Origin of the sequence: Bariatricus sp. HCP28S3_D3 (assembly GCF_052065755.1) — a bacterium.
GTDB lineage: Bacteria > Bacillota > Clostridia > Lachnospirales > Lachnospiraceae > Allocoprococcus.
On record NZ_JBQHTK010000005.1, the window covers coordinates 114,653 to 172,323 of the forward strand.

At 44.9% G+C, this 57,671-nt stretch carries 47 protein-coding genes, 1 tRNA gene, 2 pseudogenes and 1 riboswitch (1 of these 51 cut by a window edge); of the genes and pseudogenes, 5 read left to right on the plus strand and 45 right to left on the minus strand.

Annotation, left to right across the window (positions count from 1 at the left end; genetic code table 11):
- Positions 1 to 161 precede the first annotated feature (161 nt).
- From grdA to ACTNB3_RS06175, 12 genes are all read right to left on the minus strand, one after another.
- Entirely contained in the window at positions 162 to 635 is a 474-nt protein-coding gene (gene grdA, locus ACTNB3_RS06120) for a glycine/sarcosine/betaine reductase complex selenoprotein A (protein WP_427805766.1), read from the minus strand.
- Positions 636 to 786: 151 nt separating this feature from the next.
- Positions 787 to 1,104, minus strand: a complete 318-nt coding sequence (gene trxA / locus ACTNB3_RS06125) for a thioredoxin TrxA (protein WP_427805767.1) — start codon at positions 1,102 to 1,104, stop codon at positions 787 to 789.
- 25 nt (positions 1,105 to 1,129) lie between these two features.
- Positions 1,130 to 2,077: a thioredoxin-disulfide reductase gene (trxB, locus tag ACTNB3_RS06130; protein ID WP_427805768.1), complete on the minus strand. Its 948-nt coding sequence runs from the start codon at positions 2,075 to 2,077 to the stop codon at positions 1,130 to 1,132.
- A 147-nt stretch (positions 2,078 to 2,224) separates the two neighbouring features.
- A complete protein-coding gene (gene grdB / locus ACTNB3_RS06135) occupies positions 2,225 to 3,538 on the minus strand; it encodes a glycine reductase complex selenoprotein B (RefSeq protein WP_427805769.1) in 1,314 nt (437 codons plus the stop codon).
- A 19-nt stretch (positions 3,539 to 3,557) separates the two neighbouring features.
- A complete protein-coding gene (locus ACTNB3_RS06140; protein WP_427805868.1) occupies positions 3,558 to 4,838 on the minus strand; it encodes a glycine/sarcosine/betaine reductase component B subunit in 1,281 nt (426 codons plus the stop codon).
- Positions 4,839 to 4,914: 76 nt separating this feature from the next.
- On the minus strand, positions 4,915 to 5,301 hold the full coding sequence (locus ACTNB3_RS06145; protein ID WP_427805869.1) for a GrdX family protein: 387 nt from the start codon (positions 5,299 to 5,301) through the stop codon (positions 4,915 to 4,917).
- Between the two features lie 204 nt (positions 5,302 to 5,505).
- Positions 5,506 to 5,629, minus strand: a riboswitch (glycine riboswitch).
- Positions 5,630 to 5,800: 171 nt separating this feature from the next.
- Positions 5,801 to 7,162, minus strand: a complete 1,362-nt coding sequence (locus tag ACTNB3_RS06150; protein ID WP_427820386.1) for an alanine/glycine:cation symporter family protein — start codon at positions 7,160 to 7,162, stop codon at positions 5,801 to 5,803.
- A gap of 294 nt (positions 7,163 to 7,456) precedes the next feature.
- Positions 7,457 to 8,890: an adenylosuccinate lyase gene (purB, locus tag ACTNB3_RS06155; protein ID WP_427805770.1), complete on the minus strand. Its 1,434-nt coding sequence runs from the start codon at positions 8,888 to 8,890 to the stop codon at positions 7,457 to 7,459.
- A gap of 59 nt (positions 8,891 to 8,949) precedes the next feature.
- Positions 8,950 to 10,380, minus strand: coding sequence for an amidophosphoribosyltransferase (gene purF, locus ACTNB3_RS06160; RefSeq protein ID WP_427805771.1), 1,431 nt, complete (start codon positions 10,378 to 10,380; stop codon positions 8,950 to 8,952).
- A gap of 99 nt (positions 10,381 to 10,479) precedes the next feature.
- Complete coding sequence (locus tag ACTNB3_RS06165) at positions 10,480 to 11,241, minus strand: hypothetical protein (RefSeq protein ID WP_427805772.1); 762 nt, start codon at positions 11,239 to 11,241, stop codon at positions 10,480 to 10,482.
- Complete coding sequence (locus ACTNB3_RS06170; RefSeq protein WP_427805773.1) at positions 11,216 to 12,499, minus strand: DUF5716 family protein; 1,284 nt, start codon at positions 12,497 to 12,499, stop codon at positions 11,216 to 11,218. The genes ACTNB3_RS06165 and ACTNB3_RS06170 overlap by 26 nt, the downstream gene beginning before the upstream one ends.
- A gap of 66 nt (positions 12,500 to 12,565) precedes the next feature.
- On the minus strand, positions 12,566 to 15,850 hold the full coding sequence (locus tag ACTNB3_RS06175; protein WP_441024789.1) for a DUF5717 family protein: 3,285 nt from the start codon (positions 15,848 to 15,850) through the stop codon (positions 12,566 to 12,568).
- 124 nt (positions 15,851 to 15,974) lie between these two features.
- Between ACTNB3_RS06175 and ACTNB3_RS06180 the strand changes: the two genes are divergently transcribed.
- On the plus strand, positions 15,975 to 17,108 hold the full coding sequence (locus tag ACTNB3_RS06180; RefSeq protein WP_441024791.1) for a pyridoxal phosphate-dependent aminotransferase: 1,134 nt from the start codon (positions 15,975 to 15,977) through the stop codon (positions 17,106 to 17,108).
- A 256-nt stretch (positions 17,109 to 17,364) separates the two neighbouring features.
- Here the strand turns inward: ACTNB3_RS06180 and ACTNB3_RS06185 are convergent, their stop codons facing one another.
- From ACTNB3_RS06185 to ACTNB3_RS06205, 5 genes are all read right to left on the minus strand, one after another.
- Positions 17,365 to 17,709 carry a cupin domain-containing protein gene (locus ACTNB3_RS06185; protein ID WP_427805871.1) on the minus strand — a complete coding sequence of 115 codons (345 nt, stop codon included), beginning with the start codon at positions 17,707 to 17,709 and terminating at the stop codon, positions 17,365 to 17,367.
- A 17-nt stretch (positions 17,710 to 17,726) separates the two neighbouring features.
- Positions 17,727 to 20,927, minus strand: a complete 3,201-nt coding sequence (gene carB / locus ACTNB3_RS06190; RefSeq protein ID WP_441024792.1) for a carbamoyl-phosphate synthase large subunit — start codon at positions 20,925 to 20,927, stop codon at positions 17,727 to 17,729.
- Positions 20,927 to 21,997 (minus strand): carbamoyl phosphate synthase small subunit, encoded by a 1,071-nt coding sequence (locus ACTNB3_RS06195; protein ID WP_427805777.1) that lies wholly within the window; start codon positions 21,995 to 21,997, stop codon positions 20,927 to 20,929. Before ACTNB3_RS06195 ends, carB begins: the two co-directional genes overlap by 1 nt.
- Before the next feature lie 178 nt (positions 21,998 to 22,175).
- On the minus strand, positions 22,176 to 23,294 hold the full coding sequence (locus ACTNB3_RS06200; RefSeq protein WP_427805778.1) for an aldo/keto reductase: 1,119 nt from the start codon (positions 23,292 to 23,294) through the stop codon (positions 22,176 to 22,178).
- A 14-nt stretch (positions 23,295 to 23,308) separates the two neighbouring features.
- On the minus strand, positions 23,309 to 24,559 hold the full coding sequence (locus tag ACTNB3_RS06205; protein WP_427820379.1) for a transglutaminase domain-containing protein: 1,251 nt from the start codon (positions 24,557 to 24,559) through the stop codon (positions 23,309 to 23,311).
- Positions 24,560 to 24,675: 116 nt separating this feature from the next.
- Here ACTNB3_RS06205 and ACTNB3_RS06210 point away from each other — a divergent pair.
- Positions 24,676 to 25,383 (plus strand): annotated as a pseudogene (locus ACTNB3_RS06210) (carboxypeptidase-like regulatory domain-containing protein); the annotation flags it as partial.
- A 45-nt stretch (positions 25,384 to 25,428) separates the two neighbouring features.
- Here ACTNB3_RS06210 and ACTNB3_RS06215 read toward each other — a convergent pair.
- The 7 genes from ACTNB3_RS06215 to ACTNB3_RS06245 all read right to left on the minus strand — a co-directional run bounded on the left by ACTNB3_RS06215 (position 25,429) and on the right by ACTNB3_RS06245 (position 35,288).
- A complete protein-coding gene (locus tag ACTNB3_RS06215; RefSeq protein WP_427805779.1) occupies positions 25,429 to 26,454 on the minus strand; it encodes an ABC transporter permease subunit in 1,026 nt (341 codons plus the stop codon).
- Positions 26,454 to 27,524, minus strand: coding sequence for an ABC transporter permease (locus ACTNB3_RS06220; protein ID WP_427820377.1), 1,071 nt, complete (start codon positions 27,522 to 27,524; stop codon positions 26,454 to 26,456). The genes ACTNB3_RS06215 and ACTNB3_RS06220 overlap by 1 nt, the downstream gene beginning before the upstream one ends.
- Positions 27,517 to 29,034, minus strand: a complete 1,518-nt coding sequence (locus ACTNB3_RS06225) for a sugar ABC transporter ATP-binding protein (RefSeq protein WP_427820376.1) — start codon at positions 29,032 to 29,034, stop codon at positions 27,517 to 27,519. The genes ACTNB3_RS06220 and ACTNB3_RS06225 overlap by 8 nt, the downstream gene beginning before the upstream one ends.
- A 152-nt stretch (positions 29,035 to 29,186) precedes the next feature.
- Entirely contained in the window at positions 29,187 to 30,266 is a 1,080-nt protein-coding gene (locus ACTNB3_RS06230) for an ABC transporter substrate-binding protein (RefSeq protein ID WP_427805782.1), read from the minus strand.
- A 174-nt stretch (positions 30,267 to 30,440) separates the two neighbouring features.
- Positions 30,441 to 31,910, minus strand: a complete 1,470-nt coding sequence (locus ACTNB3_RS06235) for a sensor histidine kinase (protein ID WP_427820375.1) — start codon at positions 31,908 to 31,910, stop codon at positions 30,441 to 30,443.
- Positions 31,911 to 31,912: 2 nt separating this feature from the next.
- On the minus strand, positions 31,913 to 33,532 hold the full coding sequence (locus ACTNB3_RS06240; protein WP_427820374.1) for a response regulator: 1,620 nt from the start codon (positions 33,530 to 33,532) through the stop codon (positions 31,913 to 31,915).
- A gap of 103 nt (positions 33,533 to 33,635) precedes the next feature.
- On the minus strand, positions 33,636 to 35,288 hold the full coding sequence (locus ACTNB3_RS06245) for a recombinase family protein (RefSeq protein ID WP_427820373.1): 1,653 nt from the start codon (positions 35,286 to 35,288) through the stop codon (positions 33,636 to 33,638).
- 272 nt (positions 35,289 to 35,560) lie between these two features.
- On the opposite strand from ACTNB3_RS06245, the pseudogene ACTNB3_RS06250 reads away from it, so the two are divergent.
- From ACTNB3_RS06250 to ACTNB3_RS06260, 3 genes and pseudogenes are all read left to right on the plus strand, one after another.
- Positions 35,561 to 36,151 (plus strand): annotated as a pseudogene (locus ACTNB3_RS06250) (peptidoglycan-binding protein); the annotation flags it as partial.
- Between the two features lie 252 nt (positions 36,152 to 36,403).
- The gene (locus ACTNB3_RS06255; protein WP_427805786.1) at positions 36,404 to 36,610 is read left to right on the plus strand and encodes a small, acid-soluble spore protein, alpha/beta type; all 207 of its coding nucleotides are present in this window, start codon (positions 36,404 to 36,406) and stop codon (positions 36,608 to 36,610) included.
- A 171-nt stretch (positions 36,611 to 36,781) separates the two neighbouring features.
- A tRNA-Thr gene (locus ACTNB3_RS06260) sits at positions 36,782 to 36,854 on the plus strand.
- A gap of 148 nt (positions 36,855 to 37,002) precedes the next feature.
- Here the strand turns inward: ACTNB3_RS06260 and recG are convergent.
- The 21 genes from recG to rfbB form a co-directional block, all read right to left on the minus strand.
- Positions 37,003 to 39,063 (minus strand): ATP-dependent DNA helicase RecG, encoded by a 2,061-nt coding sequence (gene recG / locus ACTNB3_RS06265; RefSeq protein ID WP_427820372.1) that lies wholly within the window; start codon positions 39,061 to 39,063, stop codon positions 37,003 to 37,005.
- Between the two features lie 69 nt (positions 39,064 to 39,132).
- Entirely contained in the window at positions 39,133 to 40,806 is a 1,674-nt protein-coding gene (locus ACTNB3_RS06270) for a DAK2 domain-containing protein (RefSeq protein ID WP_441024793.1), read from the minus strand.
- A gap of 17 nt (positions 40,807 to 40,823) precedes the next feature.
- Positions 40,824 to 41,183 carry an Asp23/Gls24 family envelope stress response protein gene (locus ACTNB3_RS06275; protein ID WP_427820370.1) on the minus strand — a complete coding sequence of 120 codons (360 nt, stop codon included), beginning with the start codon at positions 41,181 to 41,183 and terminating at the stop codon, positions 40,824 to 40,826.
- A 203-nt stretch (positions 41,184 to 41,386) separates the two neighbouring features.
- Positions 41,387 to 41,575, minus strand: coding sequence for a 50S ribosomal protein L28 (gene rpmB, locus ACTNB3_RS06280; protein ID WP_427805790.1), 189 nt, complete (start codon positions 41,573 to 41,575; stop codon positions 41,387 to 41,389).
- Between the two features lie 96 nt (positions 41,576 to 41,671).
- The gene (locus tag ACTNB3_RS06285) at positions 41,672 to 42,412 is read right to left on the minus strand and encodes a CpsD/CapB family tyrosine-protein kinase (protein ID WP_427820369.1); all 741 of its coding nucleotides are present in this window, start codon (positions 42,410 to 42,412) and stop codon (positions 41,672 to 41,674) included.
- 4 nt (positions 42,413 to 42,416) lie between these two features.
- Complete coding sequence (locus tag ACTNB3_RS06290; protein WP_441024794.1) at positions 42,417 to 43,124, minus strand: CpsB/CapC family capsule biosynthesis tyrosine phosphatase; 708 nt, start codon at positions 43,122 to 43,124, stop codon at positions 42,417 to 42,419.
- A gap of 90 nt (positions 43,125 to 43,214) precedes the next feature.
- Positions 43,215 to 43,436 (minus strand): hypothetical protein, encoded by a 222-nt coding sequence (locus ACTNB3_RS06295; RefSeq protein WP_427820367.1) that lies wholly within the window; start codon positions 43,434 to 43,436, stop codon positions 43,215 to 43,217.
- A gap of 80 nt (positions 43,437 to 43,516) precedes the next feature.
- Positions 43,517 to 44,500 carry an LCP family protein gene (locus tag ACTNB3_RS06300; RefSeq protein ID WP_427820366.1) on the minus strand — a complete coding sequence of 328 codons (984 nt, stop codon included), beginning with the start codon at positions 44,498 to 44,500 and terminating at the stop codon, positions 43,517 to 43,519.
- Positions 44,490 to 45,254, minus strand: a complete 765-nt coding sequence (srtB, locus tag ACTNB3_RS06305; RefSeq protein WP_427820365.1) for a class B sortase — start codon at positions 45,252 to 45,254, stop codon at positions 44,490 to 44,492. The genes ACTNB3_RS06300 and srtB overlap by 11 nt, the downstream gene beginning before the upstream one ends.
- Positions 45,255 to 45,257: 3 nt before the next feature.
- On the minus strand, positions 45,258 to 46,001 hold the full coding sequence (locus tag ACTNB3_RS06310; protein ID WP_427820364.1) for a YveK family protein: 744 nt from the start codon (positions 45,999 to 46,001) through the stop codon (positions 45,258 to 45,260).
- Positions 46,002 to 46,143: 142 nt separating this feature from the next.
- Positions 46,144 to 46,698, minus strand: a complete 555-nt coding sequence (locus ACTNB3_RS06315) for a hypothetical protein (RefSeq protein ID WP_427805795.1) — start codon at positions 46,696 to 46,698, stop codon at positions 46,144 to 46,146.
- Positions 46,699 to 46,800: 102 nt separating this feature from the next.
- Positions 46,801 to 48,285, minus strand: coding sequence for an AAA family ATPase (locus tag ACTNB3_RS06320; protein ID WP_427820363.1), 1,485 nt, complete (start codon positions 48,283 to 48,285; stop codon positions 46,801 to 46,803).
- Between the two features lie 69 nt (positions 48,286 to 48,354).
- Entirely contained in the window at positions 48,355 to 49,422 is a 1,068-nt protein-coding gene (locus tag ACTNB3_RS06325; RefSeq protein ID WP_441024797.1) for a response regulator, read from the minus strand.
- Between the two features lie 135 nt (positions 49,423 to 49,557).
- The gene (locus ACTNB3_RS06330; protein WP_441024798.1) at positions 49,558 to 50,460 is read right to left on the minus strand and encodes an ABC transporter permease; all 903 of its coding nucleotides are present in this window, start codon (positions 50,458 to 50,460) and stop codon (positions 49,558 to 49,560) included.
- A gap of 1 nt (position 50,461) precedes the next feature.
- On the minus strand, positions 50,462 to 51,370 hold the full coding sequence (locus ACTNB3_RS06335) for an ABC transporter ATP-binding protein (RefSeq protein ID WP_441015697.1): 909 nt from the start codon (positions 51,368 to 51,370) through the stop codon (positions 50,462 to 50,464).
- A gap of 138 nt (positions 51,371 to 51,508) precedes the next feature.
- Positions 51,509 to 53,095, minus strand: a complete 1,587-nt coding sequence (locus ACTNB3_RS06340) for an AAA family ATPase (protein WP_427820359.1) — start codon at positions 53,093 to 53,095, stop codon at positions 51,509 to 51,511.
- Between the two features lie 220 nt (positions 53,096 to 53,315).
- Positions 53,316 to 54,266, minus strand: coding sequence for a sugar phosphate nucleotidyltransferase (locus tag ACTNB3_RS06345; protein ID WP_427820358.1), 951 nt, complete (start codon positions 54,264 to 54,266; stop codon positions 53,316 to 53,318).
- A gap of 538 nt (positions 54,267 to 54,804) precedes the next feature.
- On the minus strand, positions 54,805 to 55,068 hold the full coding sequence (locus ACTNB3_RS06350) for a hypothetical protein (RefSeq protein WP_441024799.1): 264 nt from the start codon (positions 55,066 to 55,068) through the stop codon (positions 54,805 to 54,807).
- Between the two features lie 447 nt (positions 55,069 to 55,515).
- A complete protein-coding gene (locus ACTNB3_RS06355) occupies positions 55,516 to 56,700 on the minus strand; it encodes a MerR family transcriptional regulator (RefSeq protein ID WP_441024801.1) in 1,185 nt (394 codons plus the stop codon).
- A 29-nt stretch (positions 56,701 to 56,729) separates the two neighbouring features.
- Positions 56,730 to 57,644 (minus strand): dTDP-4-dehydrorhamnose reductase, encoded by a 915-nt coding sequence (gene rfbD / locus ACTNB3_RS06360; protein WP_441024803.1) that lies wholly within the window; start codon positions 57,642 to 57,644, stop codon positions 56,730 to 56,732.
- Between the two features lies 1 nt (position 57,645).
- Positions 57,646 to 57,671 carry the final stretch of a dTDP-glucose 4,6-dehydratase gene (gene rfbB / locus ACTNB3_RS06365; protein WP_441024805.1) on the minus strand. It continues 1,009 nt past the right edge of the window, so 26 of the gene's 1,035 nt are visible here — the last part of the coding sequence; its start codon lies beyond the right edge, outside the window — the gene reads right to left on this strand; the stop codon is at positions 57,646 to 57,648.

The following is a 57,671-nucleotide window of genomic DNA, read 5'->3' on the forward strand; positions in this document are numbered from 1 at the left end:
CACCTTTCTTAAAGATATCAGATAAATATGCCCCCGCCATTTATCTGACTATATTTCCTCAAATTAAATGAATTCAAGGATAGACTCTGTAAAGCAAAAGCGATGAGGTAAGTATTTACCTCACCGCTTTTTGAAATCTAAGACGCCGTCAAAGATTCTTCTTATAAATACTTACAGTATTCGTCACGGATAGCTGACATTTCGCTTACGATATCATCAACATCAAGTACCATTTCCATCATACCTACCTGTTCATCGTAAACTGCTGGGTCAAATTCTTCCTTCAATTCTGGTTCACATACGTGATATGTCGTAAGTCCAAGCTGGACTCCTGTCAATGGACCTGCAAAAGTCGGGTCACCTGCTGTTACAGTCTCAGCTGCAAGACCTGCAGCTTCACCTTCAGCAGCACCTACGATTACGACTACGTTTTCCGGGCCGTATTCTTCAGCGAATTCTTTTACCCTCTTCTGATTTTCAAGATCCATTGCGCCTGCGCTTGTTCAGACGAAACATTCTGTTGAAGAAAAAACAACTTCTCCTCCGGCTGTCTTAACGCATTCAGCGATAGCCGGTCCTGGAACACCATCACGGTCACCAATAATTACAACTTTTTTACCTTCTAAAATTGCCATGATGTTTTTCCTCCTTCCCTTCATTTTATTTTTTATTAATGAAATGCAAGCCAATTGCATTTCCGTAAAAGCCCGATGGCTTTGTACGCATTTTCGCTTGTTTACCGGTTATTCCCGGTCATTTTGCCGATCAAATCCGGCGTTCAAAAAATTAGATATATTTTTTGATCATTGCTTCGATGCTTTCCTGAGTAGCATCTTCTTTAACAACTTCTTCTATTTTCTGTCCATCTTTGTAGATAGCCATTACCGGAAGTCCTAAGATCTGCTGTCCGATAGCAAGACGACGAGCTTTTGTAGTATTCAGAGATGTGAATTTCAGCTTATCGCCATATTTGTCTGCCATTTCATGTACGAACGGCATAAGAGCCTGGCAAGGTACACATCCATCACCGAAGAAATCTACAAAAACGTAGCCTTCTGCTTCAAGTACTTCTGTTTTAAATGTATTTTTATCTACTTCTAACATTGATCTGTTCCTCCTCGAAGTCTAATTATTCATGTTCGTTAAGATATTTTTCGCACTGAGTAGCTGCGATTGCTCCGTCAGCAGCTGCAGTAACAACCTGACGAAGGCTCTTTACGCGTACATCACCTGCTGCGAATACACCAGGAATATTTGTATGCATATCAACGTCTGTCGGAATATATCCTCTTTCATCAAGCTGAAGAGGAGTTCCTTCGAAGATCTTTGTGCTTGGCAGAGTTCCGATAAATCCGAATACACCAAACATTCCGTCTTCTTCATCTGCTTCAATCGTGGTAACTTCACCAGTCTTAACATTCTTAACTTTCATCCATGAAAGAATGCCTTCACCGCCGACTTCTTCTACAACGGAATCCCACATAAAGTGAAGTTTTTCGTTCTTAAATGCTTTCTCCTGAATGGACTTAGCTGCACGAAGTTCATCACGTCTGTGAATGATCGTAACTTTTCTTGCAAATTTTGTAAGATACATAGCTTCTTCAACAGCTGAATCGCCGCCGCCAACTACGAATACTTCAAAATCTTCAAAGAAGTTTGCGTCACAGGTAGCGCAGTAAGAAACGCCCTTGCCCATGAATTCTTTCTCGCCTTTGCATCCGATCGGTCTTGCAAAAGCTCCTGTTGCGATGATTACTGTCTTTCCACAGTACTCACCTTTTGCGCTTTTCAGCTTCTTAACGTCGCCTTCAAGCTCAACCGCATTGATGACATCTGACACACGCTCAACACCGAATTTCTCACACTGCTGTGTCATTCTGGCGATAAGAGACGGTCCGCTCTCACCTTCAACGATCTGTCCAGGATAGTTTTCGATATCATCTGTAATAGCGATCTGTCCGCCATCTTTGCCTTTTTCTACTACTAATGTAGAAAGACGGCTTCTTCCTGCGTACAGACCGGCAGCTAAGCCTGCCGGTCCTGCACCCAGGACAATTACGTCATAAATTTTACTCATAACGCATTTCTCCTTCACATATTTTTAAGATTATCCGATTCGTCACAATAACTAAGTTATCGCGATTACATCCCATCTATTTACATTATACCACACAATTTTAAATCATACTAGTATTTTGCAAATATTTTTTCTTAACAATTATGCTTATTTGTCAAAGATTGTCTGATCTTCAACTTCTGTTGTCAAAGCATTTAATGCTTTCATAACAAGGTCTTTACGAAGTGCATATTCTTCATCTTTATCCAGAGCCGGATTTCCAAGTGGATGAGGAATAGCAATTGTAGGAACGATTCTGTTAGCTCCAACTGTCATAGAGATTGGAGTTACAGTACACATATGAACTACCGGAAGTCCTGCTGCTTCAATAGCTTTTACCATCGTTGCACCGCAACGTGTACAGGTACCTCAAGTAGAGGTCATGATAACTGCATCTACGCCGTCAGCGATCAGTTTCTGAGCATATTCGTCAGCGAAAGCTTTAGCAGAAGCAACTGCAGTACCATTACCAACTGTTGTGTAGAACTTGTTGTGTAATTTTCCGATAACGCCTTCTTTTTCAAGTTCGCGGAGTACGTCAACAGGAAGTACACGGTCAGCATCTTCATTAGCGTATACCGGATCGTATCCGCCATGAGCTGTCTCGTATGTCTCTTCTGTCAGATCCATAACACCTGTGATATCGTATTCGCCATAGTGAGAAGCATTTGAACTTTCGATATGGTCCGGATTTCCCTTCGGTACGATACCGCCTGATGTACACAGAGCGATTGTAGCTTTGCTGAGATCTTTAACAGCCGGGTTCGGAGCAACTCTGTCGAATGTCGGCATCGGATACTCTGTTTCGTACGGTTTTCCAGCAAGTTTCTTAAGAAGCATTTCAACTGCTCTCTGAGATCCACGTTTCTTCTCGAAGAAGTTTACACGGATTCCGTTCGGCATATAGCCTTCTTCGCAGGAAGCACCGATTGGCTCGCCTTTAGCAAGTTTCAGAGCGAGTGGAGCAAGTTTGCCAACCGCATCTCTCATACCAGCTGCGCTGTTCTTTGTAGAAACCATATATACTTTGTTTTTGAACATATCAGCGCCCGGGTTCTCAACATACATACCGGTCACTGCAGGAATTCCAAGTTCTTCCTGAACTGCATCTGCGATGGTACCGCAGGCTACACCGTAACGTCCAGCGTTGAAAGCTGGTCCAGCTACGAATACATCCGGAGCCTGTTCTTTAACCCATCCAAGGATATCAGCTTTTGCTTTTTCAAGATTTTCATTGAAGTAAGAGTCACCGCAAACGATCGTAGCAACGATTTCTGCTTCCTCTCCAAATTTCTGTGCAAGTGCCATACCTGGTCCTACTACTTCGCCAACACGAAGTTCAGCCGGGTAATCAGCTTTTTCTTCTCCACCGATATTAGCGAAGAACTGATTGATATAATGTACAACTCTAAGTTTACTCATTGTTTTACGTCCTCCCTTCCTATCGTGCGCTTAAGTAGTTGAAACCTGTTTCGTTTGTAGCGCCTGTGATAGCCTGAATTTCAACTTCGATTGTTCCGTCTTCACGAAGTGAATGTTCGTTACCACCAGCGATTGTGTTTACATAATCCAGAGTTCCGATTACTTTGTCAAGCTTCGGAAGTACGATAACCTGGTTAGCATTTCCGCCGGTTACTACTGCATCTGCAGCTGGATCAGCATCAGCAAGTGACTGAGATTTTCCATCACGTCCTGCATATTCATCAGTGATGATTACAGTCTTAACGCCTTCAGCTTCGATCTTCTTGGTGTTCATAATAAGGTCAGTATCCGGGTTACCGAAACCTTCCTGAGATACGATAACTGCATCCAGATCGAGGAAACGGCACATCTTAGCTGTCCAGTCAGAAGAACGCATCTTGTCAGCAAGGTATACGTTTTCGTTTGTAAGGATCTGGCATACAAAGTTGATAGTTTTTCCGTGCTGTTCGAACAAGTCATGAACTACCGGGTTGTTCTCATGTACATAAGTTGGGTTCTTATCACATGCAGATACACAGTTACCAGATACAATAGCTCCGTCCATAACTTCTGTCGGATTCATGATTGTAGAGAGTGTCTTCTTTGCGTCAACACCGTATACATAGGTGTCATGAAGAAGTCCCTGGCTCTGTAACATCTGAACATAAGCTACTCTCGGCAGGTTCGGGAATTTTTCTTTTCCTTCCATCACGCCGTATGTTTCATAAACTTTTGTCTCATCCGGTGTAAGTTCACGAGCAAGTTCACCAAGGTAAACAGCTACTCTGAATCCTGCAAGACGAACAGCTTTTTCATAGTCATGCTGTTTGATTCCTTCAACAGGTTCACATACAACTACAAAGTTGTTCAGTTTAGAGAATGGTGTGTAATCAGCACCCGGGCCTGTCATATCGATGATACCTTCCTGGAAACCAACGATCTTACCAGCTGTAACAACAGCCATGCCTTTCAGTGCATATGTCTTACCACTTCCTACTGTATCAACCTTCGCGATAACACCCGGGAAGACTCCTCCTCTTCCTTCAACCTTAACACGTGGTTCGATAACGTCTTTAACCGGCGTAATACGTACGCTTTCGCCCGGTCTGGCAATATCAAATTTTACGCTTTTGATCTTCTCGTCTTCGAGAACGATTTCTTTTACAGCTTCTTCGGATACATAAAGAACTCCGTCTTCAATTTTGGACTCAGCTGCGAACTGAATGTCCTTGATGAAAATGTGACCCATTTCTAATCTTATCACTGTAAATTCCCTCCTTTAAAAAATTTGTTTACTATATGCCCCAAAAGTACTTTCGTACTTCTATAGCCTTTGTTTATGTCCAGCATTCAGCGGACGGTAACGCGCTTTCCAGCAGCGTGCAGTCAATCAATCTGAAATCATCATACACTTCCGGTTTGTACTTGTCCGACTTGAATTGGAATTTGCCGCATGCATGGATTGCATTCTCTATGATTTCCATAGATCGCATATCTAATTCACCGGGTTTCATAGAAATCATCACTGATTTGTATGGTGTCTCGTTCGGTTTTACACTTCCCGAAAGAGGATGTGTAAGGAGCTTATGTCCGAGATACACTCTGTCACGAACTTTTCTCAAAGTATCTTCATAGGAAAGATCCTCATATTCAACATGGTAATTCTCACCAAGTTTTTCCTTTACCAGAGTGTTGTTCGTAATAATTAGAAATCCGTCGTTCATTGTCTTCACCTTTCAGTAATAAATGTTGATTAATCAGTTTCCGAATCATCACTGTCGGAGCCGTACCTGACGGTACACAGCGAACGGTTCTGTTTACAGCACCCGGACAAAATGCTTTTAAAAAAGGACGACACAAACATTTTACTGCTTTGTCGTCCTTCTGTTTCCTGCTTCTATCCACAAACTGCCTGGATTCAGAGTGTAGTACCTTTCCTGTTCCTTTTGCCTGAAAGTTTCACCTTGTCAAGATCAGCTTACATTATCCGACATCCGGTTTGCATCTTCGGCGACTGCTGTTATGTACGCAATTCTCTCACAGGAAATATCTGCCTACTATTCAGTTAACTGCATTAAACTTGATATCGTTCATATATTAACGATACTCTTTTTAACAAAGTCAGTATAACACATCTAAAATTAAAATGCTAGTCTCTTTTATAGATTTTTACACTTTTTATTATAGATTTTTTCAATAAATATATTCCGTTACATATTGGAATTATTTGCTTGTCTTCTTTTGCTTTGGCAGGAAATTATGATAGTAATCGTTATATACTTCCTTAATTGTTCCCGTCAATGCCAATAGAGCTATAATGTTAGGAAGAACCATCAAACTGTTGAAGCAGTCTGCCATATTCCAAACGAGTTCCACTTCCTGAAGAGAACCAAATACTACGCATACACAAACAAGTACTGAATAAATCTTAACTGCTTTTCCGCCAAACAGGTATCTGATATTTGCTTCTCCGAAGAAATACCATCCGATAATGGTAGAGAATGCGAAGAACAACATACAGATTGCAATAAAGATTTCACCAAACTTACCGTATAATGTAGAGAAAGCATACTGGCTAAGTTCAGCACCGGTCTTTCCGGTTGCTCTGGAACCGGTTGTGATAATAACGAGTGCTGTCAGGTTCAGGATTACGAATGTATCAATAAATACACCTGCCATAGCTACGAATCCCTGTTCAACCGGATGATTTACTTTCGCAACAGCGTGAGCGTGCGGGGTAGAACCCATACCAGCTTCGTTAGAGAAAAGACCTCTGGCAACACCTTTTGTGATTGCAAGTTTGATCGTTGCACCAAGTGCACCACCGGCAACTGCTGAAGGATTGAAAGCGCCAACTACGATGTCCTTGAATGCTCCAGGAATTGCTGTAAAGTTAGCAAAAATAACAATCAGAGAACCGATAATATAGAACGCTGCCATAATCGGAACGATCGTCTCTGTAACTTTCGCAATACGTTTCATACCACCTGTAAATACGAACAGAGAAGCGATTGCAATGATAACACCCATAACAATCTTTGGAATTCCGAAAGCGGTGTTCCATGATGCTGCAATGGAGTTCGCCTGAACTGCATTTCCCATAAAGCCAAGCGCCAAGATGATCAGGACTGCAAATATAGCTGCAAATACTTTTCCGAACGTTCCCTTAAATGCTGCACGGATGTAATAAACAGGACCACCTGTAACTGTTCCGTCTTCTCCGACCTGTTTATACTTCTGAGCCATGCAAGCCTCACCGAAAATCGTTGCCATTCCGAGGAATGCACTGATCCACATCCAGAAGATCGCTCCAGGACCACCAACTGCGATTGCAGTTGCGGCACCGGCGATATTACCTGTACCTACCTGAGCTGCGATTGCGGTTGCAAGAGCCTGAAAAGATGACATACCGTCCTTGCCTGCATCACCTTTTTTGGAAAACAATCCTCCGAATGTTCTCCTCATACTTTCGCCAAAACCTCTCACCTGAATAAACCCTAATTTGAACGAGAACCAGATACCAGCTCCCACAAGGGCAATCAGAAGAACCGATCCAGTCAATAAATCATTGACTTTCAAAACCATGCTGTTAAATACTTCGTACACAACATACCCTCCTTTTTTGTCTCATAGATATTTTTTATGAATATCATTTGTTATATCTATAATATCGTATTTGTCTAATTTATTCAAGTTTTTTTGTTCAAAACAATCATTTTTGTGCATATTGTCTTTTTACAAAATGTTAAAATTGTCATATAATCCAACAAAAATGCCAAACCGCCCATTTTACGCGGTTTGGCACATTACGATTTTATTATAGATTTTTTCTATTTCTTAATTTTCGTCAATATATCCAAACTTTTAACAATCTGACCACTATACATTGATTTCGGCTTTGACTCCAAGAAGTTCTTTATTCTCTTCCAGAATAGGCGCAATTACATTTTTCAGGAATGCATCCACCTGTTCAGGAGAACGTCCTACATATTTAGAAGGATCCATGGTCTTCTGAAGATCTTCAAGGCTCAGGTTGAACGCATCGTCCTGCGCAATCAGTTCCAGAAGATTGTTGTCCAGTCCTTTTTCTTTCACATTACGCCCTGCTTCCATAGAAAGCTCACGGATTCTTTCATGAAGTTCCTGACGGTCTCCACCGGCTTTTACTGCATCCATCATGATATTCTCTGTAGCCATAAACGGGAGCTCAGACATCAGACGTTTTTCAATAACTTTCGGATATACAACCAGTCCATCCACAACATTCAAGCAAAGATCCAGAATACCGTCGATCGCAAGGAAGCCTTCCGGAATGCTGAGACGTTTATTTGCAGAATCATCCAGTGTTCTTTCAAACCATTGTGTGGCAGAAGTAATCGCAGGATTCAGTGCATCAACCATCACATATCTTGACAAAGATGCGATTCGTTCACTTCTCATCGGATTTCTCTTGTATGCCATTGCGGAAGAACCGATCTGTGTCTTCTCAAACGGCTCTTCTACCTCTTTCAAATGCTGAAGGAGACGGATGTCATTGGAGAATTTATGTGCACTTGCTGCGATTCCGGCAAGGACATTCATTACCCGGGTATCAACTTTACGGGAATAAGTCTGTCCGGATACGGGATAGCATGCCTCGAATCCCATCTTCTGGGCGATCATCGGATCAATCTTATCGATCTTCTCCTGATCTCCCTCGAACAGCTCCAGAAAACTTGCCTGGGTTCCGGTCGTTCCTTTTGATCCGAGAAGCTTCAGGCTTCCGAGAACATAGTCAAGATCAGCAAGATCCATGGTGAATTCCTGCATCCAGAGTGTTGCTCTCTTTCCCACCGTGGTCGGCTGCGCCGGCTGAAAATGAGTAAATGCAAGTGTCGGCAGACTCTTATACTGATCCGCAAATCTGGAGAGCTCGTCAATTACATTTACCAGTTTCTTTTTCACAAGCTTCAAAGCTTCTGACATAATGATGATATCGGTATTATCGCCGACATAGCAGGAAGTAGCTCCAAGATGAATGATTCCTTTTGCTTTCGGGCATTGCTGTCCATATGCATACACATGTGACATAACGTCATGGCGCACGATTTTTTCTCTTTCCTTGGCCACTTCGTAATTAATGTCATCCGCGTGGCTCTTCAGCTCTTCAATCTGTTCGTCCGTAATATTAAGTCCCAGTTCTTTTTCTGTCTCAGCCAGAGCGATCCACAGCTTTCTCCAGGTTCTGAACTTCATATCCGGAGAAAAAATATACTGCATCTCCTTACTTGCATACCGCTCGGAAAGCGGACTTTGATATCTGTCGTATCCCATAGTTTCTTCCTCTCTTATCATATACTTTTCATATTTGAATGCATTCGGGAATAAATCAATTATTCTTCAAACGCATGTGAAACATCTTTTCCCGGCACTTCCATCGGATAGCTGCCGGTAAAGCAGGCATCACAGTATGACAGATCGCCTACCATATCTTTCAATTTCGCAATTTCCATATAACCAAGTGAATCGGCCCCAATCATTTCACGAATCTGCTCGGTTGTATGCGAATGTGCGATCAGCTGTTCATTCGAAGGCACATCGGTTCCAAAATAGCACGGATACAAAAACGGCGGAGAACTGATCCTCACATGTACTTCCTTTGCGCCGGCTTTTTTCAGCATTTTGATAATATTTGCGCAGGTTGTCCCACGCACGATGGAATCATCCACCATAACGATCCGCTTTCCGCGCACCACTTCTTCAATTACATTCAGCTTGATCTTAACGCTGGATTCTCTCTGACTCTGCTTCGGTTTAATGAACGTTCTGCCCACATAGCTGTTTTTATGGAATGCCATTCCGTAGGGAATTCCCGACTGTTCGGAATACCCTTTTGCAGCAACAAGTCCCGAATCCGGAACACCTACCACAAGATCCGCCTCAACCGGATACGATTCAGCCAGCGCTTTCCCGGCAATGATACGGGAATGGTAAACGTTGACATTATCGATCGTGCTGTCCATTCTTGCAAAATAGATGTATTCAAAAATACATCTCGCCTGTTTCTCCGGTGCGATCGCCATACTCTTATCCGAAGTAACTCCATTTTTCGTAAAGCTCACGATTTCTCCCGGCTCTACATCGCGCACAAACTCTGCCCCCACAGCAGCCAGTGCACAGCTTTCTGAAGCAAGGAACCACGTATTATCACGTTTTCCGATACAAAGCGGTTTGAATCCGAACGGATCTCTTGCCCCGATCATCTTACGGGGACTGGAGACCACCAGCGCATACGCACCTTTAATCTTCCCCATGGCATTCTTCACCGCCATCTCGGCATTCGGTGTCTTCAGACGTTCTCTTGCAATATGATATGCGATCACTTCGGAATCGATCGTTGTCTGAAAAATAGCTCCCGTATATTCCAGTTCATGCCGGAGTTCCACCGCATTCGTCAGATTCCCGTTATGCGCGATTGCAAGAGTTCCTTTCACATAATTAATGACAAGCGGCTGCGCATTCTCAGCTCTTGTACCGCCTGCCGTAGAATACCTTACATGGCCTACCCCAAGATTCCCCTTCAGGCCTTCCAGGCATTCTTCATCAAAAACCTCATTGACCAACCCAAGCCCTTTTTTGAAGAGCACTTTCCGCTTTCCATACGTATCGGTCACTGCAATACCGCAGCTCTCCTGTCCACGGTGCTGCAAAGCAAATAGCCCATAATACACCGACGGCGCGACATCTCCACCATCCATATCGTAAGCTCCAAACACACCGCACTCTTCGCCTAATCCTGTCTCAACTCTTTCAAGTCTGCTCATTGGTCTGTCTCTCCTGTTCAATTGAATGTAGTCAATTTCTCATATTAATTCTTATTACAAAGAGAGTATAATACACCGAATATAGAAAATCAATCTTTTTTACCCTCTTCTGTATTCTCTCTTCCACTCTTCCAGAAGCTCCGGCGATGCCTTTAACGAAATTTTTCCCTTTTCCCTGGCAATTTTTTCTGCAAGTTTATTATCCACTTCAAGGAAAATCTGGTTTCCTGAGATCATTTTCTGATACTCGTCCACCGGCATATACCGGTAGCAGGCATAGACATATCCTTCCAGCATCCGGCTGTCTTCACATATCTTATATGCCTTCTCGTACATCCTGGCGGATTCCTCGTAAAGAAACGCTCTTCCATATGCACTCGCAAGACAGGCATATACTCTTCCATAAAAACGTTTGTCCACGCTGTCATCCCGCTCACTGTTCACGATCGACATATAGACAAGAATCGCGGACTCCAACTCTCCACTTTCCATAAGTGTGTCAGCCTTGTATTTCTGGCGTTCCACTTCTTTCTGGTTTTTCAACTTTTCGAGCACATTCTGAATATGAGCCAGTTCGCCCTGAGTATATATCTTGGCATCGTTCAGGACATACAGTACAAACTGCTCCACAGAAACATGATTTTTCAACATTTCCATCAAAGACTCCGCCAACGAAACCAATTCCAGTTCATCCCGAATCCAGCGGCAAAGCTGTTCGTTGATAATCGTATAATCAATCAGATACAGGTTATTACAGAGGTAATAGCACAGCTCTTCAATTGTATAAATCCGCTTGTGGATACGGGTTATTTCATATGGATGCTTCGCGCGTTTTTTATGACAAAGAATTAAACTGCCCATTGCTTCCTCCTAATTCAATCACTTTTTCCGTAAAAAATCCCGTCGGCGGGAAGAATTCTCCGAATCCCACATCCTCAAATGTTATGTGGCAGGTCCGTTCATCGGTGAACATCGTGCGTATCCGAAGCCGCAAGGCATAATTCTTACGTTCCGGAAGCCCTTCCAGTGAAACCGTCTCCACACGGAGCTTTCCCGTTACCAGAGATTCGATATGAATCTCGATATCCTGATTATCCTCCAACAGCACCTCGCACTGCCGGTCCGATTCATACCAGTGTGATCCCCACGCAACCAGTGGATACCACCCTTCTTCTCCCCGGCTGCGCATTTTCAGACAGATCTGTTCCGTCATCTTCGTCTCATCCAGGTAGACCGGTCCGTCGATCAGATCCATACTGCGCTGCATCGCCGTATAGCATGCACCTTTGCTGTAGAGATTGTTTCCCATAAAGGCTCTTCGTCCGTTGCAGAGAACTCTCAGCGAATTCGGATACCAGTTATTCTCAAACCCGTCACCGGTCAGGAAGACGGAGGAAACCACTTTCTTATCAAACACGCTTTGAATAAAGCTTTTGAAATGTTCATCTGCTGCTTTCGCCTTATCCACATTTAAAACCGGATACACGGATTCCAGCTCTTCCATCTGCGCTTCTGCCACTTTATCGACCGTCACAAAGCTTTCCTTTCCTTTCCGGTAACCGGTCTTCAGCTCCCGAAGCATAAAAGCACGTATCACATCCTGATCACAATAGAAAAGTGCCGATTCATACTGCCATAGTTCCTTGGGCTGGTTAAACATATAATGGCAGAAACTTTCTTTATAATCCTGAACGTAAATATTTTCCTTCATAACACCCAGTTTCTGCCCGATTCCTTTCATTAAATAACGAATATCCTCGCTCATCTCCGGTACAGTAAAAGTGATACTTTCTATCTTTTCAAAAGACTGCAGCGTCTGCCGTATAAATTCTGCCAGAAGCCATACCGCTTCAAACTCTTCTCCCGCAATCTGAAGCCGTTCCTTTTTCAGTGCTTTCTCCCAGATATCGGTAACCTGCACACTCCCGCGTACACTGCCCATTCTTTTCGCATTTTTTCCATATGTCCACACTTCTTTATAATATGTCATTGCCAGCGGGATCTGATGATTCTCCGACCCGGTATCCAGTGTATCCGGTTCCTGCGTTTCTTCATTCAGAAAACTGATCTGGCAAATCTTCGAATTAATATCGTATCCTATGATACTTCCATGTGACATGAAGTATTCCTCCTTAAATTATCCGTAAGCATCGTGGGGCAAAAGACCTTAACTCCGTAATTTCATTTAATAAGCGACGAAAATGTCTTCCGCCAGCGCCAGTTCCGCAGCATATTCGGTCATGGCGATCTGCAATGCGTCTTCTTTCAATCCGACCATATCATTCAGCCTTCCGTAACGGCCGATCGGCTTCACCTGCTTTGGTTCATAGACATGTTTCTCCGTTACCGTAACTTCTCCATTTCCGGTTTCAGTAAAATAATACCGGAGCGATTCGTCTCCAAAGAGAATCCAGGTCTTAATATAAGTATCTTCATATGCAGGCGTTAATGCTTCCTGCTGATAATTCAGACTGTCGTTGCCATCTTTCCTGATCTGATAAGATACCGTCACTTTGCTGCCCGGTTTCGCATGATATTCGATCATCGTCTTGTCATAAAGCTGTACTTCTCTCAGCCAGGTTTCGGGATAGTTCAAATAGAATGAAAAGAAAACCTGCTTTTCACACATTTCTCTCAGAAACTCTCTCAGCATCGGCTCCAGTTCCTTGTGCACTTCCCGGCTGGAATAGTATTTCAGAAGAGCGATCTTACAGATGTCGGCCAGTTCCTCTTCCTTCCGGTATTCATTTGCAATAATCGTAAAAACGCATCCTTTTACCTGACGCCCGCATACCACATACTCGCGCGATACATAGGCCAGATATGCCTGTTTCAGGCGGAAATAGGTGCGGCCCTCATAATAATCCGCAAAAATTTCTTCTTCTCCGAACATCATTTCAGAGAAAAGCATCTGCGTGATGATACGCTCTGACAGTTTATAAGTGGTAATATCGTAATCTCTCGCCTTATGCCACAATTTCTTCATATCTTCCGTAGCGCCGCAATAGTATTCGGAAAGATACGTCAGTGTCACTTTATCATACTGATCTCGTTTAAAGAGTTCAAAGCATACATAACTCAGGAAATCGTCTTCCTCATATCCTTCTTCCCGGATCCGCATACTGCAGAGGCGGAAAATATCCGCTTCCTCAAACGCATCTATTCCATATTCACGGATACTCTTCCAGTTTAATTCTTCCTGTTCTCTCTTGTATCCACCATCGCCGTTTTCAAGCTGGTATTTGCGGAAAATTTCCATATAACGGCTTTCATAAAACAGCCGGATTGTATCATAGGGAATCGAATCCACATAATGCCTTCCTTCCTTGGACTCCCACACGATCCGAGAGTCTTTACTGTATAAGTAAACGATCGTTCCGGCAGGATTATAGGCCACTCTCTGTCCAATCGTCCCATCCGGTTCCAGAACCAGGATATACGCCATATTCTTCATAGGCGTTTTTACTTCGTAAGCATGACAGATATCGTACATCGCCTTCATCCGTTCCGGTGTCATATCACGCTCGGTGCAACAGCGTTTGTAAATGATCCGCAGCGCCTCATTGATTCTCCGCTGTTCCAGCTGCTCCCACGCAAAACGCTCCATCTGTTCACGATACGCTGCATACAATGGTCCTGTCTCATCCTGATAGGAAATCATATTCGCATACAGTACCGCCGCTTTTTTATAATTCAGATTATTTCCATGCATAAAATACAGATATACCGATTTCGGAAATTCTTTTTTGAGATGATCATCGTCGATCGTCATCATATAATACTCATACAGCTGCGCAATCTTAAGATCGGCTTCGACTGCTTTTTCATACCATTCAAAGCAATCCGGAGTCGTTCTGTTTCCGCGGATGAGCAATGTACAAATTGCAGTGAGAATCATGGTATCCGGATACATCGCATACACTTTTCGAAGGACCCGATCCAGATTCTTGTCGTAATTTCTCTGCTGCGTCGCAAGATTTGCCATATAAAGCGCAATGTCCTTGGTGAGTAATTTATATTTCACAGCGAAATTCAGGATCTGCACCTCAAAAGAGCCGAGCTTCTTCAGCGAAGTCGGATGTTCCAGGAAACAGCGGTATGCCTGCCAGTAAAGGATGATCTGATTCGCTCCGTTATAGTAGTGTCGTTCCAGAACGTGGAGTCTCTTGCTGTAATTCTTATATTCCGGATCGATCTCGACCAGCATACAGACAAGCTGCCATGATCTAGGCCGCTTCATATATGCTTTATTCAGTTCTTCCACCACTCGATTTACATGGCTTCCTGTCTTGCGGATCAAGGCTGTAAGATACAGGTAATATGCAGAAACGATTGCATCCTTTCCAATCCCGAAACGACTGTAATTATAGTCGTCCAGAATATCATTTGCCTCGCTGACCTCTCCGCAGAGCAGATGCATATGTGCATCGATCAGCGGATACACATCGCCTTCGCCCGTGTAGATATCCAGCTTCGAGAGCTTCTCTCTCGTATGTTCCGCCCATTCTTTTACCGGAATTCTTCCCGACATGCTGGCGAGAAACTCCTTCATCACCTCTGCAAAGATCATATCCGCATCTCTGTGGTCTTCCGCATGATCCTTGTGATCCGCCACCATGATCTCATAGGTCAGTGATTCATACGGACTCTCAAACACGATCTTTCCGTAATTGTTCCCGGCATGGGTCTTCTCCGGATGGATGATATAGCTGAAATCATACAGATTTCCGACAAAATCATCTGTCGAAAAATTGTCTCTTGCAATCTGGATAAACTTCCCGTCCACATGGACTCTCACCGGCATATATCCCCAGGTATTCTTTGTAAAATGAATGATCTCTTTCGTCGCTTCCTTCAGGTTACGGAACGTTCTCTGAGTCCTTCCCATTGTCAGGAAAATGCACTCTTTCTGCTTGATTCCCACCAGAAACTCTTCCATTGCCTGTTCGCCCAGCGACCATTTTCGCATATTATCATAAAGGGCGCGGATCCGCGGCTCTTCATACTTAATCACTTCATAGAAATCTCTGGAACGGAACAGTCTCTGAGCCTCTGTAAAATCCTGAAGTGCCAGTTTCTTAAAATCACGGGTATTCTGCACCTTTCCATAAGAAGTCATGATATATGGTTTCTCTATAATCACAGTGTATGTTACTTCAAATTCTCCGCCACTGCACACGATCGTAAATTTCCCTGATTCTACATGTCCCGGCTTCAGTCCCTTCCCGTCATATGTGAACCAGATTTCTACCGGATTCCCCTCAAATCCCTGTTCATCAAGATGTACACGAAAAGAAGAAGGATATACAAGTCCTCTGATATCTCCTTCTTTCCTGTTCTTCAGGGTAAAGCATCCGCGATACACTTCACCTTCTCCAATTGTCAGTACGAGATTCGTCTCCGGAAGTACAATATCCGGTCTGGCCATGCCAAAATCTCCCTTGGAAAATCGTTTAATTTTATTCTTCATGCTAAGCCACCTACTTCTTGCATTGCATTTTTTCAAAAAGGCATTATAATGAATTATAACATTATTCGACTTATCAGGCAACGCAAATCTGAAAAAACGTACTTCAGAAAAGGAGAACTATATTATGAATACAAAACCACAATTTCACGGCAGCGATCTGGAAGCGGTCGAGGCCTATTACCACATACCAAAAGAGCAGATCGTAAGCTTTGGAGCAAATGTCAACCCACTCGGACTTTCTTCCTACGTAAAAGAACAGCTCGCCGCGAATCTGGATGTCCTGTCCTCATACCCTGACCGGAATTACACCGAACTAAAGACTGCGATCAGCCAATATCTTGGCACACACGGTTCCTGTGATGCCAAAACTCCATCTCCGGAACATATCATCGTCGGAAATGGCTCCACGGAACTCATTTCACTTCTCATTCAGACTAGACGCCCCAAAAAAGCGCTGCTTCTCGGCCCTACCTATTCCGAATACAGCCGGGAGCTTACCCTTACAGAAAGCTCTCTTTCCTATTATAATTTAAAAGAAGAACTGGATTTCCATCTGGATATTCCGGATTTTTGCCGTACGATCCGGGAAAATGACTACGATCTTGTCATCATCTGCAACCCGAATAATCCGACCTCCTCCGCCCTCAGCAAGGAAGAGATCCGCACCATACTGGAAACTTGCCGCAGTGCCGGAAGCTTCCTCATGATCGATGAAACCTATGTCGAATTTGCTCCCGACATCAGTGAGATCACCGCCATGCAGCTCGTCCCGGACTATCCCGAACTAATGGTTCTGCGCGGCGTCTCCAAATTCTTTGCAGCCCCCGGACTGCGCCTGGGCTACGGTGCCACAAGCAACCACGATTTTCTCTCATCCCTGATCCAGATGCAGAACCCATGGAGCCTTAGCAGCATCGGCGCACTCGCCGGCAGGCTCATGCTCACCGACGAATCCTATATTTCCAGAACCCGCTCCCTGATCCTTAGCGAACGCGCCCGCATGCTGGAAACATTGGCAGGCAACAGCCACCTGAAAACCTACCCGGCCTACGCCAATTTCATCCTGGTCCGCCTGCTCACCCCCGGCCTCACCTCCCAGGAAGCCTTCGATCACCTCATCCGCCAGGGCCTCATGATACGCGACTGTTCCACCTTCGAACAGCTCAAAGGCGAATACATCCGCTTCTGCATCATGTCTCCCCAGGATAACATCCGACTCCTGAATGAACTGAACAACTATACACATACTTTAAAATGAAAGCTAAAATGATTCGCGCCTCCCAAAGGCGTCAAATCATTTTAATCCAATCAGTAGATCTTAGTCGACTCCCTCCCGTCTTGCCCCTACGAATTCCCGTCTTAAATCCCCAGGCCCCGGAGGAGACACAGGGATTGTATTGCGACTAGAACGAACAAAAAAGGCAGACTGTCCGCCCAAAAGGGCGAACAGCCTGCCGAATTTTGTCCGTTCTCCGGAGTGAGAAATCCCTGTGTCTCCTCCGGGGCCGTCCGATTTAAACAAACAAAATCAATGCAATAATCACCATATCTTCATCACCGGTATTCAGCAGCCCATGTCCGCTTCCATCTTTGCAGAAGGTTACGTCCCCTGTCTCCACCGGGTATTTTTCCCCATTATCTGTATAGACTCCGGATCCCTTTACGATATAGTAAGTCTCTGTCTCTCCGTGATGCTCATGGTATCCGATTTCGCATCCCGGTTTGAGAGTCACCTGTCCGAACAGCTTGCAGTACTCTCCCATTTCTTCTTTGCCAAGCAGCACTTCTTTCAGGATATAGCCTGCTCCTCCGGACATGTTTTCAATTTTGAGCGTCTCTCTTTCATTTGCTTTTGTCATCATTCTCACCTGCACTTTTATTTAATCTTCGCGATATCGATCAACGTAAGTTGCCGGATATCGGTATTTTCCAAACTGGTTACAAGCGCGTTTGCGGTATCCATCGCGGTAAGGACGTTGACACCGGTCTCGATCGCATTTCTACGGATCAAGAATCCGTCTCTGGAGCGATCTGCTCCCTGCGGAGGTGTATCAATAACCAGATCGATCTGATGTCCCAGGATCAGATCCATCAGGTTCGGAGATTCCTGCTCGATTTTCTTGATTGCGATTGCCTTGACACCATGCTCATTCAGATAATCTGCGGTTCCTCTTGTTGCGAAAATGCGGTAACCCAGTGCACGGAATCTGCGTCCGATCTCCACTGCCTCCGGTTTATCATCATCACGTACTGTCATGATCATATTCTTATATTTCGGAAGGTTGACACCTGCACCGAGGAATGCTTTATAAAGTGCTTCATTAAATGTCTTTGCAATACCAAGACACTCACCGGTGGACTTCATTTCCGGTCCGAGGCTGATGTCCGCGCCGCGGATCTTCTCAAAGGAGAATACCGGCATCTTGATCGCGATATAGTCCGCTTCTTTCTGAAGCCCCGGAGTATAGCCGAGTTCTTTGATCTTGTGTCCGATGATCACCTGGGTTGCAAGCGGTACGATCGGAATACCCGTCACCTTACTGATATACGGCACCGTACGGCTGGAACGAGGATTGACCTCAATAACATAGACTTCTTCGCCGCATACGATGAACTGAATGTTGATCATACCGATCACATGCAGCGCTTTGGCAAGTCGTTTTGTATATTCTTCAATTTTGCGTTTTGTCACTTCGGAAATGCTCTGTGCCGGGTAAACCGAAATACTGTCGCCGGAATGGATTCCTGCACGTTCAATATGTTCCATGATTCCCGGAATCAGGATATCCTCGCCGTCGCAGACCGCATCGACCTCGATCTCTTTTCCCTGGAGATATTTATCTACCAGGATCGGGTGATCCTGCGCGATCCGGTTGATGATACCGATGAATTCGTCGATATCGTGATCGTTGATTGCAATCTGCATGCCCTGTCCGCCAAGCACGTAGGAAGGACGAACCAATACCGGATAACCGAGACGATTTGCAACCTCTTTTGCTTCCTCTGCGGTAAATACGGTGTCTCCCTTCGGGCGCGGGATGTTGCACTGTGCCAGGATCTCGTCAAAGAGTTCTCTGTCTTCCGCGGCGTCTACATCTTCCGCAGCGGTTCCGAGGATCGGGACTCCCATCTTCATCAGGGATTCGGTCAGTTTGATCGCCGTCTGGCCACCGAACTGCACCACGGCTCCGTCCGGTTTTTCCAGATCCACAATACTCTCCACATCTTCCGGTGTGAGCGGTTCAAAATACAATTTATCTGCGATATCGAAGTCGGTACTTACCGTCTCCGGATTGTTATTTACAATAATCGTCTCATAGCCTTCTTTTGCAAATGCCCAGGTACAATGTACAGAACAGAAGTCAAATTCGATTCCCTGTCCGATTCGGATCGGTCCGGAACCAAGTACCAGAACTTTCTTCTTGCCACTGGTCTCTTCCACTTCATTCTGACTGCCGAATACGGAATAGTAATACGGTGTCTCTGCCGCGAATTCTGCCGCACAGGTATCGACCATCTTATAGGCTGCAACGATTCCGTTTTCATGGCGCATGTCATGGATCTGGCGCTCACTCTTTCCGGTCAGCCGCGCAATCACATTGTCCGGGAATTCGATTCGTTTTGCTTCTTTTAAAAGTTCCGGAGTAAGTTCCTGTGTCTTCAGTGCCTGTTCCATCTCTACCAGGATCGCGATCTTGTCGATAAACCATTTGTCGATCTTGGTGATGTTATGGATCTCATCGTAGCTGATTCCCTTGCGGATTGCTTCTGCAATCAGCCAGATACGGCGGTCATCTACGATCTCCAGTTTTTCCAGGATCTCCTCTCTGGAAAGTGCGGTGAAATCATAGGACATCAGACTATCCACATGCTGTTCCAGTGAGCGGATTGCCTTCATCAGGGCTCCCTCAAAGTTATCACAGATACTCATGACCTCTCCGGTCGCCTTCATCTGTGTGGTAAGGGTTCTCTTCGCACTGATGAATTTATCAAACGGAAGTCTCGGCATCTTGACTACGCAGTAATCCAGCATCGGCTCGAAACTTGCGTAAGTCTTCTTCGTAACTGCATTTTTGATCTCATCCAGCGTATATCCCAGCGCGATCTTGGCCGCAACCTTCGCAATCGGATAACCGGTCGCCTTGGAAGCCAGCGCGGAAGAACGGCTTACACGCGGATTTACTTCGATTACACAGTATTCAAAAGTCTCCGGATGAAGCGCGTACTGCACGTTACATCCGCCGGTGATATTCAGCTCGCTGATGATATTCAGCGCAGAGGTACGGAGCATCTGGTACTCCTTGTCTCCCAGAGTCTGGGACGGAGCGACTACGATACTGTCTCCGGTATGAACCCCCACCGGGTCAATATTTTCCATATTACATACGGTAATGCAGTTGCCCTTGCTGTCACGCATCACCTCATATTCGATTTCCTTCCAGCCTGCGATGCAGCGTTCGACCAGAACCTGTCCGACACGGGAAAGTCTCAGTCCGTTCGCCAGGATTTCTTCCAGTTCCACCACATTGTGTGCGATACCGCCGCCGCTTCCGCCGAGGGTGTATGCAGGACGAAGCACGACCGGATATCCAATCTTAGCCGCAAATGCAACACCGTCTTCCACATTTTCCACGACAAGGGACGCTGCTACCGGTTCCCCGATCTTCTCCATGGTGGCCTTGAATTCCAGACGGTCTTCCGCCTTTTTGATCGTCTCTGCTGTGGTACCGATCAGACGGACATTATGCTCTTTTAAGAAACCTGCCTCTTCCAGCTCCATCGCAAGATTCAGTCCGGCCTGTCCGCCCAGTGTAGGCAGGACGCTGTCCGGCTGTTCCTTCAGAATCAGTTGTTCTACCACTTCCGTTGTAAGCGGTTCAATATACACACGGTCCGCGATATCTTTATCTGTCATAATCGTTGCCGGGTTTGAATTCAGAAGGACAACTTCCAGCCCCTCTTCTTTCAGAGAACGGCAGGCCTGCGTTCCCGCATAGTCAAATTCCGCTGCCTGCCCGATGATGATCGGACCGGAACCGATCACTAATACTTTCTTAATATCCTGATTTCTTGGCATTATTTTGTTCCTCCCATCATCTTCATGAATCTGTCAAACAAATAGCCGGAGTCCTGCGGTCCCGGGCAGGCTTCCGGATGGAACTGCACCGTAAAAATGTTCTTACCGATATATGCCATTCCTTCATTCGTCTTGTCATTGACATTTTCAAATGCCGGAACTGCCACAGATGGATCCAGACTGTCCGCATCGACTGCATATCCGTGATTCTGTGACGAAATATAGACTCTTCCCGTCTCCAGATCCTTAACCGGATGATTTCCTCCGCGGTGTCCGTACTTTAATTTGTATGTTTTCGCACCATTAGCAAGCGCCATAAGCTGGTGTCCCAGACAGATCGCGAAAATCGGAATATCGGAATTATATAATTTTTTAACTTCTTCAATAATGGAGGTGCAATCCGCCGGGTCTCCCGGTCCGTTTGATAACATAATTCCGTCCGGATTGCTGGAAATGATCTCAGCAGCCGTCGTGTGAGCCGGATAGACCGTCACTTCACAGCCACGCTGATTTAAAGACTTTGCGATATTATTCTTAGCCCCGAAGTCCATGAGAGCAACCTTCGGGCCGTTTCCTTCAATTACATATTTTTCACTGCAGGTCACTTTGGAGACGACATCCCCTACTTTGTACGCGTGCAGCTTCGGAATGATCTCTTCCAGATCGTAATTCTCATTGGTAGTGATCATGCCGTTCATCGTTCCCTTTTCACGGAGAATCTTCGTCAGTGCTCTGGTATCAACTCCTGCAATTCCCGGAATATCCTGTTCTTTCAGAAAATCCTGAATCGTTCCTTCACATCTGAAATTGCTTGGCATTCTTGACAATTCTCTTACGATATAACCATCCGGCCACGCTTTTTTCGATTCCATATCCGGTGTGATCCCATAATTTCCAATCAATGGATATGTCATAACAACGGCCTGTCCGGCGTAAGAAGGGTCTGTAAGCACCTCTAAATATCCTGTCATTGAGGTATTAAATACTATCTCACTAATCATGTCTCTTGTCGACCCGATGCTCGTTCCTTCGAACACAGTTCCATCTTCTAAAATTAGAAACGCTTTCATATGTTCACCTTATCCCTTCATAGTATTTTACTTCATCAATCCTTAAAAGAAGGCACTCATGGAGTCTTTTCCTCAACCATGAGCGCCCACTTTCTCAAATTGTAAAAATTCTAACACATATGAGACCAGATTTCAACTACTAATTTACTTCTTCATCTGACTTATCGTTCTTATGTCCTTATTCCTCAATGTCCGGAAGTGCTGCGATCTCGGCAAGCCGCTCAACGATTGGAAGATGCTGTGTGCACTGTCTCTCACATTTTCTGCATCCGATGCATTCTGCCGCTTTCGCTTTCGGAATATCCCAATGATATGCAATTCTGGATGTAATTGCATCCTTCTTGCCGGTCAGTATGTACTGATTGTATGCATCCATCATCTTCGGAATTGGAATTTCCTTCGGGCATCCCTTACAGTAACTGCAGCCGGTACACAGGTTATTGAAAGAAAGACCTTCTGCCTCATACATGGCCGCGATTTCCTCTGCCGGACGTTCTTCCAGATTTTCGACTGCCTTCACAGCGTCATCCACATGTTCCTTCGTCGTGCATCCTGCCAGCGCAACCGTGATCTCCTTGTGGGAAGCCACAAACCGGAGCGCCGCCTGTGGAACCGTCAGATCCGTTCCCCTTGTCAGATAGGAAAAAGCATCCGGATTCTGCGGAATCAGACCGCCGCCGAGCGGATTCATGACAACCACACCCATTCCATTCTCATGAGCCGCTTTGATCCCGCTCTGGCGGAACCGGTAGTTGAGCGCATTGTAGCCGATCAGCATTCCCTTAAATTTCCCGGTCTCCACAACTTTCTCGATATCATTTCCCTGCATATGGGAAGAAAATACAATATTCCGGATCAGTCCCTCTGACTTCGCCTCTTCAAAGAAACCGTATAAAAGTTCCATGTGCTTCTCCCAGGACTCCAGGTTCAGCATGCACCACATATGATAGAAATCAATATAATCCGTCTTCAGCCGGTCTAAAGATGTCTCCAGTCTCCTCCGGAAATTATCCCGGCTTGCATCTTCGTTCAACGTTCCGAGATTTACCTTGGAAGTCACATACACGTCGCTTCGTTTCACCTGGGAAAGTGCGATTCCGGTAATGATCTCACTCTTGTCATGACAATAGGCAGGTGCCGTATCCCAGTAATTGATTCCCTTCTCAAATGCGTAGAGCGGAATCTCGGCACATTTTTCCAGACGTCCCGCCTTTACGTCCTCCTCATCGTACCGCATGGTTCCAAGCCCGACTGCCGAAACCTTCATATCCGTGTCTCCATACTGCTTATAATACATTTCTTGTTCCTCCTTTATGAATAATTCCAATAGATTGTAAGTTTATCCAGAAGCGGTTCCTCCACATAAGAATAATGAACTTCCCTGAGCCCATACATCCTGCCAAGATACGAAGCGCCTTCCTGAACCAGTTCTCCTGTGACCGCATCGTGTGCCTGTTCATACACGGCATCACTTACGAATTTAAAGATAACGCTCGCCTCACCCGCATCGATCGAATCATACATAGCTTCAAGCAGCGTATCCCGTTCATAGCTCTCATAAAACATCCCGTTCATGCGATAGTAATTCCACCGGTCCGGCCCACATTCGGGATAATCATATCCCTCTTTCAGAGTATGCGTTCGTAAAATCATATCCTCCGTACAGCAAAGATAATCGTAGGTCATCGCTCTGGAAGCGACCTGCTCCTCTTCCTGTTGAAACATAGGATCGCCCCACGTCGTATCCACGAAATACCATTCCCCCTCACAGCGTACCATGTTCCACGCATGATCCTCCGTATTTCCGTCCGCATCCGTCGTCGTTCCCGTAACATAGGCGCAGACGATTCCCAGCCGGTTCAGAAGATACTGCGTACTCCGTGCATATCCGGCGCAGACGGATTCCTTCCCCGCCAGTGCACTGTAGATATTTTGATTATCCGGCGCATCCAGATTATATTCCACGGTCTGGATCAGATATTCGTAAACCGACTTAATTTTCTCATAGTCGGATGCCGTCTCCTGAATCGCCGCCAGACATTCCCCGGCCGCAGCATCAATCTCCTGCTTTTTCCTCTCTTTCTCCTCGCCGGTACACAAATATTTCGGTGCAAAGTCCACATAGGCTTCCTGCAGAATCGTCTCTGAATACGAAGTCGACACTGCATTCCCGTCGCACCAGAAGATTTCCGGATGATCATTCAACACATGCAGGAAAACTGCATTTGCCAGTTCTCCCCCTGATGCATGAAGCGAAATATGTTCTTTTTCTTCCATCAGTCCCTGATAGATTTCCTTATATACCGTCTTCTCTTCCTCTGTCTCCAACAGTCCATAATAGAATCCGTCCGCCATTTCCTCTTCCGTGACACGCACTTCTTCAAACAGAGGAACATCATCCTTTCCCGATTCCGTGCTCAGAAATCCCACCACCTCAAAAGCATTCGGATTTCTCAGGAAATACGCAGCACTAAGACAGATCAGTCCAGCCGCAAAACAGAGAAATACAGTGACTGCTCCGAGACATCCTGATTTTTTCTTTCTTCTATTTCTTCTTCCCACAATCAGACTCCAATCAACAATGATTTCTTTCAAATTGTATCATAACCGGAAATTTTTCACAATATCGGGGAATCGGAATATATTATTCATAACAGCATCCTTGTGAGGTTTTCCATATGAATTTTCTCAAAACAATGCAGGAGAATTCGTCCTATCACGGCAAGCTTCAGGTGTCGGTCACTTCCCAGATCAATGCCCGCCCCATAGAAGATGCCACCATAGAGATCTCCTATTCCGGTGTCCCGGAAAATACCATTGAGAAGCTGACCACCAACTCGTCCGGTCAGACGGATACCATCGAACTTGCATCCCCTCCTCTCGAATACAGCCTGAACCCTTCCATCGAGGAACAACCCTATTCCGAATACACCCTGAACGTTTCCGCCCCTGGATACGAACCGGTCAGCATTTCCGGTGCCGAGATCCTTGCGGATGTCACAGCGCTCCAGAATGTACGCATGCGGCCCATCGAGCCGGAACAGCCGCCGGAGATCTTCGTGATTCCGGCCCATACACTCTACGGTGTCTATCCTCCCAAAATTCCCGAGGATGAGATCAAGCCGGTCAATGAAACCGGAGAAATCGTCCTGAGCCGCGTCGTAGTGCCGGAATTCATCGTCGTCCACGACGGTTCTCCCAGAGATTCCACTGCCAAAAACTACTACGTCAAGTATAAAGATTACATCAAAAATGTGGCATCCAGCGAAATCTATGCCACCTGGCCGGAAAATACGATCCGTGCAAATGTGCTCGCGATCATGTCCTTCACTCTGAACCGTGTCTATACGGAATGGTACCGGAATCACCACAAATTCGGGATAACCGGCAAGAAAAGGAGCTGCCGAAGCAGCTCCTTTATATAGAATTTCTTATTTATTACGTGTCTTGAATTTCGCAAATACACTCTGCAGGATGATGAAGAAGCATAACAGAGCAGAAAGCACAATACGTACCCACCAGCTTGAAAGTGTACCCTGTGTCGTAATAAGGCTTGAGATCGTACCTTTGATCAACACGCCGAACAAAGTACCGAACGGAGTACCTACACCACCGGAGAGAAGGGTTCCGCCGATAACAGATGCGGAGATGGCATCCATTTCCATACCTTTTGCCTGTTCAACGAAACCGGCACAGCTGTTAAGACATACAAGATATCCACCGATGCTGGCCAGAATTCCGTCCAGAATATATGCCTGAAATTTGATCTTCTTCACATTCAGCCCCATCATCAATGCACTCTGCTGATTTCCGCCGACCGCGTAGATCGAACGTCCGAATTTCGTAAATTTCATAATGATCATAATCGCGATCCAGATCAAGAGTGCGATCACGACCGTCGGATAGATATACGCCGGGAGAAAAACACCCTTTTTATTATAGGATCCAATCGGAAGATAGATTTTGAATTTCGCCCATTTCAGGAATACTTCATTCGTAATAGAAATCATATCCACGCTGACGATCGATGTCATACCACGTCCGAAGAACATACCTGCAAGGGTTACGATAAACGGCTGGATTTCAAGATAAGATACCAGAAATCCCTGTACGATACCGTAAGCAAGCCCGATCAGAAGTGCGATCACGATCGTTGTGTAAGCATTCAATCCGTATTTTTCCATAGAAACGGCTGTCACCATACATACGAGCGCAGTAACCGAACCTACGGAAATATCAATTCCACCTGAGATCATGACGATCGTAAGGCCCATGGATGTTACCAGAAGGCCCGCATCGGTAATGAACAGGTTCAAAAACATCTGCGGCTTCGCGAATCCTTTATCGGCAAACACGATCATACCTGCAACATACATAGCAACGAACAGCGCAACTGTAATAAAAAGAAGGAAACTATTTCCATTAAGCTGTTTTTTTAGCTGTTTGATCTTATTCATTAGTTAGCTCCTCCTTCCGCAGCTGCTTTGCTGACAGCTTTTTTTGTCTTAAATCCTGCGAGCCATTTCTTGAATACAGGGCTCTGAAGAATGACGATAATCACAACAACGACTGCCTTGTAGACCGGAAGCTGGTCCGCTTTTACATTCATTGCATAGAGTGTGGTCGTAAGAGCCTGGATCGTATAGGCACCGATCACAGATCCCATCAGGCTGAATTTACCGCCGCCAAGAGCATTGCCGCCAAGAGCGACTGCAAGAATGGCATCCATCTCATTATTCAGACCGATATTGTTACAGTCGGCAGAATAAATACGGCTTGAAGCAACCAGTCCGGCAACACCGGCAAGAACACCGCAGATCACGTATGTGAGGAACTTAATCAGTGTCGAGTTCAGACCAACCAATCTGGACGCGTTTCCGTTGATACCAACACTTTCAATATAAAGTCCGAGCGCAGTCTTCTTCAGAATAATCGTAACAACGATTACAACAAAGATGGCTACAAACACCGGCGTCGGAATCGGACATTTCGCAAAGTATCCGCCAAGTACTTTATAAGAATCGGTACGAACATATGTAATCTGTCCTGCTGTCACGAGCTGCGCAATACCACGTCCTGCCGTAAACAGGATCAGCGTTGCAATCATGGGCTGAATTCCCAGCTTCGCAACCAGAAAACCGTTAAATGCACCACAGGCTGCCGCTGCCAACAGACCAACCAACATACCAACCACAAGCGGAACGGCGTGTTCGGTAACGGACAGTTCGCCGCCGGTAAGAATCTGACAGCATACCGCACCGGTCACTGCCATGATCGCGCCAACACTGATATCCTGTCCGCCGGAAGCTGCCGTTACAAGGGTCATACCAACCGCCAGGATCACCAGTTCGGATGCACGGTTGATCACATCGATAACATACCCGAAGAGAACTCCATTATTTATGGAAACTTTAAAGAAACCGGGTGTTGTAATCACATTAACCAAAAGCACAGCTGCAAGACAAACCAGCGGCATGAACAGACGTGCTGACGTAATCTTTTTCAGATCAAACTTTGTATTACTCATTCTCGCCACCTCCTGCAATTGCTTTCATGATACCTTCCTGAGAAAGTTCATCACCGGAAAGTTCTCCGACTTTCTTGCCGTCGCGCAGGATCGCCATACGCGAACAGGTACGGAGCATTTCTTCCACTTCGGATGAGATAAAAGTAACCGCCATTCCTTCATCCGCAAGATCAAGAACCAGCTTCTGAATCTCGGTCTTTGTACCGATATCGATACCACGGGTCGGCTCATCCAGAATCAGATATTCCGGATTGGTGAGCAGCCAGCGTCCGATGATCGCCTTCTGCTGGTTACCACCGGAAAGACTCTTGATCGGAGTTTCACGGCTTGCTGTTTTGATCTGAAGCATTTCGATATATTTATCCGCAGCATCTTCCATTTCTTTCCGGCTGAGTGGTTTGAACAGACCACGTTTTGCCTGAAGGGCAATGATGATATTTTCACGCACAGACAGATCTGCAAGGATTCCTTCTTTCTTACGGTCTTCCGGCAGATACGCCATACCAAGCTTCATCGCATCAAGCGGCGTGTTAATCTTCGCTTCTTTTCCGTTCACCTTCAGCTTGCCTCCGTCCGCCTTATCCGCACCGTAGATCGCACGAACTAGTTCTGAACGGCCGGACCCGAGAAGTCCGGACAGACCGATGACTTCTCCTTTATGTATGGTAAGGTCAAATGGTTTAATCGTGCCTTTATGTTCAAGACCTTCCGCCTCGATGACAGGAATAAACTCTTTCAGCTGTCCGTGAGCGCTCTTAATATCCGCAAGATCATCGAAATCTTTACCCATCATCTTCGCTACAAGCATAACACGAGGAAGTTCTGCCACCGAATATTCCCCGACAAGTTCACCATTTCTCAAAACCGTGATCTTATCGCATACCGCATATACCTGTTCCAGAAAATGAGTGACAAATATGATGCCTACTCCGTCACTTCTCAGCTTTCTCATCAAAGTAAACAGCTTTTCTACTTCGTCATCATCCAGAGAAGATGTCGGTTCATCCAGAATCAAAACACGGCATTTCATATCAACTGCACGTGCAATTGCGATCATCTGCTGTCTGGCCAGAGAACACTCTTCCAGAAGCTGTGTCGCAGATGCATCTATATTCAGGCTCTCTAAAATCTCCGTTGCTTTTTTATTCATGGTTTTCCAGTCGATAAAACCGGCTTTTCTCGGTTCACGTCCGATAAATAAATTCTCTGCCACCGTCAGATTCGGACACAAGTTAACTTCCTGATACACGGTACTGATTCCGTGCTCCTGCGCTTCCTGCGGTGACCGGTTGATGATCGGGCTGTCGTTTCCCGCCATCTTAATCTCGCCGCTCTCAAAATCATGAACACCGGTAAGCACTTTAATTAATGTAGATTTTCCCGCACCGTTCTCGCCCATCAACGCATGAATCTCACCTTTTCGAAGTGTAAAATCCACGTGCTGAAGAGCTTTTACGCCGGGAAATGTTTTCGATATATCTTTCATAGTCAATACTACATTTTCATCCATATCGTCCCACCTGCTTTCTCTCTTTATATTACTGACAGAGGCGTAACAGTATACTCGGAAAGTGACCGATTATTCTACTACGCCTCTCTTTTATACTACGCTATGTATGCGTCATATTCTGTTTTTGATACGATGTACGAATACACGATCTCTTAGTAAGCACGTCCGTCTACAACTTCCTGTGTCACTTCTGTTACAGGATATTCACCTGCGAATTCGCCTTCAATTTTAACAGATTTCACATCAGAACCAAATGCAAAGATACCTTCATCAACATAAGCGATCTTTTCCAGTGTCTCGCCTGCTTCCAGTTTCTGGATAAGGCCTTCAACACGTGGTCCGTGAAGCGGGTTACACTCTACGTTACAAATGATATCGCCAGTAAGTGTCATCTCGATACCGGCTTTAACAGTGTCAAATGAGATAACAAGGATGTCGCCGTCCGGTCCTACTGTCTTACCTGCAGCTTTGATTGCATCGATTGCACCAAATGCTTCGTTATCGTTTTCGCAGTAAACAACGTTGATGTTATCATGCTGTTTCAGCATAGATTCCATAACTTCCTGTCCTTTAGCCTGTGTAAATTCACCGGTCTGCTGTGCTACGATGTTCCATCCGTATTTTTCAGCTGCTTCTTCAAGACCCTGTGTACGTCCGATCTGAGCAGAAGCACCGATTGTACCCTGGATATGAGCGATATTCAGTTCAGTAATACCTTTTGCGTCAGCGTAAGCTTTCAGCCATTCTGCCGCTTTCTGGCCTTCCAGTAAGAAGTTACCGCCAACGTATGATTCATATAAGCTGTCGTCAGATACATCTACCATACGGTCAACTGTGATAACCGGAATACCTGCATCCTTTGCTTCCTGAAGAACGGTGTCCCAACCGGTCTCTGTAACCGGTGCAAGTACGATGTAGTCAACTTCCTGCTGGATGAAGTTACGAATCGCTTTGATCTGGTTTTCCTGTTTCTGCTGAGCATCATCAAAAATCAGTTCGTATCCGTTTTCTTCTGAGAACGTTTCTTTCATAGATTCAGAGTTCGCCATACGCCAGTCAGATTCTGCACCAACCTGGGCGAAACCAACCGTGATCAGATCAGAACCGGAATCTTCTGTTGCCGCTGAATCTCCTCCGTCTTCAGTAGCAGCTTCCTTCTTTCCGCCACAGCCGATTGCCATCGTCATAACCATAGCTGCGCAAAGTAATACGCTCACGAGTTTTCTTTTCATAACAAAACCTCCTTTATTATTTTTGCATGTATCATTGCATGCATCTTATAGAATAAATTATATGTTTTTTATTCATAATCTCAATCAATATTCTTTTTTGAAAGGTTCAATTTTTTCATGTATTTAAAAATCAAGATGTTTGTTTTTAATTTTTTATGAAAATAGTTGGATTTTTTATGAAAGACTCGTCTTTATGATAATCGTTGCTTCCGTCTTCACTCCCAGTTCGCTTTCGATAAACAGTCCGTATTCTTTCCCATAATAATGCTGTATTCTCTGATTTACATTTGCCAGGCCAAAGCTCTTCGAAGTTCTCTCATCTGGATTTCTCCTGATATTCTCGCGGAGATGATCCAGTTCTTCCAGCGTCATCCCTTTTCCATTATCGATCACCTTGAAGATCAGCCGCTCTTCCTCACACCATCCCCGCACAAGAATGGTGCTCTTACCTCTTTTTTTCTTCACTCCGTGATAAAGTGCATTTTCCACAAGCGGCTGAAGCAGCAGTTTTGGAATCATGATATCCAGAGTCTCCGGTTCCATTTCGATTTGATACTCCATAATATCCTGATACCGGACCTGCTGAATTTTCAGATAACTCTCAATATGATTTTCCTCTTCTCTCACAGTGATAAAATCTTTCCCACTGCTAAGCGTGGAACGGAAGAAACCAGAAAGCGAGGTAACCATAGAAACAACCGCTTTGTATTGACGGTCTTCCGCAAGCCATACGATCGTATCCAACGTATTATACAGGAAATGCGGGTTAATCTGTTCCTGCAAAAGCTTCGTTTCCATCAGATAGAGATTCTTCTCTTTTTCTTTGATATCATCGACCAGGCCGCCTATTTCCTCCGTCATTTCGTTGAAGCTCCGGGTAAGCACAGCGATCTCATCCATATCATCCACCTTCGACTTGACCGTGAAATCACCTTCCGCAACCTTCTGCGTGAGATCGCACAGTTTGCGGATCGGAACTGTCACACTTTGAAGTGCCTTGATCGTAAAATACACTGAAGCGGAAATGGCCAGAATCGAAATTCCGATACAGAAACTGTACACACGTCTGTTCTGCTCTTCCTGCTCTTTTCTGACTTCATTTAGATTGGTTGTCTCGTTCTGAATATAACTGATAAAGCCTTCTTCGATAATGGATGTGAGCATGTAAATATTCTGATCCAGATAATCCATGTTTTCATCATACGTACCTTCTCCATTGATCATACGTTCCATCTCCACAACACGATACTCCAATGATTCCAGAATATTCTGCATTCGTCTCATCTGGCTTCTGCTAATTTCCACTGTTGCCAGATTCGACAATTCCATACACTTCTTCTTTGTTTCCCCAATATATTTAAGCGGATCGACAGTCACAGTTCCGTTGACCGTCATCTCTCCTTTTCCGAGCACCTCATAATCCTTTTTCCCGATCACGGCAAGATACATACTGTAATCCATGCGGTCTTTGAACTCCATACATTGATTGGCATAAGTAACATTATGTGTAATCTTTGAATAGGCCGTCGTCGCATTATTCAATGAAACGAGCGCATACATAAGGCAGAACAGCATCGGTACAAAGGCCGTGCCCGCAATCAGAAGCAGCCTCTGATTCAGTGATATTTTCTTTTGTTTTTGCATCTCTATTCCTTTCCACGGGCACGGTAATCTTTCGGCGAACATCCTTGTGTCTTCTTAAAGATATAACTGAAATAATGCGGATCTTTATATCCCACTTCGTATCCGATTTCAGAAGTCTTAAGCGCAGAACACATCAGGAGTTCTTTTGCCTTTTCCATTCTGGTCTCCGTCAGGAATTCCACGAATGTTTTGCCCGATTCTTTGCTGAAAACAGAACTGAAATAGCTTGGACTCATTCCCACACTGTCGGCAACGGAATTCAACGAGATTTCCTCTGACATGTAATGCTCCGAAATCATTTTCTCCGCCGCCTTGATGATGTCGGCATACCGCTTCTTACTGATCGAGTCACGCAATTCAATCGCCTGATTCAACATATATGTAATATACGACCTGATCTCAGACACAGAATTCATGTTCTGTATCGTGGATTTCAGTTTTTCTGTCTCCTGCTGATAATCATGATTTACTGCATCTATTTTTTCGCAAAAAGACATGATTACGATATAGATATCCATGATGATGTACTGACGCATAAGGGTAGACTGTAGTTTGTCTTCTTTCATACGGATAAAATATGTGTCCATGAATTCTTCCAGTTCTTCTTTTGTTCCGTTATTCAGGAATTTTTCAATCATTTCCCTTGATTTTCCCACATCTCCCAAGTCTTTTATTTGGAATTCATCATCCTTGTAAACATCCATTTTCTCGAATCCCGATAAGAACTGATTTGACTGTCTCGTGAATCGCTCCGCAAAAATCCGTTCTGCATCCCGGAAAGACTGCCCCAGATTTCGGATTCTTTCGACCGGTTTCCCGATTCCGCCAAAATATTCTACTTTTCTTTCATTTTTCATAATTTCTGCCAGACAGTCACAGAGATTCTTCTGTCTTTCTTCCATCTGCTCCTTACTCTCTGCCGTCAGCAGGAAGACCCAGCCGTCGATCCCCCTCTGAAAATAGTACGCGTATGAAATCTCATCCACCTTTGTTTCGATTTTCTCACAGATTTTCCAGATATGTTCTGACACAATATTCTCTTCCGGCGTAGAAAAAATCTTAAACAGAATAATACTATAGAACCCGGCACTCAGATCCATTCCGTACTTTTTCCCGTTTTTGACCGCTTCGCCGATGGATACTTCACCACGGATCACGTGGCTGAAGAAATTCTGCCTCTCCCGCTCCACATTTTCCTTCATATCTTCCTGATACTGTCGCAATATCTCTCTTTCTTCCCTGTCCTGTTCGATCTGTTTCGAAATCCGCCTCATAACCTCCAGTAATTGTTCGGAAGAAACCGGCTTCAGCAGATATTCTGTCACGCCGATCCGAATGGCTTCTTTCGCATATTCAAATTCATCGTAACCACTGAAGATCAGTATCTTAGTATCCGGGAGTTCCTGTTTGACCAGCCTGCTGAGTTCCAGTCCATCCATAAACGGCATCTTGATGTCGGTGAGCAGAATATCCGGCTTTTCTTTCAGAATCATAGGATACGCCAGTTCTCCATCACTCGCTTCACCGACAAGGCGGTATCCCTCCTTCTCCCAGTTTATACTTTTTACGATACCGTTTCGTATGACCATTTCATCTTCCACAAGAAATACTTTGATTCCCATACTGTGTTCCCCCTTATTTTTCCAACACCATGCCGTGCACTCTGCCTGAACCTAGATGATCATTTAATATTTTATCTATACATCTTACCATATAATGTATGATTTAACTATTGTTATCGAAAAGATTCGGGGCAAATTTGAACCGAATGGTTAGTTTCTCATCTGTAACGATAATTTTTTCTACTAATCTGTCAATGATCACTCGTTTCACCAGCCGATCTGCCCTGCAAAATACATCCTTCCAGGACGGCATGCAATCAGCGAAGGTATACCCTTCCTCTTTTTCCTCTTGCAGCTCCCTCAGTTTTTCCTGCAGCTTGGCTGTTGCTTCTCGCTCTATAGCTTTTCTCTCTTCAAGATCTATGATTGCATCTGCCAGAATCCCGATTTCCAGAGGATATTCTCCTCTCATAGCCTCCGGTACATGTTTTTTCATAGTATCGATATCGTCCTGTATTTTTTGAATCTCTCCCGCCTTTTGGCGGATCTTCGTCTGTACACTGCGAATAATTTTTTGATTCTGTTCATAAATCTTCGCTTTGATTTCATCCGGATTCATAACATCGTCCAGATAGTTTCCCACATACTGAAATACGATATTCTCGATTTTCTCAGCCGGCAAATGCATTTTACCCTCATGTACCCTCCCATCCGAAGCAAAAGGACACCGGTACAGCGGCGTTCGGCTGGTTCTCTTTTCTCCGGTCGCCTTGATCGTCCAATAATTATAACGGCTCCCGTTGGTCAGTTTCGCATCACAGTATCCGCAATGTATGACATCGATCAACGGCAGATTTCCGTCATTTCTCAGCATTGCCCTTTTTGCGCCGGATGGAATCCCATTTGGGAGGCATGGCCTTCGCCGTTCCCGTTTTTCCTGCACCTGATTCCATCTTACCTTATCAATGATCCTCAGTTCTTCATTTTCTTTCTCTGCGTAAATCCAGTCTTCCTGTCCCAGTCTGTGGTATCTGCCATTGTTTTTCTCACGTCTCTTGTATGCAACATACCCGCAATATACCGGATTCGTCAAAATACTTGTGACGGTCCCCGCTTTCCATACGTCGTTCGGTGCCAGCTTGCTGTAGGTTACATCCGCATTCAGGACCTGCGCTATCTTTCCGGAACCCAATTCTTTTCGATAAGAAAGATCGTAGATATAAGCGACCACATCCGCCTGTTCGGGAATAATAACCAGCTTATGCAACGCCCTTCCGTGTTTGGAAAGCTCTCCGGAAAGCTCCAGCTTATATCCATAGGGCGCCTTTCCGCCCATAAATCTGCCGTTTTTTACCAGTTTCTGCGCAGTATCCTTCACTCTTTGCCCCGTATCCGCACTTGATTTCTGCGCATTTCCGTACCGGAGGGCAAGCATCATCTGTCCCATAATGTCACTTCTGTCCGGTGAAATACATCCGTCCTTTGTCGTGTAAATGTCGACTCCGTACGATTTGAGCTGCATGATATAGGCTCCGATCTCCCACATCAGCCTTCCGATCCGATCATCCTTATAGACCACCAGAATGTCAAATTCCTGCATTTTCGCATCCTCGAGTACCTCGTATAAGATTGCCCTGTCTTTTACATGATTCCGATACCCGCTTTGGGCCCCTTCAAAATATTCTTTCACGTCAAGCTGCCAGTCTTCGTGTGCCAAAATATACTCCATGACAATTTCTCTTTGTATTTTCAGGTCTCCGTCCGGGTCCAGCTGATGGTTCGAACTGACACGCAGCAGCATCCTGACTTTTTTCATACTCTTTTTACTGTCCTTTCTTTCCAAAATTCTTTCTGAGACAGGCATTCCCGAATCATGATTTCCTTTACTTCTTTTAGAAGCTTCTCTCTTTCTTGCGTTTCCTTAGCGAATTCTATGACCACGTTCATATCTGTCGCCCTTATATTTTTTATAAATCATATGAAATGTATCCTGAAAATGTTACTTTTTATTTCCCCTATACAGAACCATTTTTACCGGCGGCACAAAACACGATCCTTTTCCTTTCCCACCCCGAATCAGTGACGGTTTCGGGGTACCGGAATCAGGGCTATGATTTTACGATCACCTCTTCCACCGCCTTCGATCACAAATGGATTCCGGAGCGGAACATTTACGATACGATCTCGGTGATCGTGGATGAACTCTTCGGGAATTATCTCTCCCGCCCGAATGTGCGTCAGCCGATCCTGACCCAGTACTGTGACGGAAGGCAGGTACAGTGCCCGAACTGGATGGTTCAGTGGGGAAGCATGGCTCTCGGAGAACAGGGCTACACTCCAATCGAGATCCTTCGCTATTATTACGGCGACAATATGTATATCAATACCGCTCAGGAGATCTCCGGAATACCGTCGTCCTGGCCCGGATACACACTGGGGATCGGATCATCCGGCGAGAAAGTGCGCCAGATGCAGGAACAGCTGAATGTGATCTCGGATGCTTATCCGGCGATTCCGAAAATTGCCGCAGACGGAATCTACGGCCCTGCCACTTCTGAAGCAGTCCGCGTATTCCAATCCGTTTTCGGCCTGCCCCAGACCGGCACCGTTGATTATCCGACCTGGTATAAAATATCAGAGATCTACGTCGGTGTGTCCCGGATTGCCGAACTGGTCTAGTTGCACCAATGCCACCTGCTTGTCATTTCTTATGCAAGAACAAACATTTTATCATTCACAATACTATATGCCACTGATATATCCACAATATGTTGATTATTTAACAATAATAATCTTTCTCACAATCACCCAGTTTTAACAGCAACTTCCAGTTTAAGACTTTCTTTTCTCCATATACTATCATCGTAACATCTAAAAAGAAGTTACAGCTAAAAATGAAAATGAAAAACATTACAAAAGGAGGAAATTGAAATGACAAGTCGTTCATCAAACAGAGCAGCCGTTCCGGAAGCCAAGGGCGCTCTTGACAAATTCAAGTACGAGGTTGCCAGCGAACTGGGAGTGCCGTTATCCGACGGATATAACGGAGACCTGACTTCTAGACAGAATGGTTCTGTCGGCGGATATATGGTTAAGAAAATGATCGAACAGCAGGAAAAACAGATGGCAGGTAAATAGCGCCAAAGCAATCGGGCGATAAAGCCGGGAAATATCCGCTCTCCTTTTCTAAGGGAAAGGAGAGGCGGATATTTTCTGATGTTCATCATAATCATCATAATCTTTTTAAAAAAACTATTGCATTTTGTTCAGAATTTGTTATAATAGTTTTGTTACTGCGAAGGAGTACTTGCTGGAATAGCTCAGTCGGTAGAGCACTTCACTCGTAATGAAGGGGTCGTCGGTTCAAGTCCGATTTCCAGCTTTATTTATCCAGTATCCTTATCAGTATTACCTAATAGAGCTTCCCTTATCATGGGGAAGTTCTTTTTTTATCCAACAGAAAACATCAAAAATAATGGGGCTAAAAATCGCCCCATTTCTACATTACAGTCATCCTCCAGATTCAGACATCACAACGTAGCCTCCAGATCCGCACTCGCACAATACTCTTCCAGATGATGCTTCAATTTCCAATGTTTCTCCATCTCCAGTGCCGGATCCTCATCCAAAATCCTATTTGCCGCATCATTTGCCATTTTCAGCACATCGGCATCCTGGAATACGTCTCCGATGCGGAAATCCATCAGCCCGCTCTGCCGGATTCCAAAAAGGTCGCCGGGGCCGCGCAGTTTCAGGTCTTCATTCGCAATATAAAACCCATCATTGGATTTGTTCAGAATCTCCAGACGTTTTTTCGTTTCTTTTGTTCTGGAACCGCTCATGAAGATGCAGTACGACTGGTGTTCGCCTCGTCCCACGCGGCCGCGGAGCTGGTGAAGCTGGGCCAGTCCGAATCGCTCGGCATTTTCTACCATCATGACCGTCGCGTTCGGCACATTGATTCCGACTTCAATAACCGTCGTGGAGACCAGAATCTGGATCTCATTGCGGCTGAACCGTTCCATGATCGAATCCTTCATCGTCTGTTTCATTTTACCGTGCAAAGCCTCCACACAGATACCATTTCCCATCTCTTCCTGCAGCATGGCAGCGTAATCCATGACATTCTCCGCTTCCATCGCCTCGCTCTCTTCCACCATCGGACAGATCACGTAGCATTGTCTTCCCGCAGCAACCTGCTTTTTCATAAACTGATAGGCCGTCTGACGGTAGCTGGTATCCACCACGCAATTCTTGATCGGGAGGCGGTTCGCGGGCAGTTCGTCGATGACCGAGATGTCCAGATCACCGTACAGAATGATGGCAAGGGTACGCGGAATCGGCGTGGCACTCATGACAAGTATATGCGGAATTCTCCCTTTTCCGGCAAGTGCCTCTCTCTGGCGGACACCGAACCGGTGCTGTTCATCCGTTACCACCAGCGCCAGATTCTGATACACCACCTTTTCCTGAATCAGCGCGTGCGTTCCGAGAATGATCTGTACTTCACCACCTGCAATCCGCTCGTACGCGAGACGTTTCTCCTTTGCCGTCATGGAGCCGGTCAGCAGTTCAGCTTTTAATGGGATATGATAAGTTTCAAACAATTCTGTCACCGACTCGTAATGCTGTTTTGCAAGCACCTCCGTCGGTGCCATCATGGCTCCCTGCATCCCGTTCAGTCCCGCGAGCATCAGCGCCAGCACCGCGACAATCGTTTTCCCGGATCCCACATCGCCCTGGATCAGGCGCGACATCACATAGGAGCCCGTCATTTCTGTTTCGATCTGTTCCCACACTTTTTTCTGCGCCCCTGTCAGTTCATAGGGAAGCGCCGCAAGAAATGCATCCGTCTGTGCTTTCTTCTCGATGGCAAATCCATTTTCCGCGCGTTCACTCTTCTCGCGAGTCTGCCTGAGTGCAAGAATAAACGTAAGAAATTCTTCAAATACCAGTCTCTGCCGTGCATGATAGAATTCCTGTTTATCCAATGGAAAATGAATTCCGTGCAGCGCATAATTATATTCAGCCAGATGATACCGCATTCTCACATCATTCGGGAGAAAATCGCGGCTCAGATCCAGATAATCCAGGGCCTGACGCACCGCTTTCGCAACCGCATTGCTGGTAATTCCGGCTGTGAGCGGATAGATCGGCTGCATCGTCCCCTGTTTGACCTCATAGTTCTCCGGTGGGCTGAAAATCTCAGGATGCTCCATGACAAGCTGACCTTTCTTATCGATCACACGCCCTCTGACGATAATCGGAGCACCGCTTTTCAATGTATTTTTCAGAAACGGCATCCGGAACCAGATTACCTTCAGCGTACCGGTCAGTTCCTTCACATAGGCTGTCGTCACCTGCATATTTCTACTTCCGCCCGTCTGGACTCTTCCGTAAATGACGCCTTTAACAGCCTGAACCTTTCCTTCTTCCAGCTCTCCCACACTGACGGGTTCTTCGTAGACATCATACCCGCGCGGATAATACCGCAGCAGATCACCGATTGTATATACGCCCATTTTCTGGAACAGTTTCTCCGTCTTTTCCCCTATTCCTTTCAGTTCACTGATTCTCGACTGCTCATTCATGCCAATAATCCCTTTTCTTATCAAAAAAATGGGAGCATTACACAACACTCCCATTCCAACTTTCAAATTCTACTCAACTGCCAGAACATAATAGTAGATCGGCTGACCGCCGCTGTGCACATCCACATCCATATCCGGATACAGTGCCTCAAGTTCAGCCGTGAATTTCTCAGCCTCTTCATCGGAAATATCTTCGCCGTAATAAAGGCTGATCAGTTCCGAATCTTCATCGACCAGCTGTGCGAGCATGTCCTTCGTCGTCGTCTCGATCGCAGTGCCGACAGCGAGGATTCCATGATCTCCGATTCCCATGATATCTCCTTCATGGATCTCTTTGTCATCAATGTGTGTATCACGAACCGCGTACGTTACCTGTCCGGTCTTCACATTCTTGATCTCTTCAAGCATAGCCTCTTCATTCTCGGCAGCGCTCAGCTCTGCATTATAATTAATCACAGCCGTGATTCCCTGCGGAACCGTCTTTGTCGGGATCACTACAATATGCTTGTCCGTGGTAAGATCCCGCGCCTGATTCGCTGCCATCACGATATTCTTATTATTCGGAAGAATAAAGATCGTATCGGCATTGACATGTTCAATCGCTGTCAACATATCATCCGTACTCGGATTCATGGTCTGGCCGCCCTCGATGATATAATCCACACCCAGCTCACGGAAGATCTCATTCAGACCTTCACCGATGGAAACTGCGATAAATCCAACCGGTTTGCGCGGTTCCTGTGCCGCTTTTTCCTTTGCTTCCTCAGCCTGTGCCTTTGCAAGCTTCTCGGCATCCTTGATAAGCTTCTCCTGATGTTCCTCACGCATATTGTCGATCTTCATTCTGGAGAGCTGTCCGAATGTCAGTGCTTTCTGAATCGCAAGTCCCGGATCATTCGTGTGTACGTGAATCTTGACAACATCATCGTCCGCCACACAGACAATGGAATCACCGATGGATTCCAGATAAGCCTTAAATCCGGCCTCGTCCTCGTCTGTAAATTCTTTTTCCAGCAAAATGATGAATTCGGTACAATATCCGAACTTGATCTCCGCCGTTGCATCAGCCGAAATCTTCGTCACATTAACTCCGCTTCCCGGTTCGATCGCTTTGTATTCGATCTCTTTTCCGAGGAATGCATCGTAAGCTCCGCGAATCACTTCCAGAAGTCCCTGTCCGCCGGAATCCACAACACCTGCTTCCTTCAGAACCGGCAGCATCTCCGGTGTCTTCTCAAGAACAACTTCCGCTTCTTTGATAACTTCCGGAATAAATATCTCCAGATCATCCGTCTCTTCGGCCATCTGTTCCGCCTTCTCCGCGATTCCTCTTGCCACGGTAAGGATCGTTCCTTCCTTCGGCTTCATGACCGCTTTGTAAGCAGTTTCCTTCGCACGAACCAGCGCTTTCGCAAGCGTCGGAACATCGATCTCCTTCTCATCACGGATCGCTTTCGTAAATCCACGGAGAAGCTGGGACAGGATAACACCGGAGTTACCTCTTGCTCCTCGTAATGATCCGGAAGAGATTGCCTTCGCAAGAGAGGCCATATCCGGCTTCTCCAGAGCAGTCACCTCTCTGGCAGCCGCCATGATCGTCAGAGACATATTCGTACCCGTATCTCCATCCGGTACCGGAAATACGTTCAGTTCATTGATAAATTCCTTCTTCGCCTCAATATTTTGCGCGCCTGCAAGAAACATCTTAGCAAGCATCTCCACATTGATAGTTTTCGTTGCCACGACAAGATCCTCCTTAATTAGTCGATTACCCGCACACCTTCGATATAGACATTGATCTTATCGACAGTCATTCCGGAAAACTCTTCTACTTTATATTTAACGTTGCTGATCAGGTTCTCTGTAACCGCAGAAATACTCACCCCGTAAGCTACGATCACGTGAAAATCCAGCGTGATACGGTTATCATCCGTAATGGAAACACGAATTCCCTTTGTCAGGCTCTCCTTCTTCAGAAGCTTTACAAGTCCGTCTTTCACATTCACCATTGCCATTCCAACGATTCCGAAGCACTCTACCGCAACAGAACCCGCATATTTTGCAATGACATCAAGGTCAACGGTAATAATACCTAAATCAGTACTCATACTACCTTTCATAATCTGTACCTCCAATTCTACGACTCCATATAGGCTTCTATTATTATACTCTATTCAGAACTATTTTACAAGAAAAAGAGAACCTAAGCTGTCAACACTCGGTTCTCTACTTGTCTGAGTATGCAAGATAATTTCAAAATAATCTTTCTCTCTTCCGTTCCAACTCAAATGATCTGCCGGATTCTTCTGCTTCAATCTGATAATTAAGCTCTTTCTACACGACCGGATTTCAAGCAGTTTGTACAAACATACATTTTCTTAACTCCGCCGTTCTCTGTCTTAACTCTTACAGATTTAACGTTAGATTTCCACATCTTAGATGATTTTCTATTAGAGTGACTTACGTTGTTTCCGAAGTGAACACTCTTTTCACAAATAGCACATTTAGCCATGATTGCACCTCCTACCGTTCAAATATGTCCAAATGCATGGACTCACAACAATGGTTATTTTATCAGATATTAGCGATAAATGCAAGAGAAAAAATACTATTTTTTGGATTTATTCGATTTCTTACCAGCCGTATCCGCGGCATAATACTCGCCATATCCTTTTTTCTTATAGTTTTTGCCGTAATATTTGCTGTAGTAACCCTTATTTTTTTTACGTTCTACTTTGTTCAGTACAACTCCAAGTATCGGAATACCCGTAAGTTCAAGTTTTCCCTTTACTTCCTGGGCGAGACGGTATTTGGTCTTGGATGACTCTACCACCAGGATCGCCCCATCGCATTCACGCGCAATGATCGCGGCGTCAATGACAAGCCCCAGAGGCGGGCAGTCGATAATGACATAATCATAGACCTTGCGTAACGAGTCAACCATACCCTGAAATCTCTTGGTCTCCAGAAGTTCTGTCGGATTCGGTGCAAGAGGTCCCGACATCAGCATATGCATTTTCGGAACATTTGTAGCTACAATTGCCTCTGCCAATGTACACTGTCCTGAAAGGAAATGCGACAATCCTTTGTCCACCTCACTTACTTTCAATCTGGATGCCATGGCGGATTTTCTCATATCTGCGTCCACCAGAATGACAGTCTTACCCATGTCTGCAATCGCTTCTGTCAATTCAATCGACACCGATGTTTTTCCTTCTCCAGGAAGACAACTGGTCATCATGATAACCTGTTTATCATCTCCGCAGAACTGCAGATTCGTACGGAGTGCCCTGATTTCTTCCCGGTTTGAATAGCTTTTCTGTTCAAGCGTTATATTCACTCTTTTCATCTGATCACCTGTTCTTCAATATATTTAATGGATTATTGAAAAATATCCTTTCTGCATATTGTTTTCCCATTTTTTTCGTAACATAAGAAGCACATTTCTTCAAATTGAGTTTCCGGTCACTCGTATTATGCGTATCCGACGCAATAAAATCAACCAGATCCTTCTTCATCAGATCCAGACAGAATATCTTAAGCTTCCATCCTTCTTCCCCCAGCACTGACCCTGCATTCAACTGAACCAATGCTCCCATGTCCTTCAGTTCCTGAATCTTTTCCATTTTCTGACAACAGAAATACCTCTCCACATGTGCGATGATCGGCTGATATCCATGAGTGATCAGCTCGTACACATAATTCCGAACCGTCGGGAACAGATCATTCATCGAAAACTCAACGAGCACATATCTGCTTCCGGCCATACTCGGTCTGATTCTGTTATCCATATGTTCTATGATCTGTTCATTCCGATAGTATTCACAGCCAAGGCTCATAGACACGCCCATATTATATGCGATATCGCGCAAATGCCGATATGAATAAATAACCCTTTTCATTGATGGTTCAAACATCTCCGGACGATAGTGCGGCGTAACGATAACATGCTTTATTCCCTGTCTTTTCATATCTTTCAGAATCTTCAGGGATTCTTCAACGGAATCCGGACCGTCATCAACTTTAGGGAGAATATGACAATGAATGTCAATCAAATTCATTTTTATACTCCTACAAGCAGAAAACTCTTCCTGCGGTCAGATGGTCCCACCACAAAGAAGAGTTTTTCTTCCAATCACATCATTAACCAATTAGTTTTCTTTCTTCTCAAGAGCTTTAGCTCCGGCTAATGCTGCAAGTCCGGCAACAGCAGCTACAGATGCTGCAGATGCACTTGTCTTAGGTGAGCTTGCTTCTGTAGTTGTTGTCTGCTCAACTTTTGCGCTTGGGCTCGGTGCAGCCAAAGCAGTCATACCAGCACATGCAACCATAGCTACTGTAAGGCCAAGAGATTTAACAAATTTTGATTTCATCGCTATCTACCTCCTTATTTTGATAGAAGATTGTGATACTAATTTAAATTGTATCCTTATCAGGCTATACTATAACACATTTAGTTGCTTTTGTAAAATATTTTCAATACATTTTTTTGTAAACTTTCGTTGTCAACAATATATTGGGCGTGTCCGTCCTTGTAAATAACCTCACCAGGTACTTCCATAGTCTGATCATCTATATGATATTCCTTCAGAGCAAGCATCTCTTCAGCAGTCATATTCGTTACCATATACGGCTCCATTTTTTGATAAAGGCTCATATACTGCGCCTGGCCTTCCATACCCTGTATCTTTTGGATAAGAGCATTCATAAATTGCTGCTGACGCTTCATTCTGTCCAGATTGCTGTCAAGCTCGTCAATATCCCTTGTACGAACATATTTTTCAACCAGCTTACCGTCCATCGTGATCGTAGCGCCCTTTACAAATGCAGGATCGATCGCCGTATAGTCTTCAGGAATTGTCATCTGAACTCCACCGATCGCATCAGCTATCTCACTCATCCCTTCAAGCGTAAGCGACAGGTAGGACTGAACATCCACTCCATAAAGGAGTTCCGATACTCTTTCTGCCGTAAGGCGGCAGCTCTGCTCCTCTCCGTCACCATATGCATACTGAAGTGCGATCTGCATGGGCTCTGTTCGCACTTTCACTCCGTCTACAGAATATACTTCCACATCAACCATAGAATCTCTGTTAATCTGTAAAATCTTCGCCTGTTTCGTTTCACGGTCTACGATCAACAGATTCAGGCTATCACTCTGCCCGTTTTCACCAGGTCTGCTTCCATCCACACCCTTGGCCTGCTTATCGATTCCCATAAATAAAATTGTCTGTATATTCGTATTCGGTCTGTATTCCACACCGTCAACTACAATTTTATCCGAATTTGTTGTTTCTTCCTGTGACTCTGATTCTGAGATTTTATTTTCTTTGCTGTTCTCATCTTTATCAGTAAAGAAAACAGTATACACTACTCCTCCAATCAGAATACAGCATAACACTGCAAGAACAGCAATAATCATATTTTTATTTTTCATCTGTCAATACAGCCTCCACCAGTAATCTATGATCGGGTTCAGCAGCGATACAGGTGCTCAGACTGATAATTCTGTCATTCGTCGTAACTTCCAACTGATCGTTGTACTTATTTCTCATATCTCTTGAATTTTTTAATGAATCCAGAAAAGCCTGACGATCCTCTTCTTCATCATAATGATAGTATTTCATCAAATGACGATCATCATAAACTACCGCCGCAAAAACTTTATATGTGAGAATATGATCCGGTGTATAGATGACAATTTCACTATGATTTTTCATATATTCATCGTCCAGATAATTACCCAGCTGATGGAACATTGTCTCTACGCCTTCGCCCATCTGATGACCGTAAATCACCGTATTAAAATCAGTAAAATCTTTCTTATTAAAAGCCTGTGTAAAGATTGCGCCTTCAGCAGCATACTTACCTTCCCAGGTGTGCGTTAAATAGTATTCTTCCTGCTCCTCATTCTGAACAACCGGATAATCAATATTCGTACCATCGATCTTGATCCATGCATGCACATCCGGATTCGTCTCCTGAAGCGATGCAAAATCAATCGGTATCACGACTTTCTCTTCTTCATCCGTTGTCTGATTCGTCGTATCAACCACTGCCTCTTTTCTAGCTTTCTCATAAGATTCTGCCGACTTTGCTGCAGACGCATAATACCAGATCAGATATCCTGCACATCCGATTGCCACCGCAAGGAGCAAAATAATCAGTATTTTTCTTCCTTTTTCTTTCATCTGTTAATGCCTCTTTTCCAGCGGGAGAGCTGCCAGAGTATTCAGATCCAGATACTTTCTGACATCTTCTTCGGTCTGAATCGTATCATTCATCAGGTAAATGATAACAATAATACCCATAGCGAGAACTGCACCCAGAATTCCGCCAAGTGCTGTGTTCTTCACCGTGCTCGGACTGGAAGGTTTCTCCGGAGTAACCGCTTCTTCTACAATCTTCGGCTTATCAGTATTCATAATGTATGCCACACGCTCCGCAGTCACTTCCGCCATAGCATTCGCGATCTCTTTGGCAAGATTCGGATCTTCATTCTCCACGGTCATCTTAAGAATACGGGTATCGGATGGATTCAGGGTCGTAATCATCTCTACCAGCTCTTCATATGTATAATCCAGATTCAGTTCATCAATGACTTCCTCAACCACCGGACGGCTCTTTGCCAGCACTTCAAAGTCTACCGTAAGCTGTGCACCCATCTGGATATCGGCAAGGGAAGTTACGCTTGTCGTCTTTGTCAAAATATAAATCTGAGAAGACGCGGAATACTTCGGTGTCAGGAGCATCTTCGTTCCACCGAAAGCAAGTCCTGCACCAATCACCATGCAAAGAATGATCGCCCAAGCCTTCTGCAGGAGCACCTGAAACAATTCCAGTAAATCAATCTCCATCTCATCATCCGGCTGGACCTTCTGCGGATTCATTACCCTAACATTTGTCCTTTGTACTTCTTCCTGTCTCAATTCACTCATAACACATACTCCTCTTCCTGTCATTTCTATCGGTTTGTGGCTTTTATCGTTTATCCATATCAGTAATTTGCACCATTTTGTTTCCAACTATAAATAATACTAAAAGTCTCCTAAGAAGTCAACAAATTTAGACAAATGATTCTTATCTGCGCCGTCTTTTTTTGCATACAACAATAAATATAGCGGCAGCAATCGCTGCCGCAGCCACAACAATACCGGAAAGTGAAAACGCATTTTGCGCTTTCTCTATTGTTTCTTTTTGAAATGTTAACGTATATGTTATCTCATGCGGCACACTCATCGCTGTCGTGTCCGCGATGACCTCCATCTTTCTGTCATACACATAAACAGGAATCTCAAATACCGAATTTCCGTCTTCATTGACCGGAAGATATTTCTCATCGTTCACAATCATATAATCATAATACTCGCTGCTCCACTGAATTCTGGCACAGGCAGTTCCGTCTTTTACTGTCATTTCAGCCGGGGAAGTGATAGCCGCTTTTCCCGTTCCGCCCTCCAGTTCCACCTCGATCGTGTAGGTACCGTCCTTTGCATCAATGGTCTCCGGCTGATCGGGAAGCTCTGCCGCTTCCTCTTTTTTCTGCATTTCCCGGACCAGTTTCTTCTTAGCGGCTTTCTCCAGTTCTTTTTCTTCGTCTGTCTGTGTTTCAGCCACCTCATATGTTTCTGTCATTGTTCTTCCTCTTTCCTATGTAGCTGTTCCAATATACGGTACTCGCTCTTTTCGAAGCTGACGGCTCCAATATCCGGATTCCCCCCTCTTCTATGGAAGCAGTTATGGGAGCAGTTCCCGCACCATTTTCTCATCAAAAGTCACCGACTCCAGATGATTCACCTCGATCTGATAGAGTGCGTTGGCTGCCAGATGCTCCGCCGCCTGCTCCAGATCACGGATACCGCTGGTATTCTTGTAAATATCCATAACCGCATCCAGTCCTTCCGGCGTCAGTACACATTCATTGTCATACATACCGATCCGCTTCATGACTTTCGGCAGTGCAAATCTTGAGAAAATAATCTTCTTCTCTTCCGGTGTATAATCCGGGATCTCGATCACCGCAAATCTGGACATCAAAGGTGCACTGATCTGATCCCTGTCATTAGCCGTCGCAATCGGATAAACGCCGACCGTCGGTATCATACATTCAATATAATTGTCCGTAAATCCCAGGTTATCAAGAAGCGTCAGGAGCACATCCGCCGGATTCCCGTTTCCTTTGCCGGAAGCCGCCTTGTCCAGCTCATTGATGATGAAGACCAGATTTGACTCTCCTGCCATGGCGAAGGCTTCCATGATGATTCCCGGCTTCGCATTTGCATAGATTCGAGAACTACCGGTGAGCTGCTCCGGATCATTGATGGAACTCATATCCAGCGTCGTCCACGGAAGTTTCAAAATCCTTGCAACCGCGTAAGCGATCTGGGACTTTCCGGTTCCGGCAGGTCCGATCAGCAGAAGTCCGTAAGCCGGAAGTGTGTGTGTCCGGTTGATCTGAATGATGGTCTCAATGATTCTCTGTTTCACGCGCTCCATTCCGTATAATTCTTCGTCCAGGATTCTGCGCGCCTCTTCCACATCAATGGCTTCAAAATAATTGCTCTTCCACTGTACGTTCATCATAATTGAAAGAGCTCTCTGTGCATGGCGGCGTTCCTCCTGGGAAACCTCATTGGAACGCGCGACTGCCAGATTTCTTCTCGCCCAGAGACGGATATTGTCGGGAAGCGTTCGCCCCGCACAGTTCATAAAATCCGTAATACTCTGGAGGCTGGTCAGCTTCATGCTGTCTCCCTCTTCCTCCTGATCTTCATCTTCCAGTTCCTCAGTCGGCGCGTTGCTGGAAAGGAGCCGTTCGATCATGAACTGAAGAAATCCGTCTTCCGCGGACAGCTTGCTTCCTCCGCCAAATGCGATTTCGCGGATCTTATACACCGCATATCCTTCCGCCGTATCGGCACCGGAGAGCCGGACACTGATATGATTTTCACCGAGCCATTTGATCAGGCTGACAAAACGCGCATCGATCTTCAGGATATCCGCCTGGACCGTCTGATTTTCTTCCTTCACTTCGAAGGCGGTGCGCTTGACCGGATTGATGAACATTCCGCACGTGTGGTGCTTCAACGCTCCTTTCGAATTATCCAGGATCAGAATTGGATTTTCCGGTGATGTCTCAGACACGTTCGTGCGAAAGATCGTATAGGTACACTCGGAAATTTGTGCCTTTTCCGGCGAATTCTTAAAGTCAAATACTGGCATAATAAGTTCCTCCCTGTTGTATGTATAATTGTTATCTGTATAATAAATGTTGTTTGATAACTAAATTTTCTACTGCAATACCTGCCTTACCGCTTCCACCAGCTTCTGAATCTCCACCGGTTTCGCTATGTGTCCGTTCATCCCGGCAGCTGCGGCGTTCCTCTTATCTTCTTCAAATGCATTGGCAGTCATGGCAACGACCGGTACTTCTGCAAGAGAATGATTCTCCAGATTCCGAATCGCTCTGGTCGCCTCATACCCGTTCATTACCGGCATCTGGACATCCATGAAAATGATATCATACGAATCCTCCAAAGAGGCTTTCACCTTCTCCACTGCGCGGGCACCGTTCTCGGCCGTATCCGTGCGGAATTTCATTTCCTGCAGCATATAGAGCGCGATCTCCCGGTTCAGTTCATTATCTTCCACGAGCAGCGCATGTATGCCTTCAAATTCGGCAGAAGCGCGGTCCGTTTCGATGCCAGAATCCTGTGTACAGGTATCTTCCTTTTCTGCCTCTTCCAGAACAAAACGGAGCGTATAACTCGTTCCTTCCCCTTTTTTGCTGTGGCATGTAATTTCACCATCCAGCATATCTACAAGCCGCTTCACAATCGGGAGTCCGAGTCCGGTGCCTTCGATTCCGGCAACCTCCTCCCCTTCTTCCCGCTCAAAGAGTTCGAACTGTTTTCTCTGGAATTTCTCGCTCATTCCGATCCCGTTGTCACAGATACGGATCTCATACACGGAAGATTTCTCTTCGACGCGCTCTTTCTGCGAAACAGAAAAAAGGGGATCAAGAATGAGGGCACCTGTTCCGTCCGGCGCATATTCAATTCCTTCAATGACGCCCCCATCGTCCATCATGAATTTCGACATATTCTGAAATTCATCGGGCCCAATCTCATAACCGTCTTCCACCAGTTTCTTCAAAATATCCGCCACCACAAGGTATTTATTGATCTGCGCTTCTATTCTTCTGGATGCTGCCCGCGCCGTATAGCGCGCCTGTTCTTTCTGTGTCTGTGCACTCAACTGACAGATATGATAGGCGGCACCGCCTATACCGATCAAACAAACGAAAAATACAAGCACAGTCCTGCTCCGGATCTTACGATATAATTTATGTTCTTTCATTTCAGCCAGCTCCTTACTCAAGCACATATATGCTCAAGACATTTTTTAAATTTTACCATATAGCAGGCATCAATTCCAGTTTTTTATTTCTTTTACCTTATCCTTCGGAAGCCCCTCCTCATTTTGGGAATCCTTCTATTTCTCCTTTGTTCCGTGCAGCATATTCAGCAGCACATAGATCACCAGAAGCAAAAGTACCGTTCCAACCAGTATCATATACATCATCGACTCACTGACCTGCGTGCCGAAGAAATACAGGTTGCAGTCAACCGAGTCTTTGATCGCCTCGATCACTTCAGATGGGAAATTCTGATTGCTCATCTCTTCAAATACACCCCTGAGCGCGTGATTGCGCAGAAGAGAAGTTCCGTAAGTTCCCGGAAGGAAGGAGATCACCTTCTGCAGTCCGTCCGAGAACTGGGAAATCGGCATATAGGCGCCGCACAGAAATCCATATCCCGCACTGACGATCGTACCAACTGCGGAAATCTGTCCCTGGCTGGATAGAAAATGATTGATGATGCTTGAAATCGCGGTTCCGAACATCACCAGAAGAAATACGTCCAGCAGAAGGAGCATCACATCCTTCACAGTCAGATACCATCCCACTTTGCGGATATACAAAAGGCACACCGCAGTTGCCGCATAACACACCAGAAGTGTGGAAATCAGTGTGGAAATATAGTATCCCAGTGCCAAAGTACTGCTTTTAACCGGTGAGATCGTAAGATCCCTTCTCGCACCGCTCACTTTATCCTGCACCATCAGCATATTGGAACAGAAAGCCACGGTCACACAGCAAACCGCAAGAAGCGATGAAGCCAGCTCTCCACCTACACAGCCGCCGATTAATTTATCAGATACGGATGCCCCTGCCGCCTCCAGCGACGAGCGGAAGGTATCCTCATACACACTGCTCAAAAAGGATGCATACAATACCAGCAAAATCATCGGTGTGATCAGCGAAGTAAAGAACATGCCTTTATCTTTAAAAAATAATTTTGTATCCCGTTTTACAAGCGCATATAATTCCCGCATCCTACACACCTCCCGCCAGTTTCTTTCCGGTCACGGTAAGGAACACATCATCCATTTTCCCTTTCGTGATCTCATAATCCTTGAATATCTCCGGATAGCGGAGGATCAGCTGTGTCGCTGCAGCCGTATTCGGTACCGATACGCGGTACGCATCCCGGATCGCCTCATACTTTGCACCGAGCATTTTGATTTCTTCTTCCTTCGCCCCGTAAATCGTAATAAAATCTCCGGTATACAGATTCTTCAGTTCCAGCGGCGTTCCCTTCGCCACGATCTTTCCATTGTCAAGAATGATGACATAGTCCGCATCCGCCGCCTCTTCCATGTAATGCGTGGTAAGGAAAACGGTCATCTTTTCATTCTTTCTCAGATCACTGATCACACTCCAGAGCGTATTTCTCGTCTGCGGATCTAGTCCCGTCGTCGGCTCATCCAGAATCAGGATCTTCGGCCTGTGGAGCAGCGCTCTCGCAATGTCGATCCGCCTTCTCTGACCACCGGACAATTTGCCCACCGTCCGCTTCAGAATGTCTTCAAAATCCAGAAGGCGCGCCAGCTCTTTCAGTCTCATCTTAAACGCTTCCCCGGTGATCCCGTAGAGCGCCGCCCGGCTCTCCAGATTTTCCCGCACACTGAGTGCCTTATCCAGAACCGAATTCTGAAACACCACGCCAAGCTCCCGCTTCACTGCATCCACATTCTGGTCCAGATCACTTCCGTCGATCACAATTTTCCCACTGTCTTTCGAAAGCTGACCACACATAATGTTGATCGTCGTCGATTTCCCCGCCCCGTTAATGCCGAGGAAAGCAAACAGCTCTCCCTCCTTCACACAAAAGCTCAGATCCCGAACCGCTTTCACCTCACCAAAACTCTTATTCAAATGCTTGATCTCAATAATATTTTCCATATTCTCTCTCCTTTGCGAAGCCGGATCTCTTTCATCCTTTTTCAATATTGTAAACGAAACAGGAATTTTGCGATAGAACGTAATTATACCGAAATGTGTCAATTATTTAGATTGTTTATTGTTCATATGGTACGAAGATTAGAATTCCATCATCTCTATTGCACATTGATGAACTTTCGTCTTTTTGTCATAATTGATGCCAACCAGCAAAATGTTTCCACTGTACTGCATCAATGATTCTGGATATTTCTTTTCCTTAATCTGTTTCAATGCTGTATCCACCGTTTTATTCCATTTGAGTTCCACCACCAGGGCCGGATAATCCATAACGTATTCCGGCTTTGGAATATACACAAAATCCGCAAATCCTCGCCCCGTCGGAAGTTCCCGAATTGGCTTAAAATAATACTGCATGGAACTCAAAAAAGCGATGGAAAGTACACTACTTAAAGCATTTTCATTATTATACTGTATGGCTGACGCATATTCATCATGAATCTTTTCTATGCCAGCAGCGACTTCTTCTGCTTCCATATCCAATGTAGCATTTAATAAGTTGACCGACTGCTGCTCAAACGCAATTAATTCATTCCACTTCTTTTTCTTTGTAGCAGAAATAAACTCCTGCCGGATTTCTTCATTTGGGATGTAAGCAGTTTTCTTCTTCTGGTCATATGCAAGATATCCAAGATGAATGAGCAGCGTCAGAACATCTTCTTTGTCAATAAAGCTGACCATATCGTTCTGAAAAAATGACGTATCCACCTCGATTGATGCGCCAGAGATCATTTCAATGATCGAAGTTTTCAATCCATCAAAATCCATGTCGATATAAGGCCTTATAGATTCAAATGTCCCTGTCTGGGACCAGTAACTTTGAAAATTGCCCCTGTCCATCACACTTATAACAGCTCTCGGATTATAAATATGCAGATCAGAAAGTAGATAGCCATCATACCAGCGCTCAACTCCTCTGAAATCCCTATTATACTTTTCGCACAGTTCCTTAACTTCCTCTTCTGTAAATCCAACATAAGGAGCAAGCACGCCTGCATCAAGCATCGTATATTCCTCAAAATTATTTAACGCTGACTGCGTTTTTACTTTTTTGATCGGCAGGATTCCTGTCAGATATGCAAGACTGATAAACTTTGTAGGCTCATTACCCTTAAACATACCTTTCAAAAAATCAATATACTGCTCCTGTATTTCTCTGTTATCCGCTTCATCACGAATGAGAACATCCCATTCATCAATGATGACTATGAATTTATTTCCTGTTGCAGTATAAATCTGTGACATTGCATCGGGAAGCGAACTCACCGAATCTGCAAGGATGCCCGGATACGCTGTTTTTAATTCCTCTATTGTACTTTTTTCAATAAATTCAACCACATGTTCCGGCCCATTAGCCGGAGCCAGACACCACTGAATGTCCAAATGGATCACATCATATTTATTCAAGTATTTTTCGAAAGAATCCATGCTGCTGATCTGTAAACCAGAAAACATTTCTTTCGAATCACAGCCCTTACTATAGTATGCTGTAAGCATATTAGCCGCAATTGATTTGCCAAAACGGCGCGGGCGGCTGTTGCAGATAAAAGCCTTCATGGTATCGATCGCTTTATTAGTGTATTCGATTAATCCGGTCTTATCTACATATATTTCGGAGTTCAGTGTGATCTGAAATGCACGATTATTCGGATTCAAGAATCTTCCCATTTGCCCATACTCCTTCCAAAAGTGTCATTCATTTTGATTGAATTGTACCATACGAAAGTAGCAAAAGCAATCCACACGCCCAAAAACTCGATGCATAACCTTTGGTAACGCTTACCGCTTTCACCCAGGCCTTTTATGGAAACGCCACCGGCGTTCTTTCCAATAAAGAAAAAAGCAGGCAAAATCTTCTTAATTCCGATTTTACCTGCTTTTCATCATTCTATAAATCTGAATACAATTCTTCCTGATAAAGCCCGTCGCTGATCAGTTTCTTGAAACTTTCCATAACCGCTTCTTTATCTTCCTTATATGTAACGCCAAACCATTTATCTTTGGTCTCCAACACCTTAACAGTATATTTTTCTCCACGGATCAGTCCACCGATCAGGGTCGGAAGTAAATACTCTGCTTTCAAAGGATTCTCCGGAACATCTTTCTCAAAGAAGGTGCGGAACTCTTCTTCCAGAACCTTAAGAAACACCGGTGCACATCCTTCCTCTGCCGGGAAGCCCCACATATTCATGGAAACATAAGACTCCGGATCAAGCTTCACTCCGTCAGCCGATGCACCGACAACTCCTGATTCATCAACCGTTTTCACGATATTGCCGGTTTCCACCACATCGATAACATGAGTATGACCCTCTTCCACTTTGCAGACACCTCGCGTCACACCGCCATTATCGGATAATGTATTTTTCAAAATGAATCCCGCCATGGCAATTGCATTGTCTGCATGATCTACTACCAGCCAGTCATGCATCTGACGGTACGCTTCTTTTCCATAATAATCGTCTGCATTGATCACCATGAACGGCTCATGGATCTCATCCTTCGCAGCTAGGACGGCCTGTCCGGTTCCCCACGGCTTGGTACGACCCGCAGGAACTTCAGCCGGAATATCGTTCAGATCCTGGAACGCATAGGCCACTTCAACGCCCTTCTTACCACATACAGCTTCAATACGATTTCCGATCCGCTCTCGGAAATCAGATTCGATATCCTTGCGGATGACAAAAATAATCTTGTTAAATCCGGCCTCAATCGCGTCATGAATCGAATAATCCATGATGATCTCGTCATGCAATCCGACAGGTTCCAACTGTTTGATTCCTCCACCGAAACGAGAACCGATACCGGCGGCCATGATTAATAATGTTGTCTTTTTCAAAATATTATTTCCTCCTGCACTCTTAATTCATCTCAACTAAATCTCAGACTCAAACGGGCTCTCCGCATCCGGATCATAATACTGTTCACAATCCGCCTGCCAGTCTTCATATTCATTTACTTCTGGCATTTGACAGAGCCTCATTTACACTAGAAATATCACCTACTCGAAAGAAATGAGTTCCGACGATCATTTGTAACCAAATCCTTACATCAAAATAATGTTAGCATAGGAAGAAGCAATTATCAATCTATTTCTCATATTTCTCGATCATGCAATGATATTCTTTACTCCTGGGCTCATAGCTTATTCCGTGTGGATTTTTTCAATGATGTTTGCAACTGATTCTCCATCCAGATTCAGCGTGGCTTCAAGGAGGCGTTCGGATTCTTTCTGAAAAGAAATATCATCATTTCTTTGAAGTCTTTATATTCTTGTACAGCGCCCACCAATACTAAAATTAGGAGACAATCTCTTCTATCGAACGAATGGTTTTGACATGTTGGTTTACGGATTACAACTTTTTTGGATATTCAGATTAATTTGCAAGCGCAATCTGAGCCTCATTCGTTGTCACTGTATTTCCGCTGCCATCTGTAATGACACAACGGTATTTCTGTCCAATACGGCTTTCTGTAATATTTACTTTTATCTGCTTCGTACGTGCACCTGTCATAGAAGAATTTTTCCACATATTGGATCCTTTATTACAGTACTGCCACTGGTACGTCAGTCCTTCGCCTTCTTGTAATCCCGACTCCAACCTATCAATTAGACTGCTCTCCCAAACAAAATGATTCAACAGAAGATCCTGCCATACCAGAGAATACAGATAATCTTCCGTTTCATTCTGTGGATGTATCGAAGTTGAAGGTTGTCGTGGTTGATAAGAACACCATCCGGGATGCCAGCAGATTTAAGATGACAAAATAATTTTCTACTACTTATAAAAAACTTCACCCGGCCAAGCAGTGCCGGGTGTTATTCGTATTATGATCGTTGATCCAACAATACCTACAATCATATATGCGGGACAAACGATAGTATTTTTGACAACATCTATTCCGGATATTTTTACTGATGCGGAACCAAGGAATAAGATAATTACGTAAGTACATGTAATATATGTATGGTGAGTTATCATTTTTTACAAAAGATCACCATTTCAAATCAAATGAAATTAGCTATGATTTATACTTTTGCCGAATTGTTTTGACATGTTAGTTTCCGGATTACACCTGTGTTAAATTTACTTCACCGTAGCAATAAATGCTCCGGCATCCTTTGTGATTGCGAAACCACAATCTGTTTTTTTCTTCACGAAATTATAAAAATCATGATACTTATCAACAATATATCGATTCTGATTTCCATGGCAAGACAGAATGTATGCAATTAAAGGCTCTGGCTTTGTTACCGTCAGGCTGTCTTCAAATTGCTGCCAGCTCACCTCTGAGAAATACTGTGATAACTGCGCCCCGCCATTATCTTTTCCAAATTTATCAAAGAGTACATCGGCAGATAAAATAATCCTATCATCGAACTCCCGCACCAATTTGCTGACCTCCTGCATGTGCCTGCTACTGTAGGTACTGCAAATCATTCTTCCACCAGGCTTCAATACACGTCGAATTTCAGAAAAAACCTTTTCTAAATCCTCGCAATAGAACAGCATATGATTGGCGATCACAACATCAAAGCTTCCGTCATCCGCATATATATGATGGGCATCCATCACCTGGCACTGAATGTCATGATTCAGCTCCGCCAGCTTTTTACCGGTTTCTCTGACGATACCATCGGAGATATCTGTTAATATTATAGAAGCATTATCTGGAATCAGATTCACATTCTGGGTCCAGAGTGATCCGTCACCGCACCCCAGCTCCAGTACCCTCTCGCCGGGCTTAATATCCGCCATCCGGTAAAGCCAGGGAAACCATCCCTCTTTGTTTTCAGAGTATGCACTATGCAGATGGATGCGTGCGGAAATATTGGAAGAATTAACATATTGTGTTTTTAGCTTCTGCTCTAATTCGTTCGCATTGGAAAGTCTCATCATTTCACTCCAGTTTACTTCCCTGCTTTCCAGAATCGCTTCTCTTGCTTCCTGAATTGATTTTTTCATCAGAATCATCTGTTCAATGTGCTCATCCAGCAAACTCGTCTGCATCTGTAAAGATTCCAGCCAAAAACCCTGGTCTGTTCCTCTGACTGTCAGCTCCTTAATATCAGAGAGAGGGAAGGAAAGATATTTCAAGAACAATATCTGCTGCAATTTTGCAAAATCATTATCCGTATAATATCTCGTTCCATTCTCTGCCACATAGGAGGGCTTCAGGATATTCTGATCATCATAATAGCGCAATGTTTTCTTCGTCACATGAGCCATTTCAGCAAACTTACCGCTGGCATAATAACCATCTTTTTTCATCTGTACCCTCCTTTCATTCCGTCAGTTTTTTACAGTTTTGCCTCTTCTAGGTATCTTCTCACTGCATCCTGCCATGTCGGCAAAGGCTCAAAACCGTTTTCAATCAGCTTGCTCTTATCCAGTCTGCTGTTTACCGGTCTCGCAGCTTTAGATAATCCATACTCTTCAGTAGAAACAGGCACCACTCTGGTCTTCAATCCATACTGCCGGTAGAACTCACAGCAGAAGTCGTACCAGCTAATGTAGCCGCCCTCATTCGTGGCGTGATAGTAGCCGTACTTCTCGGTCTCGCACATATCCACAAGTAGGCGTGCCAGGTCGAAGCAATAGGTAGGTGTGCCAATCTGATCATTGACCACCCGAACTTCATCATGGGTCTTGCCCACATTGATCATGGTCTTGATGAAGTTCTTACCGTTCAGGCCGAACACCCATGCGATACGGACGATGAAGTACTTCTCCAGCGTGTTCGCAACCGCCAACTCGCCTTCTAATTTGGTCTGACCATAGACGTTCAGCGGCTTATAGTCCTTGCAGTCCGGTTTCCAAGGCTCTGTTCCCTGACCATCGAACACATAGTCGGTGGACAGATAAAGCATCTTGCAATTCAGTTTCTTGCAGGTATCAGCAATGTTCTGGGTACCGCCTGCATTCACTTTTCTAACAGCTTCTACCTTATCGTCATCTTCTGCCATATCCACAGCAGTCCATGCAGCACAGTGGATCACCGCATCCGGTTTGACAGCTTCAATCACCTTGGAAACCGCATCTTTATCTGTGATGTCCAGCTTTACGTAGTCCATTCTGGTAACCGCGCTACCATCTGCGACACCTGCATAGGTATCTGCCATATCAGAACCGATGCCCTGATGACCTCTTTTATTCAATTCATTCATGACATCATGGCCCAGCTGACCATTAACGCCTGTTACAAAGAACTTCATATCAATTTCTCTCCGTGTAGTTCTTCT

Bases quoted from the DNA above. Each gene is read 5' to 3' on its own strand.
- trxA (WP_427805767.1), bottom strand. From the start codon at position 1,104: ATGTTAGAAGTAGATAAAAATACATTTAAAACAGAAGTACTTGAAGCA.
- trxB (WP_427805768.1), bottom strand. From the start codon at position 2,077: ATGAGTAAAATTTATGACGTAATTGTCCTGGGTGCAGGACCGGCAGGC.
- ACTNB3_RS06145 (WP_427805869.1), bottom strand. From the start codon at position 5,301: ATGAACGACGGATTTCTAATTATTACGAACAACACTCTGGTAAAGGAA.
- ACTNB3_RS06150 (WP_427820386.1), bottom strand. From the start codon at position 7,162: ATGGTTTTGAAAGTCAATGATTTATTGACTGGATCGGTTCTTCTGATT.
- purB (WP_427805770.1), bottom strand. From the start codon at position 8,890: ATGGGATACGACAGATATCAAAGTCCGCTTTCCGAGCGGTATGCAAGT.
- purF (WP_427805771.1), bottom strand. From the start codon at position 10,380: ATGAGCAGACTTGAAAGAGTTGAGACAGGATTAGGCGAAGAGTGCGGT.
- ACTNB3_RS06165 (WP_427805772.1), bottom strand. From the start codon at position 11,241: ATGGGCAGTTTAATTCTTTGTCATAAAAAACGCGCGAAGCATCCATAT.
- ACTNB3_RS06170 (WP_427805773.1), bottom strand. From the start codon at position 12,499: ATGTCACATGGAAGTATCATAGGATACGATATTAATTCGAAGATTTGC.
- ACTNB3_RS06175 (WP_441024789.1), bottom strand. From the start codon at position 15,850: ATGAAGAATAAAATTAAACGATTTTCCAAGGGAGATTTTGGCATGGCC.
- ACTNB3_RS06180 (WP_441024791.1), top strand. From the start codon at position 15,975: ATGAATACAAAACCACAATTTCACGGCAGCGATCTGGAAGCGGTCGAG.
- ACTNB3_RS06185 (WP_427805871.1), bottom strand. From the start codon at position 17,709: ATGACAAAAGCAAATGAAAGAGAGACGCTCAAAATTGAAAACATGTCC.
- carB (WP_441024792.1), bottom strand. From the start codon at position 20,927: ATGCCAAGAAATCAGGATATTAAGAAAGTATTAGTGATCGGTTCCGGT.
- ACTNB3_RS06195 (WP_427805777.1), bottom strand. From the start codon at position 21,997: ATGAAAGCGTTTCTAATTTTAGAAGATGGAACTGTGTTCGAAGGAACG.
- ACTNB3_RS06200 (WP_427805778.1), bottom strand. From the start codon at position 23,294: ATGTATTATAAGCAGTATGGAGACACGGATATGAAGGTTTCGGCAGTC.
- ACTNB3_RS06215 (WP_427805779.1), bottom strand. From the start codon at position 26,454: ATGAATAAGATCAAACAGCTAAAAAAACAGCTTAATGGAAATAGTTTC.
- ACTNB3_RS06220 (WP_427820377.1), bottom strand. From the start codon at position 27,524: ATGAGTAATACAAAGTTTGATCTGAAAAAGATTACGTCAGCACGTCTG.
- ACTNB3_RS06225 (WP_427820376.1), bottom strand. From the start codon at position 29,034: ATGGATGAAAATGTAGTATTGACTATGAAAGATATATCGAAAACATTT.
- ACTNB3_RS06230 (WP_427805782.1), bottom strand. From the start codon at position 30,266: ATGAAAAGAAAACTCGTGAGCGTATTACTTTGCGCAGCTATGGTTATG.
- ACTNB3_RS06235 (WP_427820375.1), bottom strand. From the start codon at position 31,910: ATGCAAAAACAAAAGAAAATATCACTGAATCAGAGGCTGCTTCTGATT.
- ACTNB3_RS06240 (WP_427820374.1), bottom strand. From the start codon at position 33,532: ATGGGAATCAAAGTATTTCTTGTGGAAGATGAAATGGTCATACGAAAC.
- ACTNB3_RS06245 (WP_427820373.1), bottom strand. From the start codon at position 35,288: ATGAAAAAAGTCAGGATGCTGCTGCGTGTCAGTTCGAACCATCAGCTG.
- ACTNB3_RS06255 (WP_427805786.1), top strand. From the start codon at position 36,404: ATGACAAGTCGTTCATCAAACAGAGCAGCCGTTCCGGAAGCCAAGGGC.
- recG (WP_427820372.1), bottom strand. From the start codon at position 39,063: ATGAATGAGCAGTCGAGAATCAGTGAACTGAAAGGAATAGGGGAAAAG.
- ACTNB3_RS06275 (WP_427820370.1), bottom strand. From the start codon at position 41,183: ATGAAAGGTAGTATGAGTACTGATTTAGGTATTATTACCGTTGACCTT.
- rpmB (WP_427805790.1), bottom strand. From the start codon at position 41,575: ATGGCTAAATGTGCTATTTGTGAAAAGAGTGTTCACTTCGGAAACAAC.
- ACTNB3_RS06285 (WP_427820369.1), bottom strand. From the start codon at position 42,412: ATGAAAAGAGTGAATATAACGCTTGAACAGAAAAGCTATTCAAACCGG.
- ACTNB3_RS06290 (WP_441024794.1), bottom strand. From the start codon at position 43,124: ATGAATTTGATTGACATTCATTGTCATATTCTCCCTAAAGTTGATGAC.
- ACTNB3_RS06295 (WP_427820367.1), bottom strand. From the start codon at position 43,436: ATGAAATCAAAATTTGTTAAATCTCTTGGCCTTACAGTAGCTATGGTT.
- ACTNB3_RS06300 (WP_427820366.1), bottom strand. From the start codon at position 44,500: ATGAAAAATAAAAATATGATTATTGCTGTTCTTGCAGTGTTATGCTGT.
- srtB (WP_427820365.1), bottom strand. From the start codon at position 45,254: ATGAAAGAAAAAGGAAGAAAAATACTGATTATTTTGCTCCTTGCGGTG.
- ACTNB3_RS06310 (WP_427820364.1), bottom strand. From the start codon at position 46,001: ATGAGTGAATTGAGACAGGAAGAAGTACAAAGGACAAATGTTAGGGTA.
- ACTNB3_RS06315 (WP_427805795.1), bottom strand. From the start codon at position 46,698: ATGACAGAAACATATGAGGTGGCTGAAACACAGACAGACGAAGAAAAA.
- ACTNB3_RS06320 (WP_427820363.1), bottom strand. From the start codon at position 48,285: ATGCCAGTATTTGACTTTAAGAATTCGCCGGAAAAGGCACAAATTTCC.
- ACTNB3_RS06325 (WP_441024797.1), bottom strand. From the start codon at position 49,422: ATGAAAGAACATAAATTATATCGTAAGATCCGGAGCAGGACTGTGCTT.
- ACTNB3_RS06330 (WP_441024798.1), bottom strand. From the start codon at position 50,460: ATGCGGGAATTATATGCGCTTGTAAAACGGGATACAAAATTATTTTTT.
- ACTNB3_RS06335 (WP_441015697.1), bottom strand. From the start codon at position 51,370: ATGGAAAATATTATTGAGATCAAGCATTTGAATAAGAGTTTTGGTGAG.
- ACTNB3_RS06340 (WP_427820359.1), bottom strand. From the start codon at position 53,095: ATGGGAAGATTCTTGAATCCGAATAATCGTGCATTTCAGATCACACTG.
- ACTNB3_RS06355 (WP_441024801.1), bottom strand. From the start codon at position 56,700: ATGAAAAAAGATGGTTATTATGCCAGCGGTAAGTTTGCTGAAATGGCT.
- rfbD (WP_441024803.1), bottom strand. From the start codon at position 57,644: ATGAAGTTCTTTGTAACAGGCGTTAATGGTCAGCTGGGCCATGATGTC.